The sequence below is a fragment of the Lacinutrix sp. Bg11-31 genome (genome assembly GCF_002831665.1).
Taxonomy (GTDB): Bacteria; Bacteroidota; Bacteroidia; order Flavobacteriales; family Flavobacteriaceae; genus Lacinutrix.
This window is the reverse complement of record NZ_CP025118.1, coordinates 2,249,189-2,306,859: the sequence shown is the minus strand read 5'-3', so window position 1 is coordinate 2,306,859 and position 57,671 is coordinate 2,249,189. Positions and strand designations below refer to the sequence as shown.

Sequence of the window (57,671 nt, the reverse complement as noted above, 5' to 3'; positions counted from 1 at the left end):
TTAAATCTAAATCTTCGGTTAATGTATCGCCTTCCCAATTTCCTGCATCTATAATGCATTGCTTACGCCAAACACCAGCAGTACCATTAAAATTAATAAAATGACCTTTAGAGTTTCTGCCTACTTGCTCTAGTGTAAAATGAGCATCTAAAGCAAAGGCTTGTATTTTTGTTAAGGTAGAATAGTTTCTATTTATGTGTCCCCAACGTGTTTGTACAACACCAATATTTCTATCTACAAAATGTGGGATGGTCTTTTTTAGCCAATCTTTTTTAGGTAGGAAATCGGCATCGAAAATGGCGATAAATTCACCTTTGGCAATTTCTAAGCCTTCTTTTAAAGCACCTGCTTTAAAGCCTTCGCGATTAGTTCTGCAAATATGAACAATATCTAAACCTTGTTTTTTTAATGCTTCTATTTGTGTAGATGTGGTTTTTACAGTATTATCTGTAGAATCGTCTAAAACTTGAATCTCTAATTTGCCTTTTGGGTAATCCATAAGCGCAATATTTTCAAGTAAACGCTCCATTACATACTCCTCGTTAAAAACTGGTAGTTGTATGGTTACGTAAGGCACTTTGTCTGGATTGTTAAAATCTAAAAAAGGTGTTTTTACTTTCTTTTTCTGAGCAGAGAGATAATTGAATAGCAGATTTAACTGAGCTAATGCATACATGAATATGAGCAGCAATGCTATAGAATAAATAATAATAATAACTAAATTTAAATAAATCACTTTTTAAAACTGTATTTAAAAATCCATCCTAATATCTTAAAACCTGCAAATATAGTACCTTTTACAGTTCCTGAGACTTTAGAAACGCCTATTCTTTGCTTGTATTTTACTGGTACTTCTATGTATGTTAGCTTCTGTTTTAAGGCTTTAAGTTGCATTTCTACTGTCCAACCGTAAGTTTTGTCTAGCATGTTTAAGCCCACTAACTTATTGTATTTAATGGCTCTAAATGGTCCTAAATCTGTAAATTTAGCTCCAAAAAACAGTTTCATTAAAAAGGTAGCTAGCCAATTACCAAAAACTTGTTGCGGTGTCATTGAGCCACCTTCTCTAAGTCGTTTAATTCTCGATCCAATTACAAAATCGATGTCATCATTAATTATTGGTGCTGTGAGTTTTGTTAATTCTTCGGGATAATCGCTATAATCACCATCAAGGAAAACAATAATATCTGGTTTTTCGTTAAGTTTAGCAATGTATTCCATGCCTTTTAAACAAGCGTAGCCATAGCCTTTATTGTTTTCGGTAAGTACAGTTGCTCCTGCTTTTGTGGCGTTTTTAACTGTGTCGTCTGTAGAATTATTGTTTACAACAATAATTTCTTCGACATTTTTTGGAATGTCTCTAACAACATTCGCGATGGAGTCTTGCTCGTTATAAGCAGGGATAATAACTTTTATTTTGGGCATTTATTTAAGATCACTTAATTTATTCTCTTTCTTAAAAGCGGCTAAATCTGTCCACGTTTTAATTTTTTTTCCTTCGGAAAATTTACTCGCAGAAACTAGCTTTTCGTTCTTATACATTAAGCAGTAACCATTTTTTTGATTGTTTTTTAATTGACATTTACGATTTACTTTATTCATGTTATTGTAAAACAACCACCAATCTACTTTTTTACCATTTACAAAATGCCCTTCTTTTTCTTTAGTGCCATTGTTTTTGTAAAATGTCCAATACTTGGTTTCTAATCCTGATTTGTAAAAACCAGTTTTTTCTTGTTTTCCGTTATCGAAATAATAAGACCAAAAACCATCTTGTTGTCCATTTATAAAAAGGCCTTCAGATTTTATATTGCCATTATTATAATAATTTTTCCAGTATTCTATAGGTTTTCCGTTTGCAAAGTTACCTTCTTTTTTTAGTTTACCACTAAAGTGATAGAATTTCCAGTAGCCAATAAAAAAGCCGTTACTATAAATGCCTTCTCGCATAATGTTTCCGTTGGTAAAGTATTCTTTCCAAAAACCTGTTTCTTTTCCGTTTTCAAAATTACCGACTTTGTTTATTGTTTTATCTTCAAAAAAGTAAGCCCAAAATCCTGAGCGTTTACTATTTAAAAAATGACCTTCTGCTTCTAGATTACTATTGTGGTGATAAAATTTCCAAAAACCAGTGTGTAAATTATTATTAAATTCACCTGCTTTTTCTAAGTTTCCGTTTTGATGATAAAATTTCCAATAGTCTGTTTTAAGTTTGTTTTCTATCCAGCCTTCGGCTTTTAAAGTACCATTACTATAGTAGGTTTTCGAGTAGGTTTTTTCCGCGAAAGCGTTAAAACTTATAAGTAGTACTAATATGAGTAGTGTGTTTTTCATTTTAAGCTAAAAGCTGATTGCGTAAATATTGAAACTTAATTCTTATTTAATAAATCCATTAAGTCTACATCGTTTCCTAGTAATACTTCAGTCGGATTTATTCTTCCATCCATACTATCGTTCTCTAATTTTAATACACCTCTTGGGCAAACAGCGCTACAAACACCACAACCAACACAACTTGAGCGCACAATGTTTTCTCCTTTTTGAGCGTAAGCACGAACATCGATTCCCATTTCGCAGCTATTAGAACAATTACCACATGAGATACATTGTCCTCCGTTTGTTGTAATTCTGAATCTTGAAAATAAACGTTGTTGGAATCCTAGAATTGCAGCCATTGGGCAGCCAAAACGACACCAAGATCTATTTCCTAATATTGGGTAAAAACCTGTACCAATAACACCAGAAAAAATTGAACCAATATAAAAACCATAAGCAGTTTTAAGTGTGCTAGATTTTATAAAAAAGATTTCTTCATTTGTTCCTGTAAAATAAATGGCGAATAAAGAAAGAATTACAATTGCATATCCAATGGCACCATAACGTGCATCTTTACCTAATTCATTTCTTTTAAAAACCATGACTCCTACAAATACAATGGTTAAAAGCACTCCAATAGCTATTAAAAAGCCTTCGTTGCTTAACCAATAATTACCTTCTACAAATACGCCATCTTGCCAGCTGCCTTTTAAGAAAGAGCTTACAACTGCAACCGTCATTATAACAGAAAAAACCAATACAGTATGAATTAACCAACGTTCTAATTTCCAAGCAGACATTTTTTTAGAAGATAATTGTCTAAAAGAATCTCCAGCAGTTTCGGCTAAACCACCACAACCACAAACCCAAGAACAATACCAACGTTTTCCATACTTGTAAGTTAAAATAGGAGTGATAACTAATGTAGAAACGATACCAAAAATTATTAAGGCAATCCCAATATTTCCTGCGCCAAGAAATTGGTTCAAGTGGTAATCTTGAAAAAGATAATAGTTTAGAGGCCAGACACTTTTTAAGTCGTAATAAGGTAGGTCGCTATTCATTACATACATAAATTCTGGAATCAAATAAGCAAAACCTAATTGAAAAAAGATAACTGAGACAGTACGTAATTGTTGGTATTTATTGTGGCGGTATTTTAATATAAATTTATAACCAAAAACGGCAATTGCTATTGTGTAAAGTGTACCATAAACAAACCATTGACTTGCATTTCTGCCACTTAATAAGTTGCTTAAAGGATCGAATAAAGCTATTAAGCCAGTATTTGCAGATCCATTTGCTCCTAAGCCTAAAAATTGCGGATAGAAATAAAGTACGATATAAAAAGCAGTTAAAACAACACCTAATGCCCAACCAATAACACCACGAGATGAGATAGATTTAAACCATACGCCATCGTTTTTTATTCCTTCTAATTTTGTTAAATATGCATCTCTAGAATACACAACAGTTCCAACAGTAATTAAGCCTAGTGATAAAGCTAGAAAAACTGCTCTATTTGGGAAATCGATATTAAAAAAGGCTAAGACTAGTATTAATAATCCTACTAATCCAGTAGCTAGTGCTATTTTTTGTTTTGTTGAAATGTCTTGTGCATCTGGTTTTGCAAGAGACATGCTATGGTTTATTTTATTACTCATTTTATTTTGGATTATGCAGTTTGTAGGTTTTTTTTGTAAGCAGCAAGAATGTCTTTTTCAAAATGCTTGTAAAATTCTGGATCAAAGTTGGCTTCAAGTAGATTTGTTATTACATAATCTACATCACGTTTTTCGGTTAACCAGCGATCGAATGTTTCGTGTCGCATTCTAATACCAAAAGTATTTATTCCTAAAAATTCTTTAGTGTCTTTATGGTATGCTACTGTTATACATTTTGTATCGTCTTCATGAATCCAGTGAAAGTGCTTTTCGTATTCTGGACGACCACGTTCTCCATATACCCAACCATAAGTTTGGTATTCTATATCCAAGAATTTCGCAGAGTTAAACCAATGTCCAGGTTTGTATTCTCGTCTATTACCGCAAATGGTTTGTGCTAATGCTTCACCCATCATTCTACCAGTATACCATACAGCTTCAATTGGTCTACGTTGATCAATACCACTATCGCGCTGCTCTGCACAATCTCCAATAGCATAAACATCTGGAATGTTTGTTTCTAAATGTCTGTTTACTAAAACACCACGATTGGTTTCTATTCTAGAGTCTTTTATAAAGCTAATATTTGGTGCAACTCCTGCTGTTAATCCAACAACATTGCATTCTATTTCCTCTTCAGTTTCGGTAATAACTATAGATTTTACTTTTCCATTGTCGTCTGCTTTAATTTCTTTTAAGTTAAAACCTAAACGTAAATCTATATGGTGGTTTTTTATATGTCTGTTAATCATTGCGCTTTCTCCTTCTGGTAAAACACCGTTCCAAAAACTATCTTCTCTTACTAAAAAGGTAACAGGAATGTTGCGTGAGTTTAGCATTTCGGCCAATTCGATACCAATTAATCCACCACCAACAATTACTGCACGTTTACACACTTTATTATTTGGTGCATTACGTTCTAAACTATCAAGATCTTGCTTGCTGTACAAACCTTGCGCACCTTCTAAATCTTGTCCTGGCCAACCAAACTTGTTTGGTTTACTACCTGTGGCAATAACTAATTTGTCGTAATTTAAAGTATCGCCTTCTGCAAAATGAAGCGTTTTAGCATTGGTATCAATAGTTTTTACATAAGCGTTTTTAAGTTCGATTCTGTTTTTTTTCCAAAAGTAATCCTCATAAGGCTTAGTGTGCTCATACTTCATGTGTCCCATATATATGTACATTAATGCAGTGCGAGAGAAAAAATGATTGGTTTCGGCAGAGATGATTGTGATTTTTTTATCAGAATTTTTTCTAATATGCCTAGCAGCAGTCACGCCTGAAATTCCATTTCCTATAATAACTACATGTTCCATATTTTGGTTTGTTTTTTAAATTCTATTGTAATTAGGTCGTGATACAAGATAAAACCTTAATTTAAAAATAGTATTTAGAATTGATATAAATTACTGTTAGTTGTAAGGTTGTTCGCAGCAATGAGACGATAATTTTTTTTATTTTTTGTGAAAGTTTCTTCAAATGTTTTAGACTGAACCGAAAGTTATAACAATTAGAGTATAGATTTTATTTGAAGTTGCTTAGAATAATAAAAGGAATTAAAGAATATTAAAATGAAAAAAATAATAGTAGTAACATTAATTTTATTAGGAGGCTTTTCCGCGAAAGCGCAAAATTTAGACACCTTTTTTAAACAAGCAGATTTTTTTTTTAAAGCAAATGTTTTAAATGGAAAAGTGGCTTACGATGCCATTAAAAAAGATAGAAGCACTCTTGATGAAGTGTTAAAAATAGCAGAAGGTATTACGGTTTCTAAAAGTGATGCTAAAAACTATCAAGCCTTTTGGATAAATGCCTATAATTTATCGGTAATTAAAGGTTTAGTAGATAACTACCCAACAAAATCTCCTTTAGATGATAAAGGCTTTTTCGATAAAATAAAACACAATTTAGGAGGTAAGAGTATTGTGTTAAACGATATTGAAAATAAACTTTTAAGAGCACAGTTTAAAGATCCTCGTTTTCACTTTGTTTTGGTGTGTGGAGCAGTTGGCTGTCCTCCTTTAATAGATGAAGCATACTTACCTATTGCTTTAGAAACTCAATTGCAAAAACAAGCAAAATTGGCTTTTAATGGTGATTACTTTATTAAAGTAAATGCTAAAAAGAAACGTGTTGAAGGTTCTAAGATTTTAGAATGGTATAAAGAAGATTTTACTATGAATGGAACAACAGAAATTGAATACATTAATACGTTTAGAACGGAGAAAATTCCAACCGATTATAAGATAACGTATTTTGAATACGATTGGAGAATAAACAAACAATAATAATTAAAACTAAAATAAAACCATTAAAATGAAAAAAGTAATAGTATTAGCAATAACATTAGCGATAGGCTTTGTAGGGTTTTCACAAGAAGACAATGAACCAGCAAGAAGTAATGTTCAAGAATTTACACCAAGTAAATTATTAAATAAAGGACAATGGGATATTAAGTTTTTTAATAGCCTTTATACGCAAACAAAAACAACAGGAGAAGGTACAGGAAAATCTTTTGATATTGACAGAGAGAATTTCTTTACAAATACAACTGAAATTTACACTGGTGTAAGTAATAACTCAAGAGTTAATGTTGGTTTAATTTTACAAGTTAGAGCTAATAATTACGGTGGACAAAATGCGTTTAGCGTTTTTGATTTTGAGAACAATGGTGCAGACTCAAGAAGTGGTTTTACTACTATTGCTCCATCTATAAGAGTACAGCCTTTTGCAAGTGTGCCTAATTTCTCTATAACAAGTTCTCTTTATTTGCCAATATTTAAAGATGAAGCAGTGTCTGCGTATTTAGATAAAAGAAGTACTTTTTGGGAAACTAAATTTTTCTACGATAAAACTTTTGGTGGTGGAGATTGGCAAATATTTACAGAAGCAGATTTTGGTTTTAATTTTGGTAAATCTGCTTCAGATGCTATTTTGAGTGGAGATTCAGTTAATCTTGGAGAGCGTTTTGCAAACAACAGTTTGTTTTTGCCAGTAAGTGCTTTTTTAAGTTACTTCCCATCGTCTAAATCTACATTATTTGTAAATGCACAGCAAGCGTTTTTAATTGATTTAGGAAACGAATTCGAACAGAATTACACACAATTAGGCTTTGGTGGTAAATACCAATTAACACAAACATTAAATCTTGAAGCATCTTACGGTAAAATTGTGAGAGGTAATAATTTTCAAGGATTAGGAAATACTTTTAGCTTAGGTGTTAGAGCATTGTTCTAAAATTAATATTTAGTAGTAAATTAGGAGCTTAATTGTAAATTATAATATGAATTACAGTAAGCTCCTTTTTTTATTTCTTATTTGTGTATTGCAATCTTGCACATCGCAAACCAAAATAAATGGTGTAAGTTTTGTTGCTGCAGGAATTCCTGTTACAGACAAACATGTAAATCCTGTTGTACAGGTTAATGCAAATTACGCTACTGTTATGCCTTTTGGGTTTATTAAAGATTTAAAACATCCAGAGATTATCCATAATACCGACAGGCAATGGTTTGGCGAATCTAGAGAAGGCGTTAAACAATATGCTAATAGTTTAGAAGCGAAAGGCATAAGAATAATGATTAAACCTCAAATTTGGGTTTGGAGAGGAGAGTTTACCGGTTACATAAAAATGGAAACTGAAGACGATTGGAAAAAACTTGAAGCTACTTATTCTAGTTTTATTTTAGAGTATGCCGATTTAGCTCAAGAAATTAATGCCGATATATTTTGTATTGGTACAGAATTAGAGCAATTTGTAGCTAACAGACCAGAGTATTGGAATGCGCTAATTTTAGAGATAAAAAAGATATATAAAGGGAAACTAACTTATGCAGCTAATTGGGACGAGTTTAAACGTACTCCTTTTTGGAGTCAGCTAGATTATATTGGAGTAGATGCTTATTTTCCTGTTAGTGATAGTAAAACACCAACGGTTGAAGAGTGTTTGTTAGGTTGGGAAGTACATAAGCCTATAATAAAAGAGGTTTCAGATAAACATAAAAAACCAATTTTATTTACAGAATATGGATACAGAAGTGTTGATTATGCAGGGAAGGAACCTTGGAAGTCCGAAAGAAGTATGAATATTGTAAATCTAGAAGCGCAGAATAATACAACAAAAGCATTATTTGAAACCTTTTGGAAAGAAGATTGGTTTGCTGGTGGTTTTATATGGAAATGGTTTATTGAGCATGATACTGTTGGAGGTGAAAATGATAGCCAGTTTACACCACAAAATAAACCCGTAGAAATGATAATTAAATCGCATTTTGAAGAACAAAAATGATGCTAAATAATAAAATACTTACAATAATTATAGCGCTGTTTTCAGCTTTTACTTTTGCTCAAGAGCGAGTGATTTTAGATTTAAAAGTTAAAGGTAATAAAAAGCTAAGATCTTCTTTTGTGATGAAGATTTCAAAAGCAGAAGCTGGAGCCGTTCTAGATTCAACAATTCTAGAAGAAGATATAAAACGACTAAAGCGTTTGCAAGCTGTAGCGCATGCTTATTATCAGGTGTTTGCTTCTCATGGTAATAGTTATAATGTGTTCTATAATATTGAAGAGAACTTTACTATTATTCCGTCTGTAAATGTCTACACTACTAATGATAACGAGTTTGCTTACCGTTTGGGATTGTATGAGTTTAATGCGTTAGGACAGAATATTACGTTTGGTGGTTTTTATCAAAAAGATATTTTTAGCTCTTATGGTATTAATTTAAGAGCACCTTTTTTGTTTAGTCGAGAATTAGGTTTAGCAATTAATCATCAAGATTTAAATACGCAAGAACCTGTTTTTTTCGATAATACTACGTCTGACTATAAATACCGAAACAAATCTTATGAAGTTCTTGCATTATACCAACCAAACTTTAAAAATCGTTTTGAGGTTGGAATTAATTATTTTTTAGAAGAATACAATTATTTAAGTGGTGCAACTAATCCATCTGTACCACAAGAATTATCTGTTAAGAAATTATTGTACAAAGGTATTTATGAATATAACAATCTAGACTACTATTACCAATACGTTTCAGGTTTTAAAAGCATATTTAATGCACAGTATGTTACTTCTACAAGTAATAATTTACCAGAGTTTATTATTGCTTGGAACGACTTTCATTTTTATAAAAGAGTAGGAGATAAAGGGAATTGGGCGAGTAGATTACGTGTTGGTTTCTCGTCTAATGACGAGACTCCTTTTGCACCTTTTTCTGTGGATAATAATTTAAACTTAAGAGGTGTAGGTAATACTATAGATAGAGGTACAGGAGCTGTTGTAGTTAATACAGAATATAGACATACAATTTATGATAAAGATTGGTTTGCACTCCAAGGCAATGCTTTTGTAGATGCTGGATCTTGGCGAAATCCAGGAGGTGATTTTGGTGATTTTGGGAAGTCTCAAAACATTAGAGTTTTTCCAGGTTTAGGTTTACGTTTTATACATAAACGTATATTTAATGCTATTTTTAGAATAGATTATGGTTTTGGTGTTACCAAAGGAGAAACACAAGGTTTAGTTTTTGGTATTGGGCAGTATTTTTAAGAAAAAATCTTCTTTGTAATAATACTATTAACAAATTAGTTTTAGTTGAAATGAAAAACGTTAGGCTATATTTTTTTTGTAATAAGTATGCAAATCTTCAGCACTTGCTCCAAACCATTTTTTTAAATAGATTACCCAAAAATAATATTGTAGTTTCCAAATACCATGACGTTTATAGAGTCTATCAGATGTTTTTATCTTTTTATTGATAACTACAAACTGTTTACGTTTATAGAGTTCATTAATTAAAATATTGTCTTCGTAAATAGTGAAGCTTTCATCGAAACCACCAATATCTTCAAATAGTGCCTTGGTAATAAACTGGCTTTGATCACCACCTCTACAAGCTCGCCATGAAAACTGTGTAAGCCAACTTGCTAAGCGCAACCACCAATGGTTGTTGTCAAATGTTAAACGAAAACAACCCGCTTGATTATTCTGTTTTATTTTATCTATAATATATTTATCGTAGTGTGTTGGTGGAAAAGAATCGGCATGCAAAAAATATAAAATTTCTCCCTTTGCAATACGTGCTCCAAAATTCATTTGCCTTGCTCTTCCTTTTTTAGAATGAATAAGCCTGACTTTTAAATCTAGATTTTCAACAATTTCTTGAGATCCATCTGTACTGCCACCATCGACAACAACAATCTCTTGAATGTTTTGTAATGAAGCGTTATCGATTAAATGAAAAAGGAGTTTTTCAATGTTTTCAGATTCATTTAAAATAGGAATTACTATTGAAATCATAAGCTACACCTTCTGTCATTCCTGCGAAGGCAGGAATTTACTTTTAAGTTTTTTGTTTTGTGGATTCCTGCTTTCGCAGGAATGACAAAGTATTAATCGTTTAAATTCCAATTGTAATCTAAATAAGATTTGTTAGCTTTTTCTGAAATTGAAACATCCGAATAAGTATTTAAGAAGTTTATTAAAGAACCATTTTGTTCGAAATCTTTTTTAAACCATTTAAATATTCTAGATAATTTAAGATTGTTTTGAGAGATGTCGTTTCTGTTTTTATCAGATAAAAACTGTTTAGTAGCATTTGTTAATTGGGCTTCTAAATTTGAAGCTGTAAAGGCTTCGTTTTGTAATTTAGGGCAAGAATATGATGCGCATACAATAGCAAAATGAATTCTTGGTTCGTCCATTTTTCTAAGTATTTGGTGTTCTATTTCTTCTAAACTATACCATTTGTTACCTAGTTTCCATAAACGTTGTTCCCAAGGATTTTTAATGTCTTTTATGCTTTGCAGTGGGTAGTTTCTAAGAATTAGATCTACTGTCAATGCATTGTAAGCATTAATCCAGTACACTAGTTTGTTTTCCTTTTTCCAGGTGTCATTAGGTATGTTTTCTCCTAGTGATATAATGTAATTAGTTAAAGATTTTCTGTTGGTTTTAATGCTTTTGTAGTCTACATTTCCAGCTTCAGAAACATGTTGTTTTAGAAGTTTATTCCATTCATTATGACTAAAAGCTTCTGGGCTTGCAATAATGGTTTCTTGTACTACAGTCTCTTTAACTTCGGGAGTAACTTCAGCTTCTTCTGGAATTGCAATTGTAACAGGAGTTTCTTCAGCTTGTGGTGCCGTTTCAGTTTTAACTTCAATCACTTGTTTAGGCTCTTCTTTTGGAGTACTCTCTGCTATTTTTTTTGTGCTAAAACACGATGATAAAACTAAAGCAAATACTAATAATATTAAATGTTTCATTTTTTTAATGGGTATAATTCTTGACTAATAAAATCTTTGGGGAATGTTTCATCTCCATCAAAACCAAGTTCTATATCTCTTCCACTATGTGGTATATAGTTAGTCTTAAAAAGATAATCCCAAGTACTTAATGTTAGTCCATAATTAACTCCAAACCTTGCATGCTCTGGTAGTTCTTTTGCATGATGCCAAATATGCATCTTCGGATTATTAAAAATATATTTTAAAACACCATAATCCCAGCCTAAGTTTGCATGGTTTAAATGACCAATTGTAATGCTAAAGAAATGAACAATAGCAACGTGTTGCGCATCGAAACCACCAATTATAGCAATAGGAATGTAAAGTAACGATTTGTATAGTATAGGTTCTGCCCAATGATAACGCAAATGCGCCGCAAAGCCCATTTCTTTAACACTATGATGTACTTTGTGGAAATTCCAAAGCATTGGAACACGATGTAATAGCCTGTGTGTATTCCACTGGGTGAAATCGCTAATAATAAAAAATATTAGCAAGCCTAACCATAATGGTAGCGCATCAATATCAAATAACTGGAAACTTGAAACCGAAAGCCCAATCAAGCCAAGAATATCATTAAAAAATGCAGAAGTAGTATCTGTTAGCGCGATAAGTATAATGAGATTTAGAATAAAAAAATTGAAGAACATATAAAAAGTGTCTAGCCAAAAGTCTTTTCTGAAAATAGATTGGTCTTTTCGCCATGGAAATGCAATTTCAAGAGTCCAAACTAAAATGGAAATAACAATTAGTCCATAGAAATAGTTATCCCAATGGTTAATGGTTATTATCTCATTTTTAAGGTAATTCCAATACCCAGAATAGGCGTTTTTTATAATGTTTAAATACTTTTCCATGTAAAAGTTCTGTCGTAGATTTAAAGTAAAAATAACATATTTTTGTTGGAGGTTATTTTGAAACCATTCATTTAATAAATAGTAGTATGAGAAAAATAGATAGTCTTTTATCAGAATATGGAGAAAGCCACCAAACAAAATTTAATAAAATTGTACATTATTTTTGTGTTCCTGCTATTTTCTTTAGTCTAATAGGATTATTTTCTGCTATACCAATAGGTTTATCTTTACAGGAAGTTGTGCCAACTGGGTTAGCTCCTTTTATGCATATAGGAACTTTAATTATAGTTTTGGGTTTGTTTTATTACTTACGTTTATCTGTGACGCTTTTTGTTGGGATGTTGGTTTTTTCGGCTTTAGTCTTGTTGGGAATAAATGTAATTGCAAACGCTAATATTGCACCTGTTTGGGTGATAATGGTTGCTATTTTTGTGATTGCTTGGATTGTACAATTTGTTGGACATAACCACGAAGGAAAAAAACCATCATTTTTAAAAGATGTTCAATTTTTAATGATTGGTCCTGCCTGGACAATGAGCCATTTGTTTGAAGTATTAAAAATCAAGTTTTAAGAATTATAAAAATCTATATAAAAATAAAGCCCAATACGTAATTTACATATTGGGCTTTGTTTTTATTTAAGGTTGCTTGCTAACAACATCCTCCACCATCGTAATGGTAGGTAGATTCGCTAATAAAAATATCGTCTCTTCCTAAAGTTGCTATATCACCTGCAGTTTTATCGCAAATAGCAATAGGTTGATTTTTTAGTAAAATATGACCTTTTTTGTCATCAAAATAATCTTGGTCACCAAAATAAATAGCTGCTTTTCCGGTAAAGATACAAGGTCCATCTTCTGGCATAGGATCTTTAATGGCTGCAACTTCTATAGATTCTATGTAGATTAATTCTTCAGTAGGATAATTTTTAGGGTCTAAGATTCTGTAAGGTTTACGAGCTCTAATTTCTATAGTTCCAAAACCAGCATCTGTTAACGCTTTTACGTACTCGTCAATTGGTAAACTTCCACTTAAACATAAAGCACGTAATCTATCATCGTTACGTAAAGTATCATTCATTGGTTGCTCACAAGTAGGATCGCTCATTACTAATTTTCCATTAGGCTTTAAAACGCGATACATTTCTGCTATAGCTTTCTTTAAGTCTTCAGCTTTAAAAATATTAAATAAGCAGTTTTGTGCAGCAACATCAATAGAGTTATCTGGAACATTTAAGTTTAATGCATCTCCTTTTATAAGATCTACAAAGTCACTTTTAAACCAATCGTTTTGTGCTTCGGCTTCAATAAAATTCTTGCGAGAGGCTTCTAGCATTTCATCTACAACATCAATACCTATTACACCTCCTTTTTGGCGATTAAAATAGGCGAACTGTAATAATTCCATTCCGCCACCAACGCCAACGTAAAGCATTTTTGGGTTGTTGGTTAAATCGCGAGCATTTACTGTGCTACCACAACCATAGTTCATTTCCTGCATAATGCGAGGGATTTTTAAACCTGGTAACTCCCAAATAGGATTAGTTGTACAGCATAATCCAACATCTGGTGTTAGTGCTGCTTCTTTGTATAAATCGTTTGTTGCGTCTAAGTAGCTCATGTTTTCAATTATTAATTATCAGTTATCAATTATCGGTTTAGTTGATAATTGTTTATTGATAAATGTTCAATGTTTAAATTGTTTTTATTAATGCTTTAAATAATGTAATCATGTTTGGTTCGGCCTTTCCAGCCATAGCGATTATTTCGCTAATATCTACAGGTTTCAGGTTTTCTGGGTCGCATTCATCTGTCAATACAGAAACTGCCGCTACTTTTAAATTTAAGTGATTTGCAACTATAATTTCTGGAACAGTACTCATACCAACAGCGTCTGCACCTATAATTTTAAGCATTCTATATTCTGCTCTCGTTTCTAATTGAGGCCCAACAACACTTGCGTAAACACCTTCGTGTAAGGTGATGTTATTGGCTTTTGCAATGGCTTTAAATTTAGAGTTAATCTCCAAATTGTATGGCGCACTCATATCTGTAAAACGCTCGCCTAATTTCTCGACACCTTTAAAAGCCAAAGGCGAACTACCTTGCAAGTTAATATGGTCGTCAATAAGCATTAATTCTCCTTTATTATAATTTAGGTTTATAGCTCCAGACGCATTAGAAACCAGTAATGTTTTTATACCTAATTTTTCCATTACACGAACAGGATACGTTACGTCTTGCAATGTGTAACCTTCATATAAATGAAAACGACCTTGCATAACTATTACCATTTTGCCTTCTAATATTCCATATATTAATTTTCCTTTATGAAACTCTACCGTTGCAGTTGGAAAATGCGGAATGTGGTTGTAACTAACTTCTGCAATAATTTCAATTTCCTTAGTTAGTTGCCCTAAACCTGTGCCTAAAATAATACCAACTTCAGGCTTGTTAAAGCCTTTTTCTTGCAAGTATTCTACTGTTTTGTTTATGTATTTAATCATTCTGTTTTATAATATTTTGTAAAGCCTCAATGTGCTCCAAATCTTCGTATAAATCAATGTCGTTTAGGGTTTCGAGTAAAGAGGTTTTTTGATTTTTTAAATTTTGAAGCGTATCGTAACAAACAGATTCTGTTCCCCAATTTTTATTTTTAAATACCGAAGTGTGCATCGTTTTCATGCCTAAAAGATAATAGCCTCCATCTTCTGCAGGACCAATAACAACATCGTTTTTATTTAATGCTTTAAAAGCTTCATCTATATGTCTAGGTTCCAAATCGAATAGATCACTACCAACAATAATAATCTTTTCATATAAACTATTAAATCCATTTTCGAAAGCTTTTTGCATGCGTTCACCTAAATCATTTCCAACTTGTTGGTGTTTTTGGTAAGCCTTAGAATCCCAAATATCATTATCTCTAGTTTTTACCGAGTAATAAACTGCTTTATCGGCATCAATCTGTTTTATTACTTGTTCTGTGTGTTGTAGCAAATATTTGTAAATGCGTAATGCAGCTTCATCACCAACTGTTTTAGCTAAACGTGTTTTGCATTTGCCTAATTCAGGATTACGAGTAAATGTTATGATGAGGTTTTTAGAATTCAATTGTATGTTTTTTTTGAGTAATTTCTTTTCTGACTCTTTTTCGAAGGAAAAGACATTGTTGTGTGATCACTCTTGACTTTATTTTTGTAAATTCTGAAAACTTATTTCTTATTTTCAGCTTCATAAATCTTTTCTCCTTTTACTAACCACTTACTCCAGGCTTTATTAAAAGTATGCACTTTATTTGTTTCTTTTTCTTCGGAATCTATAACGCAGAAATTTTTATTTTTCCACTCAAAAATGCCACCATATAAATTGTAGACGTTAGTGTATCCTTCTTTTTTTAGTTTTTTGCCAATAGTCTCAGAGCGAATACCTAATGAACAATAGACTACTATTTTCTCATCTTTATTAAGGTGTAGTTTTTCAACTGAAGCAATATCGAAATTATCATAACCAACACATATAGCATCTTTTAAATGACTGACTTGGTATTCTTTTGGCTCTCGAGTATCAAAAATAATAGCTTGGTTTTTAGGCATCGCTAATTCTTCAACAGAAATATAAGGTACTCCATTATCATTATACTTTTTTAGTAAATCTGAAATAGATTCTTGAGCAAAAGTAATGCTCGAAAAAAATATAAATAGGTATAGAATTTTGTTTTTCATAATATAAAGATTCCTAATTTTTCAATAATTAATTAAGCTACAATACCTTGACAGCTACTTCCTGCTCCTGCAGTACAACCGTAACAATGTTGTGAAATTACTATATTTCTACCTTCTAATAATTCTTCTTTGTATTCGCTAATATGTTTTGCTTTGCTATTAACTGGTAATTCTAGCATTTGGTTAAAATCGCAATCAAATAAATAACCATCCCAACTTACAGAAAGTGTGTTTGTACACATTACGTTTTCCACAGCTGCAGGGTTGTAGGCTTCAACTAAAGAATACATATAGTCTTCGTAGTTTTCCGAAGCAATTAAATAATCTAAAAATCGTGCAATAGGTAAATTAGTGATTGCAAATAGACTATGAAATTTAATACCGAAATCCTCCAATAGTGCCTTTTTAAAATCTTTTTCCATAGCTGCTTGATTACCTGGTAAAAAAGCACCACTTGGGTTGTAAACTAAATCTAGTTTTAAATCGCTGCCAGGCATACCATAACCACGATTGTTTAATTCTTGCAAGGCTTTTATAGACATGTCGAAAACACCTTCGCCTCTTTGTTTATCTGTTTTTCCTCGTGTCCAATGCGGCATAGAAGACACAACATGGATATTATGCTTTTTAAAGAAATCTGGTAAGTCGTAATGCTTTTTATTTGCGCGAATAATGGTTAAATTAGAACGGACAATAAAATCTTTTACACCAATTTTAGAAGCTTCTTCAACAAACCATCTAAAGTTTGGGTTCATTTCGGGTGCTCCACCAGTTAAATCTAACGTGTGTGCTCCAGTAGTTTTAATGACGTCTAGAATTTGTTGCATGGTCTCACGTGTCATAATTTCCTTTCTGTCTGGACCAGCATCAACATGGCAATGTTCGCAAACTTGATTGCACATATAACCAACGTTAATTTGTAGTATTTCAAGCTTTTTTGCTTTTAAAGGAAACTGATTAGTTTCAGAGATTTTAGTCTTAAATGTTGGTAATTCACCATCTGCAAAAATACCATTAGATAAAATATCTAATTGCTTGTTACTTTTTGCTAAATCGCTATCACGTTTTTGTAATGATTGTGTTTTTAATTTACCCATTGTAAAGTTTAACTGTGCTGTTTACGTAAAATTTGAGGTTTAAGTTTTGTAGTTTTAATGATTCTTAAAGTGTTATTTATAATCTCTTAGTTTAAAGGGATCTTAAGACGAACTCAGTATAAGCGATTCATACAATTTTAGCAAAAGCAAAAACTGGTTCTCTGCTTACATTTCTAACTTATTTACTTTATTCATCATTTGTACTCCATGAACTAAAGTTGCACCACTTTTAATAGCTGCTCCAACATGTAAAGCTTCCATCATTTCTTCTTTTGTAATACCTCGTTGTAAACCGTCTTTAGTGTAAGCATCTATGCAGTATGGACATTGTTCTGTATGTGCAACAGCTAAAGCTATAAGCGATTTTTCACGAGCAGTTAGCGCGCCTTCTTCGAATACTTTTCCATAATAATCGAAAAACTTTTCACCTAATTCCTGATTCCATTCACTTATTTTTCCAAATTTTCTAAGGTCTGCAGGATCGTAGTATGTTTTGCTCATTATAATTTAATTTATGCTAATATATAAATCTATAGTTTGTTGTCGGAAGTAAATGTTATTCCTAACAAAAAAATGGATTTAACTTTTAATATAAAGTCAAATCCATTTGTAAATTTAGTAGTCTCTTTTATTAAGAAGAAGGTCTTCCTTTAAGACGTTTTTCGATTTTTTGTTTTTTTTCAGTTACTCTTTTCATAACGTCCATAATCTTTTCATCTTTAGTTTCTTTATAAAACTCATTTAAACCCAATATTATTGACTTCCCTTTTCTTGAGGCTTTAACACGATCACTAGTTGACATATTGCTCATTTTCATATCTTCAAATTCTTGAGCCTCTATAAGTAACGTTTCCATAAAATTCTTTTTTGTATTTAAATCACAAAATAACAAAATATAATCGATTCCTATGTTTTTATTCATAATAAAAATTTATTCTCTAATTGTAAAAACTAATTGCAATGAATAAATTAATTAAACATTAGCCGAATTAATGAAGGTTTTTAATTTGAAATTAGTAATGATAGTCTTTCTTTTGGGAGTCGAAACTATTTTATGGTTAAATTAAAGTGTTTGTAATCAGTATCTTGCGTCATTGGTTCGTATTTAAAACTATAAGCATTAAATGCAAGGTGATAACGCAAAGCTAAATAAGTCTTTTTCATAATAATGAATTAATGATAGTTAAAAGATATAAATTTATAATTTAGCAATAAATATATTTTTCTATGGACTATTTTTTAATCGCTTCTGTATTAGTGCTTATGGCTGCTGTTTTTGGCTATTTAAATGTGCGATTTTTAAAAATGCCTAATACTATTGGCTTAATGCTAATTACAATTGTATTTACATTTGTGGTATTTGTACTAAGTTATTTTGACGATACATTGCTTAATGCAGAGCGATTTATTATTACGCAAATAGATTTTAAGTCCGTTTTACTTGATGTTATGCTAAGTTTTCTGCTTTTTGCAGGTGCATTACACACTAATTTCGAACAGCTTAAAGTACAGCGTTGGCCGGTTTTGGTTTTTGCTACATTGGGTGTTTTACTATCTACGTTTTTAGTTGGTTTTATAATGTTTTATACGCTTCCTATTGTTGGCTTGCATGTAGATTTTATTTACTGCTTACTATTTGGAGCCTTAATATCACCAACAGATCCTATTGCTGTTTTAGGTATTCTAAAAAAAGCTGGCGCACCAAAAAGATTAGAAACCAAGATTGTAGGAGAGTCCTTATTTAATGATGGTGTTGGAGTCGTTATATTTTTAACCATTTATAAAATAGCAGACTTAGGAATTGAAAATGTTAGCGCGTTAGAAGTAGTAGAATTATTTGGTTTAGAAGTTATTGGTGGTATTGCTTTAGGTTTAATTTTAGGATGGATTACTTATAGATTAATGAAGTCTATCGACGATTATGATATTGAAGTAATTATTACACTAGCTGCAGTTATGGCAGGAACAGTATTAGCACAAAAGCTTCATATTTCTGCGCCTTTAGCAATGGTTACTGCTGGATTAGTAGTAGGTAATGATACAGTTAGGGAGAATGCCATGTCGGAAACCACAGAGACTTATGTAGATAAGTTTTGGGAATTAATAGATATTCTTTTAAACACCATTCTATTTGTATTAATAGGAATGGAAATGCTAGTGCTTACTTTTAAAATGGAGTATTTAATGGCTGGTTTAATAGCAATCCCTTTAGTGTTAGCGTGTAGATACCTTTCATTATTAGTGCCTATAAAATTCTTTGAAAAGAAATTAAACTTTGTGCCAAAGACTAATTTAATCATGACTTGGGGAGGATTACGTGGTGGAATTTCTATTGCTTTAGCCTTAGGTCTTACGCAAATAATGGAACGCGATTTGTTTTTAGTAATCACTTATGTCGTTGTTGTGTTTTCTATACTATTTCAAGGAATGACGGTTGGTAAGCTAATTAAAAAATTAGAAGTGAAATAATTTTTATGCAAAACTGGATTACTCTTTTATCAAAATTTCAAGAACAACAAATTCCTGTTGCTTTTGTTACAGTTACCAAATGTTTAGGGTCAACACCTTGTATAGTTGGTTCTAGAATGCTAGTAACTAAAAACAAAGAAATTCATGGAACAATTGGAGGAGGAAAGTTAGAATTTAAAGCAATTGATGAAGCCATTATAGCATTGCAAGAAAATAGAATTATTGAATCCAGTTATACTTTAGGGCCAGAATTTGAACAATGTTGTGGAGGAAAAGTAGAATTTATAATAGAGCCTATGAATCAATCACCAGAATTATTTTTATTTGGAGCAGGACATATTGGTGTTGAAATCTGCAAGCTTTTAATAGACACACCTTTTAAAGTGAATTTTATAGACTCTCGTGAAAATTGGTTTTCTAATTTAAAATTAGATGAAAGTATTAGCACGCATCAAGCTACCGAAACGGATTTTAAAACATTTAAAGATGTTGTTAAATGGGGAAGCAATAGTTATATTTTGGTACTCACACATAATCATGCTATCGATTTTGATATTATAACAATGGCTTTGCAAAATGAAACCAAATTTCTTGGATTAATAGGAAGTAAAACCAAAAAAGTGCGTTTTAATAATATGCTCATTAAAGAGATGAATATTCCTGAAGGGATGAGTAATGTCGTTTGCCCAATAGGATTAGACATTGGAGGAGATACACCAAAAGAAATAGCCATTAGCGTTGTTGCACAGTTACTTCAAGTGCATTATCAGTCTGTAAATAAAGCATAAAAATAGTAGCTGTCATTAAAAGCATAGCGAAGAATTTTTTTCTTATGAAAAGCAACAAATCCATTATAGATAAATTAACTGCTCTTTGGGCTTTAAACGAATCTGGTTTAGGTGGTTTTCTACATGTATTTAATTCACCTTTTACAGGGTTAATTGTTGGAGGAATATCCATTCTACTTATTAGTTTAATTGCGTTTTATGCTAAAAACAAATGGCAAACAATTTTAAAAGCTCTAGTAATTGTATTGATTATAAAAATGGCCGTAAGTCCATACTCTCCATTCGGAGCTTATGTAGCAGTAAGTTTTCAAGCTATTTTAGGTGCTTTTTTATTTTCCAATTTCTCATGGAAAGGTTTAACGATAATTGTTTTAGGAATGGTGACATTTTTGGAATCTGCACTGCAGAAATTAATAATATTAACTATTGTTTACGGAACCAATCTCTGGGAAGCTATTGATATTTATGGTGCTTGGGTTCAAAAAAAAATAAATTTCATAACCGAAACGTCTACAACATCTGTTTTAGTGGTGTCCTATCTTTTGGTTTATGGGATTTGCGGAATTCTAGCTGGGATTTTTATAAAAAATACCATCAAAATTATTTCAAATAAAACAGAAACCGACTTTTACCTTAAACTAGAAAAGAGTGAAAGCGATAATAAAAATGGAAAAATAGCCTTTAAAACAAAAGTTATTTGGGTTTGGCTAATTACGATTGCCATTATTGTTTTAGCATTTTCAATATTTGGAGGCCCTCTTTTTGGATGGCAAAAAGCTATTTACATTGTATTAAGAAGTTTCCTAATTCTAATGCTTTGGTATTTGTTTATAGGTCCTTTTTTATTGAAAGTAGTACAAAGATACCTGCGTAAAAAAGAATCTAAATACCAAGCAGATATTACAAATGCTATGGATTTATTTCCTTATTTCCGACAGATAATTTCATTTACTTGGAATGAAACAAAGTCTTTAAAAGGCTACGTGAGGTTTAAATATTTTATAGCGAATAGCATTTCTAATTGTATTCATTTTAAAACTCCTTATTAATGATTTACATTCTTACAGGTAAAATTCGTTCAGGGAAAACTTCAGCATTAAAAAAATGGATTGAAAATAGAAACGATGTCGATGGATTATTATGTCCGGATAATGAAGTAGGAAAACGCTATTTTCTGAAAGTGAAAACCAAAGAAGAATTTGAACTTGAAACTGAACTTGAAACTGAAGAAATCATTAAAATAGGAAGCTTTAAATTTTTGAAATCAGCTTTTAGTACTGCGAATGATTATTTAATAGTAACTGCTTCGGAAGCTAAAAACAGCTATTTGATAATAGATGAATTAGGAAAACTGGAATTGAAAAACGAAGGCTTGCATTGTTCTGCTGAAAAAATAATTCCAGAATATGAATTCAATAAAAGTGAACATCTCATTTTGGTAGTTCGTGATTATTTATTGGAAGACGTTTTGATAAAGTACAACATCTCTCAATATCTAACTTTGAAAAAAGAAGATTTAGAAAAACTATAAGGTACTGTCATTCCGCACTTGATGCGGAATCCACTTCTTAACTAAAAATAGTCTCGCTCAAAGCATAATAGATTGCCATTATAGCAGAGAAAACAGCACTTCCTATAAATCGCCATTTCAATTTAAATCGATTTTGAATAATATAATTTGCGATAAATGAAATAGGGATATTTACCAAAAAGGACCAAAAGGCAATCTCTAAAAGATTAAAACCAATAGCTTCAAAATTCCCGGAAAACAGTTTTATAAATAGTAAATGTCTAGCAATCCATAAAGGGTTAAAATAGGCAATGGCTAAAACGGTTTTGGTTAAAGTTGCTTTTAAACCTTGAAGGTTTTTAGTCTTTTTTACAATCCAATCAAAATAATTTGGAATTTCAAAAGCGTAAAAAGTGGCTCCAATAAAAATCATTCCTAATAAACGATGCCAAGAAAACTCATCTAATAAAAGTGCAGCAATAGTATCTCCAGCACTGTAAATTAGTGCGCCTTTAAGGATGTTTTGTTTTTTACAATGCAAAAAAAATGGTTTAATTAAATTTGTCAATTCGAGTGAGTTTTACGATTGAAAATGAGTAAAATTTGTATCGAGAATAAGAATTTAGTTTCAATAGGCTCTCGATACAATTTTCGTTCCTCAAATCACTCGAACTGACAATTGTTTTTATTTTGTGTTTTCATACAAACCCATCAAAACCTTTTCAGGTGTCATAGGAGCATGGAATTCTAAATCATAATTAGGGTTAAACGCTTTAATAGCATTTTGAAGTGCAAAATAAGCACCAATGCCATACATTAAAGGAGGTTCACCAACGGCTTTAGATTTTAAAATAGCCATGTCATTTCCTTCGGTTTCGACAGGAATAACTTCTACTGTTTTTGGAACGGAAAATATATCCGGAATTTTATATGTAGATAGTGCATTCGATAGTAATCTTCCATCTTTATTATACGCAATTTCTTCCATGGTCATCCAGCCAATTCCTTGAATTAATGCACCTTCAACTTGACCTAAGTCAATACCTTCGCTCATGCTTTTTCCGTAATCGTGCACAATTTTTACAGAGTCAAATTCGTAAGTGCCACGTGTGCAATCAATAGTTACAGTCGTAATAGCTGTTCCGTAAACATGATAAGCAAAAGGATGTCCTTTTTCTTTGGTTTTATCAAAGTGAATTTCTGGTGTTGCATAATGTGCATTTTCTGTTAAAGCGACACGTTTTAGCATAGCACTACTTATGAGTTTTGTCCATGATAATTCGGATTTCTTTCCGTTTACAAAAACAGCTTCTTCTTTTAAGGTGATGTTGTTATTAGAAATATTTAAGTCTTCCGAAGCTACTATTTTCAAACGTTCTAAAAGTGAATTACAAGCCATTAGCGTTGCTTTTCCATTTAAATCGGCAGTAGAACTTGCAGCAGAAGGAGATGTGTTTGCAACACGAGTGGTATTGGTAGTTTCTATCTTTATTTTTTCGATAGAAATAGAAAATACATCTGCAGCAATTTGCATCATTTTTGTGTTTACACCTTGTCCCATTTCTACGGCAGCAGTACTAATTCCGATGCTTCCATCTAAATAAATATGAACCAAAGCACGCGCATGATTCATGGGAGTATTGGTAAATGAAATACCAAAGGTAATTGGCATAAACGATAAGCCTTTTTTAAATGCTTTATTGTTTTTGTTGAAGTCTACAACACCTTGTTCTAAAGCATCACTATTAAAGATGCTTTTAGCAGAATGCCATGTATTTTTGGCTTCTACTTTTTTTGCAATTTGTCCGTAAGAAAACGTATCGTCTTCATCTAATAAATTTATTTCCTGAATTTGTCTTGCGCTTACTCCAATTTCGGAAGCTGCTTTTGCAATAGCAGATTCAATTACAAACATGCCTTGTGGTCCGCCAAAACCTCTAAAAGCCGTGTTTGGTGGTAAGTTGGTTTTACAACTCAATACTTTTGTAGTCACATTTGGCACATAATAACTATTGGTAGCATGAAACAATGTGCGCTCTGCAATTGCAGGAGATAAATCTGCTGCTGCACCAGAATTTTGTAAAAATTCAGTTTGATAGGCTAGAATTTTTAAGTCCTTAGATAAGCCTATTTTATACGTGCTTTCATACGGATGACGTTTTCCAGTCATGCGTAAATCGTCATGACGATTCAATATTAATTTTACCGATTGATTTAAGTGATAAGTAGCCAAAGCAGCCATTACAGCCCATGGTGTTGCTTGGTCTTCTTTACCGCCAAAACCTCCACCAAGTCGTGTAACATCCACTTCAATTTTATGCATAGCAAGACCTAAAACTTGAGCAATTGTTTTCTGTACAGAAGTTGGTCCTTGTGTAGAGGATGTTGCTTTTATATTTCCGTTTTCTAAAGGTTCTGCATAAGCACCTTGAGCTTCAATGTATAAATGTTCTTGTCCGTTAGAAAAGGTCTCGCCTTCAAAAACATAGTCGCAATCTGCGAATGCTTTTTCCGTATTACCTAAACTAAAAGATCTTGGAGCATTAATAAAACTGCCTTTTGCTTTTGCTTCTTTTGCTGTTGTAATTACTGGTAAATCTTCAATGTCTATTTCTATTAAATCTCTTGCTTTTCGTGCAATAAATTCTGATTCCGCGACAATTAAAGCAATTGGCATTCCCCAAAAATGAACTTCATCTTCAGCAAATAAAGGTTCATCTGGAATAATACCTCCAATTTCATTTTTACCAGGAACATCTTTGTAGGTGAAAATACGCTCTACACCTTCTAAAGCTAGTGCTTTCGAATAATCAATACTTTTTATTTTTCCGTGTGCTTTTGGCGAATCAAAAACAACGCCGTGAAATGTGCCTTGTCTAATATTTATATCATCTACATACAATGATTCTCCTCGAACATGTGTGTAAGAATCCAAGTTCCTTATGCTTTGTTTTAAAGCAATAGAAACGGCATCTAATTTTGAGTTTAAGACTTTATTTGTTTTGGTTTTATGCATGCTGAACAAAATCTTTTAAGGTGAAACTATTTGGGAATAACTCCGTGAAATGTGCAAAAAATAATTGTCTTGCTAGTAAGCGCTTGTAGTCGCTAGTACCACGAACATCACTAATAGGAGCAATTTCCTTTTGAAGCATTGCGTTAGCTTCTAATATAGTTTCCGTTGTCAATAATTTTCCTGTTAAGAAAGCTGAAGTGTCATGTAAATATTTTGGGATTGCAGCAACTCCTCCAATAGATACATGAGCTTCTGTAATAGTCTCGTTTTCTAATGAAATATGTATAGCAGAATTTACACTTGCAATATCTAAATGTGTTCGTTTGCACACTTTTTCAAAATTGAAAAAAGAATGCTTTGCTGGTAATTTAAAACGAATCGTTTTTAATAATTCGCCATCTTTTAAGTCGTATGTTTTGTAACCTTGATAAAAGTTTTTAAGGAGAATTGCGCGTTCTTTTTCTTCAGAATTTATTACTGTAACTTCACTATTAAGAGCTAAAAAGAGAATGGTCATGTCACCAATTGGAGATGCATTAACAAGGTTGCCTCCTAAGGATGCCATGTTTCTAATTTGTTCTGAAGAGACCAGTTTTAAATGTCTTCTTAAGTTTGGTAAAACGCTGTTTAATTTTTTATGATTCCATAAATCGGAAACCGTAGTATTTGTGCCAATCGTGCAAATGCCATTTTCAATAATAATACCCTTTAAATACGTTTTATCAGCAATAAGATGTACAGTGTTATCCGTTAAGTTATCTGCTTGTTGTACGTATAAATCGGTTCCTCCAGAAACATATTTTCCCTTAGGTTGATTTAGTTCTTTGGCTTCAATGTCTTTTAAGCGTTGTGGAATGCTTTCAAAATAGTTAGGAATAAATTCATTTTCAATTAACCATTCAAACGAATTTTTTTCTTGATTATCTAGTTTTTTAACGACTTGATGCGCTGCTTTTTCAATTGCTTTGTAGCCAGTACATCTGCAAATGTTTCCACTAATAGCATCTATTGCATTGCTGTAATTGTTTTCAGAATTCGACAACGCAAAACCCGTAAGTGCAACCACAAAACCTGGTGTGCAAAATCCGCATTGTGTGGCGTAATTTGCTTTCATGGCTTCTTGAGTTGCGGTTAGTTTGCCTTTTAAATTTGTGCCTTCAACCGTTACAATGTGTTTGCCATGCGCATTTCCTAAAGGAGAAATACACGAGGTGATACTTTGGTATTCCATAGTATCTCCATTAAGTGTGCCGACCAAAAGTGTACAAGCACCACAATCGCCTTCTCGACAACCAATTTTGGTTCCTGTTAAGCGTTGTTGGTAGCGTACAAAATCCAATAAAGTGGTTCCGGAATGCTCCGACGTTTTAATGGTTTTGTTATTTAGGATGAAGGTAATCATGTTAATTATTTCAATTATAAATGTATTAAAAATGTAACGATGTTGTCACTTCGAGTGAAATTCCTTTTTTAGGAATTTTGTATCGAGAAGCTTTGTTATCTAAAGGTTTTAAATAGATTGAGCTTTTAAGGTCAAAACACTCGAACTAATTTAATACTCTGTCTTATCAATTTTCTTAGTCCATTCTTGAAAAGGTTCTAAAGCAATTTCACGTGCTAATTGCTCAAACGGTATGCTTCGTTCTGAATATGGCAACGGAATTTCTTTGTAAATAAACTCATCGTCAAAACCAATATTAGCAGCATCAACTTGATTACTACCATAATAGACTTTGTCTGGTCGTGCCCAATAAATAGCACCTAAACACATTGGGCAAGGCTCGCAAGAAGTGTAAATTTCACATCCATCTAATTGAAACGAATCTAAGTTTTTGCAAGCATCTCTAATAGCAGTAACTTCTGCGTGGGCTGTTGGGTCGTTAGTAGAGGTTACTTTATTGTTTCCGCGTCCTACAATTTTTCCGTCTTTAACAACGACGCAGCCAAATGGTCCACCTTCGTTGTTATTCATTCCTTTTAGAGCTGCGTTGACAGCTTCTTTCATAAATTGATCTTTATTACTCATTTTGTGTGTTTCATTTTTTTAGAACAAGCTAATATACCATTTTTTGTTATTAATTATTTAGTCAAAATCTATTAATAACAATCGTTACACTTAGTTTTTAATGTTAATTTTGAGGTATTTCATTTGTGAAATTAGTAAACTAAAAATTAATTTCTATATTTGACTTATCAATGAAAAAACAAGTCATTAATATCATTTCTATTATTAGCATCGTGATTATTTCACGAAGCCAAGGAATGCTATGATGAATTAAAAAAATATAATTTATTTAAAGCCTTCCTTAATTTCGGAAGGCTTTTTTTATATAAAAAATTAAGGCTATTGAACATCATAAAAGAGGCTGCTTAATTGATTGTAAATCAGCGGTTTAAATAAATGTTATAAGTATTGAGTTTAGCGTAAAAATAAGAACCACTAATTGTCAAAGAAAACAAACAAGTACTTTAGATTTAGCAAATAAAATTATGAGTAAATTAAATAAACACAGTAGCAGATTAACACAAGACCAATCTCAACCAGCATCACAAGCAATGCTATATGCAGTGGGTTTGACGGATGAAGACATGCAGAAAGCGCAAATTGGTATTGCAAGTACAGGTTACGATGGTAATCCTTGTAATATGCATTTAAATGGATTGGCTGGAGAGGTGAAAATAGAATGTAAAATTGCTGGCTTAGTCGGTTTAGGATTTAACACTATTGGTGTTTCAGACGGTATTTCTATGGGTACCTCTGGTATGAATTATTCATTAGCGTCAAGGGATATAATCGCAGATTCTATTGAAACTGTTATGAATGCGCAAAGTTACGATGCATTAATATCTGTTGTAGGTTGTGATAAGAATATGCCAGGAGCAGTTATTGCCATGTTGCGTTTAAATCGTCCATCAATTATGATGTATGGTGGTACCATTGCTTCTGGAAATTATAAAGGTAAAAAACTAAATATAGTATCAGCATTTGAGGCTTTAGGTCAAAAGGTAGCTGGAGAAATTGAAGAAGAAGAATATAGAGAAATCATAAAAAGAGCCATTCCAGGAGCAGGAGCTTGTGGTGGTATGTATACCGCTAACACTATGGCTTCTGCGATAGAATGTATGGGTTTTGCTTTACCTTATAACTCTTCTATTCCAGCTGAAAACCCTAATAAACTATCAGAATCAGAAAGAACTGCAATTGCAATTAAAAACTTATTGGAATTAGATTTAAAACCACTAGATATTATTTCTAAAAAAGCTTTAGAAAATGCAATTGCTTTAGTAAATGCATTAGGTGGTTCTACTAATGCAGTATTACACTTTTTAGCTATTGCACATGCGGCAGATATCGAATTTACTTTAGAAGATTTTCAAAAAGTAAGCGATAGGACACCTTTAATTGCAGACTTAAAGCCATCAGGAAAATACTTAATGGAAGATGTTCATAGTGTTGGAGGTACTCCAGCAATAATGAAATATTTATTAGATAATGGTTATTTACATGGTGATTGTCTAACTGTTACAGGAAAAACATTAGCAGAGAATTTGGCAGATGTTGAAGCAATGGAGTTTGAAGATCAAGATGTTATTTATCCAAAAGATAAAGCGTTAAAAACATCAGGAAATATTCAAATTATGTATGGAAATCTTGCAGAAGAAGGTGCTGTAGCAAAAATTTCCGGAAATGAAGGATTGCTTTTTGAAGGAAAAGCAGTGGTTTATGATGGAGAACAAGCAGCAAATACAGGTATTTCTAATGGAGAAGTAGAGCGTGGTGATGTTGTTGTAATTAGATATGTAGGTCCAAAAGGAGGTCCGGGAATGCCAGAAATGTTAAAGCCAACGTCTCTAATTATGGGAGCCGGATTAGGTAAATCTGTAGCTTTAATAACTGATGGTCGTTTTTCTGGAGGAACTCACGGATTTGTGGTTGGACACATAACACCAGAAGCACAATCTGGAGGCGCTATTGGGATATTAAAAACTGGTGATAAAATTAGAATTAGTGCAGAAGATAACTCAATAAACGTTTTAATTTCTGAAGAAGAATTAGCAGAAAGAAAAGCAAAATGGGTTGCTCCGCCATTAAAACATAACAAAGGGATTTTATATAAATACGCAAAAATGGTAGCGTCTGCATCTAAAGGATGTATTACCGACGAATAAACTAATGCGTAATAATCTCTTTACAGAGAAACTAAAGTTAAAATACATGTCATCCTGAGTAAGTCTGTGCTGAGCGCAGTCGAAGTATCGAAGGATTTCAATTAAAGAAATGTAATAATCCTAACAAGATTAATATGGATACAAAAGCAATAAAAAAAGAAGCAAACAACACGCAAACTACAGAGCGTATTTCTGGTAGTGAAGCAGTCATAAAATGTTTATTAGCAGAAGGAGTAGATATCCTTTATGGTTATCCAGGAGGAGCTATAATGCCTGTTTATGATGAGCTTTATAAATATCAAGATAAAATTCATCACGTATTAACACGTCATGAACAAGGCGCAACACATTCTGCACAAGGTTATGCTCGTATTTCTGGAAAAGTTGGAGTTTGCATTGCAACCTCAGGACCTGGAGCTACTAATTTAATAACTGGTATTGCAGATGCGCAGATAGACAGCACGCCAATGGTTTGCATAACAGGACAAGTGGCTTCGCATTTATTAGGAAGTGATGCTTTTCAAGAAACTGATATTGTTGGTATTTCTACTCCAGTTACAAAATGGAATTGTCAGGTTACTAAAGCATCGCAGATTCCGGAAGCAATGGCGAAAGCCTTTTACATCGCTAGAAGCGGACGTCCAGGACCAGTTTTAATAGACATTACAAAGGATGCTCAGTTTGAAGAATTCGATTTTAAATACGAAAAATGTAAAGGCATAAGGAGTTATATTCCTATTCCAAAAATAGATACGGATTCAATTCAAGCTGCTGCAAAAATAATTAATGAAGCAAAAAAACCAATGATAGTTTGGGGACAAGGTGTTTCTTTAGGTGAGGCAGAAGCGCAATTTAAAGCAGTAGTTGAAAAAGCAGGAATCCCTTCGGCTTGGACTATTTTAGGTGCAGGAGCAATTCCAACGTCGCATCCTTTAAATATTGGTATGGTTGGTATGCATGGTAATTATGCGCCAAATGTTTTAACTAACGACTGTGATGTTCTAATTGCAATAGGAATGCGTTTTGACGATCGTGTAACAGGAAGTTTATCGACATATGCAAAGCAAGCAAAAGTGATTCATTTTGAAATTGATCCAGCCGAAATAGATAAAAATGTAAAAACAGAAGTAGCAGTTTTAGGGGATGCAAAAGAAAGTTTAGCTGCCTTATTGCCGCTTTTAGAAGAAAAAACACATCCAGAATGGCATCAAAAATTCAAAGATTTATATGCTATTGAATATGAAAAAGTTATAAAAGACGATTTGTATCCTACCAAAGAAGGATTAACAATGGCTGAGGTTTTAAAAGAAATTAATATACAAACAAAAGGAGATGCAGCAATTGTTAGCGATGTTGGGCAGCACCAAATGATAGCTTGTCGTTATGCAAATTTCAACAAAACTAGAAGCAATATTACATCTGGAGGTTTAGGGACAATGGGCTTTGGTCTTCCTGCTGCAATTGGAGCAAAAATGGCAGCACCAGAACGTGAGGTGATTTCTATCTCTGGAGATGGTGGCTATCAAATGACTATTCAGGAATTGGGCACTATTTTCCAACAAAAAGTACCTGTTAAAATTGTTGTTTTAAACAACGAGTTTTTAGGAATGGTAAGGCAATGGCAAGAAATGTTTTTTGATAGACGTTATGCATCTACAGAAATGACAAATCCAGACTTTGTCGCTATTGCAAAAGGCTATTACATAGATGCGCAAAAAGTAACAAAAAGAGAAGAGCTTAAAGACGCAGTTGCTAAAATGATAAACACAGATGGACCTTATTTTTTAGAGGTTTGTGTAGAAAAAGAAGGGAAAGTTTTTCCAATGATACCAACAGGAGCGTCAGTTTCAGATATAAGATTAGAATAATATGAATGAAAATAATTTATACACCGTTTCCATTTATACCGAAAATAATATCGGGTTATTAAATAGGATTTCAGCTATTTTTCAAAGAAGACATATTAATATTGAAAGTATTAATTCTTCAGTTTCAGAAATTGAAAATGTTACTAAATGGACTATGGTAGTTGGGCTTTCTGAAGATCAAATGAAAAAAATTATTGGTCAAATAGAGAAACAAGTCGAAGTTATTAAAGCGTACTATCATACAGAAGACGAAACAATTTATCAAGAATCATGCATCTTTAAAATGAAATCTGATTTATTGTTTGATGAACGCCAAATTCAGAATATAATTAAAGAGAGTAATTCCAGAATTGTTACAGTTAACAAAGCCTTTTTTGTTATTGAAAAGTCTGGTAGAAAAGAAGAAATAGATTTATTACATAGAGAATTAACGGTTTTTGGGATCCTTCAATTTACACGTTCAGGACGTATTGCTGTGACTAAAGAACCAATGGAAATATCAAAAATGCTTGTAGCATTTAATCAATAAAAAACAATACAATGTCAAATTACTTTAACACATTATCATTAAGAAATCAATTAGATCAATTAGGTAAATGTAGGTTCATGGATGCTTCAGAATTTGAAGATGGTGTAAATGCATTAAAAGGAAAAAAAATTGTAATTGTTGGTTGCGGAGCGCAAGGTTTAAACCAAGGATTAAATATGAGAGATTCTGGCTTAGATATTTCGTACACATTAAGACAAGTTGCAATTGATGAACAACGTGAGTCTTTTAAAAATGCAAATTCTAACGGGTTTATAGTGGGTACTTATCAAGAGTTAATTCCAACTGCAGATTTAGTTTTAAACTTAACACCAGATAAGCAACATACAAACGTGGTAAAAGCGGTGATGCCTTTAATGAAAAAAGGAGCGACATTAAGCTATTCTCACGGATTTAATATTGTAGAAGAAGGTACTGAGGTAAGAAAAGATATTACTGTTATTATGGTCGCTCCAAAGTGTCCAGGAACAGAGGTTAGAGAAGAGTATAAGCGTGGTTTTGGTGTGCCAACATTAATTGCTGTACATCCAGAAAACGATCCTGAAAATAAAGGTTGGGCTCAAGCAAAAGCCTATGCTGCTGCAACAGGAGGTCATCGAGCAGGAGTTTTAGAATCTTCTTTTGTAGCTGAGGTGAAAAGTGATTTAATGGGAGAGCAAACTATTTTGTGTGGTTTGTTACAAACAGGTGCGATTTTATCGTTTGATAAAATGGTAGCACAAGGTATTGAGCCTGGTTATGCTGGGAAATTAATTCAGTTTGGTTGGGAAACAATTACCGAAGCTTTAAAGCATGGTGGAATTACAAACATGATGGATCGTTTATCTAATCCAGCAAAAGTAAAAGCTTACCAATTATCTGAAGAATTAAAAGATATCATGCGTCCGTTATTCGAAAAGCATATGGATGATATTATTTCTGGTCATTTCTCAAAAACAATGATGGAAGATTGGGCAAATGATGATGTAAACCTTTTAAAATGGAGAGCTGCAACAGGTGAAACTGCTTTTGAAAAAACAGCTTTAACACCTAATCATATTTCTGAGCAAGAGTATTTTGATCACGGTACATTATTAGTAGCATTTGTGAAATCTGGTGTAGAGCTAGCTTACGAAACTATGGTAAGTGCAGGGATTATTGAAGATTCTGCTTATTACGAATCACTTCACGAATTACCATTAATAGCAAACACAATTGCTAGAAAGAAATTATTTGAAATGAACAGAGTAATTTCGGATACTGCAGAATATGGTTGTTATTTATTTGATCATGCTTGTAAACCGTTATTAACAGATTTCATGAAAACGGTAGATACAGATATTATTGGTAAATCATTTTCTAAGGAAAATGGAGTAGATAATATTGAATTAATTGCAATAAACGATGCGATTAGAAACCATCCAATCGAAGCAGTCGGAAAACGATTAAGAGCTGCAATGACAGCAATGAAAATTATAAAATCGGATGTAAAGACTGAAGATTCAGTTTTAGCATAAATATAGTGTCATTCCTGCGAAGGCAGGAATCTATAAATAGAATGAAATTATGAGAAAGCAGGATTAAACTCCTGCTTTTGTAGGATTTAAACATGGAAGAAACTAAAACAACATATAGACCTACTCTAGAAGCTGTAGAAGCTGCCGCAAATAAACTAAAAGGCATTGCAACTGTAACGCCTCTTATGAGGAATGCGCGCTATTCTAAGCATTTTGGAGCTAATATATTTTTTAAAAGAGAGGATTTACAAGAAGTACGTTCGTATAAAATTCGAGGATCTTATAATAAGATTTCATCTTTGAATGCGACTCAAATAGAAAATGAAATTGTATGTGCAAGTGCAGGTAATCATGCCCAAGGAGTGGCTATTTCGTGTAAGCTTCTAAAAATTAAAGGAACCATATTTATGCCATCTCCTACACCAAATCAAAAGGTGGAGCAGGTTAAAATGTTTGGAGAGGACTATGTAGATGTTGTTTTGGTAGGTGATACTTTTGATGACGCTTATCATGCAGCGATGAAACAGTGCGAAGCGCTGAATAAAACATTTATTCATCCTTTTAATGATGAGAAAGTTATTGAAGGCCAGGCAACTGTTGGTTTAGAGATTATAGATCAGGCTAAGGAGCATCCAATTCATTATGTTTTTGTACCAGTTGGTGGTGGCGGACTTGCCGCTGGATTATCATCAATTTTTAAAATTTTATCACCAGAAACAAAGATTATTAGTGTGGAGCCAAAAGGAGCGCCAGCAATGTTAACTTCTATTAGAAATAATAAAAATACAGAGTTAAAGACTATAGATAGTTTTGTAGATGGAGCTGCTGTTAAACGTGTTGGCGATTTAAATTTCGCAATATGTAAAGAAACTTTGCATCGCGTGGTTACGGTAGATGAAGGTAAGGTGTGTCAAACCATTTTAGATTTATATAATAAAGATGCTATTATTGTAGAGCCTGCAGGAGCTTTAAGTCTTTCTGCATTAGAACAGTTTTCCGAAGAAATAAAAGGAAAAAACGTGGTTTGCGTAATTAGCGGAAGTAATAACGATATCACGCGTACTGCCGAAATCAAGGAACGTGCATTATTGTATGCCAATTTAAAACACTATTTTATTGTAAAGTTTCCACAACGTTCGGGAGCTTTAAGAGATTTTGTAGTAGATATTCTTGGTCCAAACGATGATATCACTCATTTTGAATATACAAAAAAAGCAAACCGTGAAAATGACGTCGCTGTTGTTGGATTGGAGCTTAAATCACCTGCAGATTTAGAGCCTTTAATTACCAAAATGAAACTTCATAACTTCTATGGAGATTACCTAAATGATAAGCCAGATTTATTTCAATTCTTAGTTTAGTTAGAATATTTTTTATTTTTTTTTTGATAAAAATCACGATTATAATTAGCTAACAGTCAAAATTTTATGAATCACATAAAAATTAGTTAATAATCAGATTTAATAAGCTTAAGTATTAAATAAATTTATAGATTTACTATATGTTAATTAAAAATAAAAACGAAAGACCCACAAGTTTGCCAATGCGCAGACGACGTCGCTAATACGCATACTTCAGCTTTTTAGTTAATAGTTTTTATTTTTTTTCACATTGAACAATCCATCACAAATATTTACATTTTTAAATACAGTTATTAGAAATAATAATTGGTTGTACATACGTCCAATTTTCCGTCGTCGCCCTTAGGGTGTACTTCTATTTATAGAACTAAGGTGAGTCCGGTTCTGCTTTCAAAAACAAAAATTATCACATTTTTTAATTTAAAACTCAATTACAATGGAAATTGTTATTGCTAATAAATCGCATAGTATTTACGCAAACATTATTTGCGAAACTATTGCAGAGGCTGCCCAAGTTAGAGGAACTGGTATTGCAAAACGTAAACCAGAATACGTCATTACCAAAATGGAAAATGGTAATGCTGTTATCGCTTTAGATGATGATAAATTTGCTGGATTTTGCTATATCGAACAATGGAGTCATGGCAAATTTGTTGCAAATTCTGGTTTAATTGTACATCCAGATTTTAGAAATATGGGTTTAGCCAAGCAGATTAAACAACGAATATTCGAGCACTCTAGAACCAAGTTTCCAGACGCGAAAGTGTTTAGTATTACTACTGGTTTAGCGGTTATGAAAATGAATAGTGATTTAGGTTATAAACCGGTTACGTTTTCAGAATTAACAGACGATCAATCCTTTTGGAATGGCTGTCAGACTTGCAAAAATTTCGATGTCTTAACAAGAACAGAGCAGAAAATGTGCTTATGTACTGGTATGTTGTATGATTCTTCTAAAAAGGAGGTTACAAAGCCAGAAGTAAATAATCATGATAAAAAAGTATGGACCAGATTGAAAAACATTAAGCAATCTATGTTCCTTAAAAAAGAAAAGAGAGATGAGTAAAAAACTAGTTATAGCATATAGTGGAGGATTAGATACTTCATATTGCGCAGTAAGTTTAAGTAAGGCAGGATACGATGTGCACGCTGTTAGTGTAAATACAGGAGGTTTTACTTCAGAAGAAATAAAAGAGATTGAAAGCAATGCATATAAAATGGGTGTTTCTACCTATAAAAATATTGACGCAGTTGCCACTTTTTATAAAAAAGTTGTAAAGTATTTAATTTTTGGGAATGTGCTTAAAAATAATTCGTATCCATTATCTGTAAGTGCAGAGCGTATTATTCAGGCTATCGAGATTATTGAATACGCAAAAAGTATTGATGCCGAATTTATCGCACATGGTAGTACAGGAGCTGGAAATGATCAAGTACGTTTTGATATGATTTTTCAAACCTTAGCTCCTAATATTAAAATTATCACGCCAATTAGAGATGGAAGTTTAAGTAGACAACAAGAAATTGATTACCTAAAAGAAAATGGTATTGAAGCCTCTTGGGAAAAAGCAAAGTACTCTGTTAACAAAGGACTTTGGGGAACAAGTGTTGGTGGAGAAGAAACTTTAACTTCTGAAAAACCATTACCAGAAACGGCTTATCCGTCGCAATTAAAAAAAGAAGGAGAAGATAAGGTGGTATTAAGTTTTGATAAAGGAGAATTAGTCGCTTTAAACGGAAAGGCAGCTTCTGCAGAAAAGAACATAGAGCTTCTAAATAATTTAGCTTCTGCTTACGCTATTGGAAGAGATATTCATGTTGGAGATACTATTGTAGGTATTAAAGGACGTGTTGGTTTTGAAGCAGCAGCAGCATTAATTACTATAAAAGCGCATCATTTATTAGAGAAGCATACGTTGACCAAGTGGCAATTACAGCACAAAGATTATCTATCAAGTTTCTACGGAATGCATCTACATGAAGGTCAGTATTTAGATCCTGTAATGCGAGACATGGAGGCCTTTTTGCAGAGCAGTCAAGATAAAGTTTCTGGAGATGTTTTTGTAACACTTAAACCATATCATTTTACCGTAGATGGAATTATTTCTAAGCACGATTTAATGAATGCAAAATTTGGAAGTTATGGCGAAGAAAATAAAGGTTGGACTGCAGATGAGGCAAAAGGATTTATTAAAATTATAGGGAATCAAAATAAAATCTATCAACAAGTAAACTCTTAAAGATTAATTGTCATTCAGAGCTAAGCGAAGAATCTCAAAGTAAAAGAATCAAAATGAAAAAATTAGAAACAGGAATCATTGGTGGAGCAGGTTATACAGCTGGTGAGTTGATTAGGTTGTTGTTAAATCATAATAAAGTAAACCTCAATTTTGTATACAGTACATCTAATGCAGGCAATAAAATATATAAGATACACCAGGATTTAATTGGCAGTACAGATTTAGTGTTTTCAAGCGAAATAAATACTGAAGTAGATGTGTTATTCTTGTGTCTTGGACATGGAAATTCAAAAGCCTTTTTAGAGAAAAACACCTTTTCAGAAAACACTAAAATTATTGATTTAAGTAATGATTTCAGATTGAATAAAGATGAGATTTTTGAAGGTAAAACATTTGTTTACGGTTTGCCAGAATTAAATAAAGAGGCAATTAAAAAAGCTAATTATATAGCAAATCCAGGTTGTTTTGCCACAGCAATTCAATCTGCATTATTACCATTAGCTAAAGCTAAAGTTTTAAAAAACGATGTGCATATTAATGCAGTAACTGGGGCAACTGGAGCAGGAACATCATTATCTGCAACTACACATTTTACATGGAGAGATAATAATTTTTCGCATTACAAAGCATTTACACACCAGCATTTAGGTGAAATTAACCAGACAGTAAATCAATTACAATCTGATTTCTCTTCAGAAATAAATTTTATGCCTAATCGAGGCGATTTTTCAAGAGGGATTTTTGCTACACTTTATACCAAATTTGAAGGCAGTTTAGAAGATGCTAAAAAAATGTATTCAGAATTTTATAAAGAAGCTGCTTTTACTGTGGTTTCAGATGAAGAGATTCATTTAAAACAGGTTGTTAATACTAATAAATGTATTCTTCATTTACATAAGCATGAAAACAAATTACTAGTAACAAGTATCATTGATAATTTATTAAAAGGTGCTTCTGGACAAGCGGTCCAAAATATGAATTTAATGTATGGTTTTGAAGAATCTGAAGGTTTAAAATTAAAAGCAAATTATTTTTAAAAGTACTGCAGCTGCGTTAGCGATTGGAACGGCATCCTTTTTTTTGTGTCAGTTCGAGTGAATTTGTGAAGTATGAGCAAATTTGTATCGAGAACAAGACAAAAAAGATATAGTGGAAAGCGCGACCCTTGTGGTAACGCCAAAAAAATAAATAATTATGAAAATAGCAATTATAGGAACTGGGAACTTAGGGAAATCCATTGCAAAAGGATTGATAACTAATAATGCCATTACAAGTTTGTATTTAACTAAAAGAAATTTAGAAGATATTCAAGAATTTGATGGCTATAAAAATGTGTATTTAACTACAGATAATGCAGAGGCTGTTAAGCAATCTGATATTATAATTTTTGCAGTACAACCTTCTCATTTCGAAGTTATTTTAAATGATGTTAAATCGTATTTAACAGATAAACACGTGCTTATTTCTACAATAACAGGTTTCTTAATTCCTAAGATTGAAGCCATTGTTGGTATAGATAAATTTATAATTCGTGCTATGCCAAATACAGCAATTGCTGTTGGTAAATCTATGACCTGTTTGTGTAGTAACGCGCAAGGGAAAAAACGTATTAAAATTGCCGAAGCTATTTTTAATCGATTAGGTCATTCTTTAAGTATTCCAGAAAACCAAATGCAGGCAGCAACAGTTGTTTGTGCAAGTGGAGTAGCCTTTTGGATGCGCTTGATTAGAGCAACAACACAAGCGGCTATTCAGTTAGGTTTCGATGCAAAAGAAGCGCAAGAATTGGCAATGTATACAAGTGAAGGAGCAGCGAGTTTGTTAATTACAAATGGAAATCATCCAGAGGAGGAAATAGATCGCGTAACAACACCAAAAGGCTGCACTATTGAAGGTTTAAACGAAATGGAACATAAAGGACTAAGTTCTTCTTTAATTCAAGGAATGATTACTTCTTTTAATAAAATTAACAACATCAAACAAGATCAAATATGAATTTATTCAACGTGTATCCATTATTCGACATCACGCCTATAAAAGCAGAAGATGTTTTTGTTTTTGATGAAAACAACACCAGATATTTAGATTTATATGGAGGTCACGCAGTGATTTCTATTGGACACTCGCATCCTAAATATGTTAAGAATATTAGCGAGCAAGTTGCTAAGCTAGGTTTTTATAGCAACTCAATTCAAAATCCATTACAAGTTGAGTTAGCTAATAAGTTAGGTAAGTTGTCAGGTTGTAAAGATTATCAGTTATTTTTATGTAATTCTGGAGCAGAAGCCAATGAAAACGCATTAAAGCTAGCGTCATTCTATAACGGAAAGAAAAAAATTGTGGCTTTTAAAAATGGATTTCATGGTCGTACATCTGCAGCTGTTGCAGCAACAGATAATGCTAAAATAATTGCACCTATTAACGCGCAGCAAGAGGTTGAGATTTTAGAATTAGGAGATTTAATAGCTTTAGAAAAAGCACTTGTAAAAAACGATGTTTGCGCTGTAATTATAGAGTGCATTCAAGGAGTTGGTGGATTGGATGAAAGCACAGCAGAATTTTATATAGGTATTGAAGCCTTGTGTAAAAAATACAATGCTTGTTTTATTGCAGATGAGGTGCAATCTGGTTTTGGAAGAACTGGTGATTTTTTTGCATTCCAGAAGTATAATGTGACTCCAGATATAATTTCTATCGCCAAAGGTATGGGAAATGGTTTTCCAATTGGTGGTATTTTAATTCACCCAAATATTAAAGCGTCTTTTGGTTTGTTAGGTACAACATTTGGCGGAAATCATTTAGCGTGTGTAGCATCATCGACAGTTTTAGAGGTTATAGAAGATGAAAAACTCATGCAAAATGTAAAAGAAATTTCAGCTTATTTTATTGAAAGAGCAAAAGAAATTTCAGCAATAAAAAATATAAAAGGACGTGGTTTAATGTTAGGATTGGAATTTGATTTTCCAATTGCAGAGTTGCGCAAAAAACTAATTTTCACACATAAAATATTTACAGGAAGCGCTAAGAATCCTAACTTATTAAGAATCCTTCCGCCATTAACGATTAAAAAAGAACATGTCGATTTGTTTTTTGAGGCTTTAAAAAGTGAGTTATAATGAAAAAATATACAAACATAAAAGATATAGGAAATCTCAAGGAAACCATAAAGGAAGCTATTTTATTAAAAGCGAATCCTTTTCAGTTTTCAGACTTAGGAAAAAACAAAACCTTGGTGATGTTGTTCTTTAATTCTAGTTTACGAACACGATTGAGTACCGAAAAAGCAGCAAAAAATCTTGGTATGGATGTCGTTATTTTAAATGTAAATGATGCATGGAATCTAGAGTTTGAAGATGGAACAGTTATGAACGCTAATACGTCTGAGCATATAAAAGAAGCAGCGCAAGTTATTTCGCAATATGCAGATGTTATTGCTGTTAGAGCATTTCCAGGTTTATTAGATAAACAAAAAGACGAAAGCGAATTTGTAATAAATAGCTTTATAAAATACGCAACTGTGCCAATAGTAAATATGGAAAGCGCAACTGCTCATCCTTTACAAGCGTTAACAGATGCGATTACTATTAGTGAACTAACTAAAAAAGTAAAACCAAAAGTAGTATTGTCTTGGGCACCACATCCAAAAGCATTACCACAAGCTGTTGCCAATTCATTTGTAGGAATGATGCAAAATATGGATGTAAATTTAATAATTACACATCCAGAAGGTTATGAGTTGAGACAGGAAATAACGAAGAATACACCAATAAACTACAACCAAGAAGATGCTTTAAAAGATGCAGATTTTATTTACGTTAAAAACTGGAGTAGCTATAGCGATTACGGAAAAATTTTAAGTCAAGATAAAAATTGGATGATGACTAAAGCCAAACTAGGGCAAGCAAAATTTATGCATTGTTTACCAGTTAGAAGAAATGTTGTAGTAGAAGATGCTGTTTTAGATGGTGATAATTCAGTAGTAATTAAGCAGGCAAATAACAGAACATTTGCTGCGCAAATAGTACTGAAACAAATTTTAGAGGATTTATAATTATGAAAACACTAAAAATCATAAAAATTGGAGGAAACATCATCGATGATGATACTGTCTTGAAACAATTTCTAAAAGCCTTCTCAACTATAGATTCTCCTAAAATCTTAGTTCATGGAGGTGGAAAGTTGGCAACAAAATTAGCGCAACAAATGCAAGTTGAGGTTAAAATGATTGATGGAAGACGTATTACAGATCAAGAAACGTTGGATGTTATTACTATGGTTTATGCAGGAAAAATTAATAAGAATATTGTAGCGCAATTACAAGCTAATAAATGTAATTCAATTGGTTTTTCGGGAGCAGACGGTAATACTATTGTTTCAGATTTGAGACCATCAAAGCCTATCGATTATGGTTTTGCGGGAGATGTAAAACAAGTAAATACAGCTACGTTAGAATTGCTTTTAAATAATAATGTGACTCCTGTTTTTTGTGCTATTACGCACGATGGAAAAGGGCAGTTGTTAAATACTAATGCAGATACTATTTCTTCGGAATTAGCAATTGGCTTTGCTTCAATTTATAACACCGAATTATATTATTGTTTCGAAAAAAATGGTGTTTTAGAAAATGTGGATAATGACGATTCTGTTATCGAAAATATCAACACAGAAAGCTATCCGTCATTAATCGAAAACGGAATTATTTATGAAGGTATGTTACCAAAATTAAACAATTGTTTTCATGCTGTAAATCATCAAGTGCAAAAAGTTTGTATTGGGAAATCAAGCATGCTTTTTAAGACAAATAGTAAACACACAACCATTACCAAATGATAGAAAAACTAACAACAAAAGCAATTGCTTTATTAAAGCAGCTTATAGAAACGCAATCTTTTTCTTCAGAAGAAGGTCCAGCAGCAGCGCATATCGAGCAGTGGTTTATCGAACAAAACATTCCTTTTAATCGTACGCAGCATAATGTTTGGGCAACCAATAAATATTTTGATGATAGTAAGCAAACTTTATTATTAAACTCCCATCACGATACTGTAAAGCCCAATAATGGTTACACTAAAGACCCATTTAAAGCTATTGTAGAGGATGGGAAATTATATGGTTTAGGAAGTAATGATGCTGGAGGATGTTTAGTAAGTTTGTTGGCAACGTTTGCGTATTTCTACAACAAAAAAGGTTTAAATTATAATATTGTTATTGTTGCTTCTGCAGAAGAAGAGAGTAGTGGAGATAATGGTTTAAATAGTATGTTAAGTGTTATCCCAAAAGTAGATGTTGCTATTGTTGGTGAACCAACTTTAATGAATTTAGCAGTTGCCGAAAAAGGTTTAGTTGTGTTCGATGCAGTAGTAAAAGGAACGCCAGGTCATGCAGCACATCCAAATAACGATAATGCTATTTATAATACGATTTCAGTTTTAGAATGGTTTAAAAATTACAAGTTTGATAAAAGATCTGAAGCCTTAGGCGAAGTAAAAATGACTATTACTCAAATTAATGCAGGAAAACAGCATAATGCAGTTCCTGCAGATGTAAAATTAGTTGTAGATGTTCGTGTTAACGACAAATATTCAAACCAAGAAATCGTGAATATTTTACAAAAAGAATCGCCTTGTGGTAGTATCATTCCACGAAGCATAAAATTAAATTCATCGTCTATTCCAATCGATCATCCATTGGTGGTTGCAGGAGTAGAAATTGGCAGGAGCACGTATGGTTCGCCAACATTATCCGATCAAGCAGTTTTGAATTGTCCATCGTTAAAATTAGGGCCAGGAGATAGCACTCGATCACATTCTGCAGATGAGTTTATTTATTTGAATGAAATAGAAGAAGGTATTAAAATTTATATTGAATTACTTGAAAAAGTATTGTAGCATTTTTGTCAGTTTGAGTGTTTCGATTGCAAGGAGAAATGTATCGAAAACAAGAAAATACTTCTCGATAGAATTCTGATAAAAAATCAGAATAACTCGAAGTGACAAGGAATAAATTAACAGATAAACTAAAGAACATGAAACTCTGGGACAAAGGAATAAGTATCGATAAAAAAATAGAACAGTTTACTGTTGGTAACGATAGGGAAATTGATTTACATATTGCAAAGTACGATGTACAAGCATCCTTAGCGCATGCTATTATGTTAGAATCTATAGATATAATTTCTTCGGAAGAATTAAAACAACTTAAAAGCGGATTAAACGCTATTGCGGAAACCATAGAAAATGGAACATTTGTAATAGAAGAGTCTTTTGAAGATGTGCACTCTAAAATTGAATATGAGCTAACAAAAACATTAGGTGATGTTGGGAAAAAAATTCATACAGCACGTTCTAGAAATGATCAAGTTTTAGTAGCGCTTCATCTTTATTATAAAGAAAATTTAAAAGAAATTAGTGCTAAAACAAAAATGTTTTTTGATACACTTTTAGATCTGGCTGAGACTAATAAAGAAGCTCTGCTTCCTGGTTATACACATTTACAGGTAGCAATGCCATCATCATTTGGATTATGGTTTTCTGCGTATGCAGAAGTATTAATTGACGATGTATACTTGTTAAATGCAGCTATACAAACGGTAGACCAAAATCCGTTAGGTTCTGCGGCTGGTTATGGAAGTTCATTTCCTATTGATAGAGAATTAACGACTAAAGAATTGGGCTTTTCAACTTTAAAATATAACGTTGTTGCAGCGCAAATGAGTAGAGGTAAAAGCGAGCGTACTATTGCTTTAGCTTTAGGAAGTGTGTGTAATACATTAGCGCGTTTTGCAATGGATATTTGCGTGTATAATAGTCAGAATTTTGGCTTTATAGCGTTCCCAGACGAGCTAACAACAGGAAGTAGTATTATGCCACACAAAAAGAATCCTGATGTGTTTGAGCTTATTAGAGGAAAAGCTAATAAAATACAAGCCTTGCATACCGAAATGGTGTTAATTACAAATAATTTGCCAAGTGGTTATCACAGAGATTTTCAGTTGTTAAAAGAAAATATAATTGCTGCAATTGAAGATGTGAAAGATTTATTAGATATTTTTAATTACGCTATTCAACAAGTTATAGTAAAACATATTGACTTAAACGATGCTAAATATCAATACCTTTTTACGGTAGATAATATTAATACATTGGTTGTTGGAGGTATGCCTTTTAGAGAAGCATATCAAAAAATAGGAGGTGAGGTTGAAAACGGAACATATAAGCCAGACACATCTAAAAAACATACACATGTTGGTAGTATTGGTAATTTGTGTTTGGATAACATTAGAGAAAAGTTTCCGAAATAGAAGTTACCTTTGGTTTTGAAGAAAAGCAGAATTTTGTCTACCTGATTTTTTTTAGGTTCGACATAGCAGTCAAATTACATTAATTTTAATTTAAAGAGATTTCCGTCTTTGCGGAAAAGAAAAAATAAATTTTATGAAAATAGCAATTATAGGAGTTGGTAACCTTGGGTTATCTATCGCAAAAGGATTATTATCAAGTGATATTACGACATCGTTATACTTAACAAAGCGTCATATTAACGAATTGGAAGGATTAAAATCTGAAAAAAAAGTAATTATTACAAGTGATAATGGAGAAGCAATAGCAAATTCAGATATTATTATTTTTGCTGTTCAACCAAGTCATTTAGGAGCTGTATTGCGTAAAAACAAACAGTTTATTTCACAGAAGCATACTTTAATTTCTACGATTACAGGTTTTTCTATAGAAAAAATTGAAGCTATTATTGGAGCTGAGTATTCTGTAATTCGTGCCATGCCAAATACAGCAATCGCAGTTGGTAAATCTATGACCTGTATTTGTAGTAACGAAAAAGCACAATTAAAGTTAAATACTGCCATAAAAATATTCGATCTTTTGGGTGCAACTTTAGTGATTCCAGAAAAGCAAATGCAAGCAGCAACAGTAGTTTGTGCAAGCGGAATTGCTTTTTGGATGCGATTAATTAGAGCTACAACGCAAGCAGCAATACAGCTTGGTTTTGATGCTAAGGAAGCTCAGTTATTAGCAATGCATACAGCAGAAGGTGCTGCGGGTTTACTAATTACTACAGGTAATCATCCAGAAGAAGAAATAGATAAAGTAACAACACCTAGAGGTTGTACCATTGAAGGTTTAAACGAAATGGAGCACCAAGGTTTGAGTTCTTCTTTAATTCAAGGTATGGTTGCTTCTTTTGAGAAGATTAATGGGATTAAGGATAGGACTTAGTGCTATTAAGCTACTTGTTATATAAAAAAAGCACCTTTTTCAAGGTGCTTTTTCAGTACTATAGACTAAAATAAAATAATTGTAGATAGTCCTAAATGAATATTATAAAATCAATATTCTTATAATTTGGGTGATTCTTTTTTAAATTCTTGCTTTCACTAGTATTAAGCTCTAGGTAAATCATTATCATCCTTTAAAGGTAGATGAGATTCTCCCCTTAAAAACGTGTCTACATGATACGCTGCTTGTCTTCCTTCGGATATTGCCCAAACAATTAACGATTGTCCTCTACGCATGTCTCCAGCTGCAAATACACCAGGAACATTAGTTGCGTAATCTTTAGTTGAAGCTTCAATATTGGTTCTAAAATCCATATTTAAACCAAACTGGTCTGCTAATGTTTTTTCAGCTCCTGTAAATCCTAAGGCTAATAAAGCTAAATCGCATTTCCATTCCTTTTCTGTGCCTCCAACTTCTTTTAGTTGAGGTCTTTCTCCTGCTTTAAAAATCCACTCAACTTGAATTGTTTTTAAGCCTGTTAAGTTTCCTTTTTTGTCTCCAAGAAATTCTTTGGTCGACACGCTAAAAAAACGTTCTACACCTTCTTTGTGAGAAGATGTTGTTTTTAGCTTCATTGGCCAATATGGCCAAGGTTGATGAGCTGGACGACCTTCAGATGGTTTGCTAAGTATTTCGAAATTTGTAACTGAAGTTGCGCCATGACGATTAGAAGTTCCTATACAATCACTTCCTGTATCTCCACCACCAATTACGATTACGTTTTTCTTTTCTGCAGAAATTACGTCTTTGAAATCAACTAAACCATCAACATATTGGTTATTTAGTTTTAAGAAATCCATGGCTTGCGTTACGCCTTTTAAATCTGATCCAGGAATTGGAATACTACGTCTTACCGTTGCTCCACCACATAAAACAACAGCATCAAAATCGTCTTTAAGTTTGTTTGCGTCTATGTTTTTACCAACGTGTGCATTGGTTGTAAACGTAATGCCTTCTTCTTCTAAAACTTTTACACGTCTATCGATTACGTTTTTTTCCATTTTAAAATCTGGAATTCCATAACGTAATAATCCGCCAACTTTTTCATCACGTTCAAAAACAGTAATAGTATGTCCTGCACGGTTTAATTGTTGTGCAGCCGCTAAACCTGCAGGACCAGAACCAATAATGGCTACTGTTTTTTCTGTTCTTATTTTTGGAGGATTTGCTGTAATCCAACCTTCGTTAAAAGCAGTTTCAACTATGTTTTTTTCAATGTTTTCAATCGTTACAGGATCTTCATTAATACCTAATACACATGCTTCTTCGCATGGTGCTGGGCATAATCTACCTGTAAACTCTGGGAAGTTATTGGTTTTATGTAAAATTTCGGCAGCTTCTTTCCACTTACCTTTATAAACTTTATCGTTAAAATCTGGAATAAAATTACCAAGAGGACAACCACTATGGCAAAACGGAATACCGCAATCCATACAACGTGCACCTTGATCTTTTAGTTTTTCTTCTTCTAAGGGAATTGTAAATTCCTTATAGTTTTCAATACGCTTTTCTGGCGCAATGTAACTTTCGTCTTGACGCTTATACTCTAAAAATCCTGTTATCTTTCCCATAATCTAAGCTGTTTCTAATTGTTCTTGTTCTAATCTCACTAAGGCTTGTCTGTACTCTTCTGGTAATACTTTTTTAAACTGAGGAAGGTAATTGTTCCAGTCTTTTAAAATACGTTCAGCTAACGGGCTTCCAGTAGCTTCAAAATGATTTTCGATCAATTGTTTTAGTTGAAGCTTGTCTTCGTCACTTTCAATAGGATCGATATTTAATTCGTCGCCATTACAGTTTTGTTCGAATTTGCCATCTTTATCTAAGACGTAAGCAACTCCTCCACTCATTCCAGCTCCAAAGTTTCTTCCTACATCTCCAAGAATAACGGCAACTCCACCAGTCATATATTCACAACCGTGATCTCCTATGCCTTCTACAACTGCTTCTGCGCCAGAATTTCTAACACAAAAACGCTCTCCTGCTTTTCCGTTTATGTAAACCTCTCCAGCAGTTGCGCCATATAATGTTACGTTTCCAGTAATAATATTATCTTCTGGAACAATCGTACATTTTTCTGGTACTTTAATAATTAATTTTGCTCCAGATAAGCCTTTACCTAAGTAATCGTTGGTGTTTCCATGAACTGTAAAGGATAATCCTTTTGTAGCAAAAGCTCCAAAACTTTGTCCAGCAGAACCAGTAAAATCAATATTAATGGTGTCGTCTGGTAAACCATCTGCTCCATAGATTTTTGAGATTTCATTACTTATAACTGCACCAACTGCTCTATCTATATTAGTGATAGGCATTTCTAAATGTGTTTTCTGTCTTCTAAATAATGCTTGATGTGCTTGTTTAATGATCTTGAAATCTAAATGCACATTCAAGTTGTGATCTTGGCAATACGTATTGTACAATTGTACATCGTCTGCAACATCTACCTTGTGTAAAATAGGTGATAAGTCAAGACCTGAAGCTTTATAGTGCTCTATTGCTTTGTTTCTATTTAATTTCTGCGATTGTCCTACCATTTCATTGATAGTTCTAAATCCAAGTTTGGCCATAATCTCACGTAATTCTTGAGCTACAAAATACATGTAGTTAACAACGTGTTCTGGCTTGCCTTTAAACTTTTTACGTAGGTCTGGATTCTGAGTAGCGATTCCAACTGGACACGTGTTTAAATGGCAAACACGCATCATAATACAGCCTGAGGCTACTAAAGGAGCAGTGGCAAAACCAAATTCTTCGGCTCCTAATAAACATGCGATTGCTACATCTCTACCAGTTTTTAATTGCCCATCGCACTCTAAAACAATACGATTTCTAAGATCGTTCATCACTAAAGTTTGTTGCGCTTCTGCAATTCCTAATTCCCAAGGTAAACCACAATGTTTTTGTGAAGTTAAAGGCGTTGCTCCTGTTCCGCCATCAAAACCTGCTATTAAAATAACATCTGCTTTTGCTTTAGCAACTCCTGCTGCAACTGTTCCTACGCCAATTTCTGAAACTAATTTAACATTAATTCTTGCTGATCTATTTGCGGATTTTACATCGTAAATTAATTGTGATAAATCTTCAATAGAATAAATATCGTGATGTGGTGGCGGAGAAATTAAACCTACATAAGGTGTAGAATTTCTTGTTTTAGCAATTTCTTTATTCACCTTTGGTCCAGGTAATTGTCCGCCTTCACCAGGTTTAGCACCTTGTGCAATTTTTATTTGAATTTCGCTTGCACTTGTTAAGTAGTTTGAGGTTACTCCAAAACGACCTGAAGCGACTTGCTTAATAGCAGAGTTTCTCCAATCGCCTTGAGAACTTTTGTAAAAACGTTCTTGATCTTCTCCACCTTCACCAGAATTAGATTTCCCTCCAATTCTATTCATGGCAATTGCTAAGTTTTCGTGTGCTTCTTTACTAATAGAACCATAAGACATGGCTCCAGTTTTAAAACGTTTTACAATTTCTGTCCAAGGTTCTACTTCTTCTAAAGGAATAGGATCGAATTGGTCGAATTCAAATAAACCTCTAATGGTCATTAATTGTTCAGATTGATTATTTACCAAATCTGAAAATTCTTTAAAAGTTGATGCTTTATTTGTGCGAACAGACTCTTGGAGTTTTGCAACAGTTAATGGGTTAAACATATGCTTTTCTTGGCCACGTCTCCATCTGTATTCTCCTCCAATTTCAATATCTGTATTAGTTTCGTTGGTTTGAAATGCTCTTTTGTGACGCTTTACAATTTCTTGCTCAATCTCTCTTAAGCCAATACCTTGAATACGTGTTGGTGTATTTGGGAAGTATTTTTCAACAGTTTTAGTGTTAATTCCAATGCATTCAAATAGTTGCGATCCACGATAAGAATTTAATGTTGAAATTCCGATTTTGTTCATCACTTTTAAGATGCCTTTTCCAACAGCTTTATTGTAATTTTTAATAGCAGCTAAATATTCTAAATCTGTTAGGTCTAAATTATTAATCTGTTCTTGAACAATTTCGTTTACTATATAGGGATTTATAGCACTTGCTCCATAGCCAAATAATAAGGCGAAGTGATGTACTTCTCTAGGTTCTGCAGATTCTATAACCAAGCTAATTCTAGAGCGTTTTTCTAATTTGTGTAGTGCGTGGTTTAAATAAGAACATGCTAATAATGCTGGAATTGGTGCATGATCATTATCTACGTATCTATCTGAAAGAATAATAATATTTGCACCATTATCAATTGCTTTTGATGCTTTAGTCACTAAGCCTTCAAGTGCAACTTCTAATTGGTTTAATCCGCGGTTTACTTCATATAACATTGAGATAGATTCAACTTTAAAATCAGGATTTGTATCGTAGTCTCTAATTTTATCTAAATCGTGCTTTGAAATAACTGGATTCTGTATTTTTAGTTTTTTACAATGGTCTGCATTAACATCGAATATATTAACATCGCTTCCTAAAGTTAAACTAATATCTGTAACTAATTCTTCGCGAATACCATCTAAAGGCGGATTGGTAACTTGTGCGAATATCTGTTTAAAATAATTATATATTAATTGCGGACGTTCAGATAAAATAGCAATTGGAGTATCGCTTCCCATAGATCCAATAGGTTCTTTTCCTAATTGGGCCATTGGACGAATAATAGTATTTAAGTCTTCTTCTGTATATCCAAAAGCGATTTTACGCTTTTTTAAGTCGATTTCATCGTAATCAATATGTCCTTTTTTAGCTTTTAGGTCTCTTAGGTGGATTAGGTTTTTGTCTAACCACTCTCTGTAAGGATGTCTAGAAGCTATGTCTTCTTTAATTTCTTCATCGTTAACAATTCGGCCTTGGTTCATGTCTACTAAAAACATTTTTCCAGGCTCTAAACGACCGTGATACTCAATATTTTCAGGTTTAATGTCTACAACTCCAGTTTCCGAAGACATAATTACATTACCTTTTTTTGTTACTGTGTAACGCGAAGGGCGTAAACCGTTTCTGTCTAAAACAGCGCCAATAAAATTACCATCTGTAAATGGTATTGAGGCTGGTCCATCCCAAGGCTCCATTAAGCACGAGTTAAATTCGTAGAATGCTTTTTTAGCATCAGACATGTTTGGGTTTTTTTCCCAAGCTTCTGGAACAAGCATCATCATGGCTTCTGGTAACGAACGACCTGTCATTAATAATAATTCGACAACCATGTCTAAGGTTGCAGAATCCGATTTCCCTCTTAAAATTGTAGGGATTATTTTTTTAATATCGTCTCCAAATAATGGGCTTTCCATGATTTCTTCACGAGAAAACATTCTAGAAACATTACCTCTTACAGTATTTATTTCACCATTATGACAAATGTATCTAAACGGTTGTGCTAAATCCCAAGTTGGGAATGTGTTGGTAGAAAAACGTTGGTGAACCAATGCTAATCTTGTATCTAAAGCCGAATTGAATAAATCTAAATAATATTCATTTATATGTTCAGGCATTAAAAGCCCTTTAAATATTATAATTTTAGTTGAAAGACTAGGAAGATAAAAGAATTTTGCTTCAGATAATTTAGAACCATATATGGTGTGTTCTGAAATTTTTCTTGCAGCGAATAATTTTAAATTAAATGCTCTGTCTGTTTGCTTATCGTTAGCTTTTCCTATAAAAATTTGCTTAACAAAAGGTTCTGTTACTTTAGCAACTCTACCTAATACTTCGCTATTTACTGGTACATCTCTCCAGCCAATAAGTTTTAGTCCTTGTTTTTCGATTTCTTTTTCGAATACATCTATACAATATTGACGTTGATTTTCCTTTTTTGGAAGAAACACATTACTTACTGCATATTCTCCAGCTTCGGGTAAATCGAATTCGCAAAATATCTTAAAAAATTTATGTGGAATATCTATCAAGATACCAGCTCCATCACCAGTAACGCCATCGGAACTTACAGCGCCTCGATGTTCTAATTTTACTAGGATTTCAAGCGCTTTATGAATAATATCATTTGAGCGTTTTCCAGTTAAACTACATATAAATCCAGCGCCACAATTATCGTGTTCAAATTCTGGTAAATAAAGTCCTTGTTTTTTCAACATAATTCAGAAAATTTAAAGGTTTTTACGCCTTATTACATCTGTAATATAGATGCTATTTCTCGATTAAAAAAAAGAAGGAAACACTTTTCCGATATTGATAATTAAGGGTGTTCTAAATGAAAATTCAGCAATTATCTAGTCATATAATACATAATAGGTAATGATAATATTTTATTGATTAATGGTTATTTATTGCGAAAACGTTTGCGTTAAATAGTGTTGATTAGAAATAATGCATTGAATTTATCAAAAACATGATAATTCTTGAAAATCATCATTGTGAAATTAACAAAAAAAGACTAAAAAACAATTTAACCCTAAAATTTTTAGGGTGTAATTGTTTAAATTCATAAAAATTAACTTTTAGCCCTATTTTTTAATAGGGTGTATTTTCATTTTATATAGATTTGATTTTTATAACCATTAAAAATAAGTTTATTATGAAGAAAATTACACTAACCATTATGTTGTTAATAACATCAATAATTATCGCTCAAAACAAAGAAGAAGCTGCTGAGAAGAAGTTTTCTTTTGAAGGAAGTGTAGATGCGTATTATAGAGCCAATTTAACAGCCCCAAACGATACAACTCAAATAGCTCCTCCAACATCTTTTGCAGATAAATCAGGTTTCTCATTAGGGATGGCAAATATTATTGCGTCTTACGAAAAAGGAAAAGTAGGAGCAGTAGCAGATTTAGTTTTTGGACCAAGAGGAGAAGTGGCTAGTGCAACAGTATTAAATCAGTTATTCGCTTATTATAATATTAGCGAAAATACAAAGTTGACTTTTGGTAAGTTCAATACTTATTTAGGATATGAGGTTATTTCTCCTGTAGGAAACTTTAACTATAGTACTTCTTATTTGTTTTCTAATGGACCATTTTCTCATACAGGTATAAAAGCAGATTTTACATTATCTGAAGATTTTAGCTTAATGCTTGGTGTATTTAACCAGACAGATGTTACTGAGTTTAATCCAGACGGAAGCTACGCAGTAGGAGCTCAATTAGGTTATGATGGTCAGTTTTTAAATTTATTATATGATGCTGCTGGATTAGGTTTCGAAGTGGATTATACAGGTGGTTTTGATGCTACAGATGATTTCTTTGTAGGTATTAACGCAGCATATGCAGATAATGATGGTGAAGGTTTTTATGGTGTTGATTTATATCCTCAATATACTTTAAGCGAAGCTTTTAGTTTAGGTCTTAGAGGTGAATATTTTCAAACGCAGAGTGATGCAATAGATGATGATCCAAGTGTTTTTGCAGTAACTCTAACAGGAAGTTATACTATAGACGATTTAATTATCAAACCTGAGTTTAGATTAGACAATGGGTCGGAAGATATGTTTATTGATACAGATTTAATGGCTACAAAGAGTTTAGGTTCTTTTGTAGTTGCAGCTATATATAAATTTTAACTAAAACAAATTATGAAAAAAGTTGAAGCAATCATCAGAAAAGCTAAGTTTTCTGCAGTAAAAGAAGCGCTACACGAAGTTGGTGTTAATTTCTTTTCGTATTGGGATGTTACAGGATTAGGGAACGAACAAGAAGGTCATGTTTATCGTGGCGTGAGTTATAGTACCAGCGATATTCAAAGGCGTTATTTATCTATTGTAGTTAACGATGATTTTGAAGCCGTAACTATAAAAGCCATTTTAGAATCTGGCTCAACTGGAGATGTTGGAGATGGTAAAATTTTTGTCTCAAATATAGATGAGGTTTACAGAATAAGAACAGGAGAAAAAGGAGGAAACACTTTAAAATAAAAAACATGGAATTACTTACAAATAATGTATGGATGATGATCTGTACAGCACTCGTTTTCTTTATGCACTTAGGGTTTGCGCTTTTAGAAATAGGATTAACAAGACAAAAAAACACATTAAACATTTTATTTAAAAACATATTTATTATAACAGTTGGTTTGTTGCTATACTGCTTAGTAGGATTTAATCTTATGTATCCAGGTTTCGAATCTGGTGATATGGGAATATTAGGTTTTGCAGGATTTGGATTAGATGCTCCGCTTACAGCAGCAGGAGGTTTAGATTTAACTTATAGTGAAGGTTATACATATTGGACAGATTTCTTATTTCAAGGAATGTTTGCAGCAACAGCGGCAACTATAGTTTCTGGAGCAGTTGCAGAGCGTATGAAAATTGGACCATTTATGTTGTTCACAGTAATCTACGTTGGGTTAATTTATCCAATTGCTGGCTCATGGAAATGGGGAGGCGGATTTTTAGATCAATTAGGGTTTTATGATTTTGCAGGATCTACATTAGTGCATTCAGTTGGTGGATGGGCAGCTTTAGTAGCGGTTTGTTTATTAGGTGCAAGAATTGGAAAATATAAAAATGGAAAACCTCAGGCTATTCCAGGACATAATATTCCTTTAGCTACAGCAGGTGTTTTAATCTTATGGTTAGGATGGTTTGGGTTTAATGGAGGATCGGTATTATCTGCAGATCCAGAATTAACATCTTTAGTATTGGTTACAACATGTTTAGCAGCAGCAGCTGGTGGAGTTGTATCTGCAATAGCTTCTACTATTATGTATAAAAACTTAGATTTAACTATGTTTTTAAACGGTATTCTTGGTGGATTAGTTGGTATTACTGCTGGAGCAGATGTTATGTCTCCAACAAGTGCAATTGTAATAGGAGCAATAGCTGGTATATTAATTGTATTTGCAGTTGCCTTTATAGATAAATTAAAATTAGATGATCCAGTTGGAGCAATAGCTGTACACTTGGTTTGTGGTATTTGGGGAACATTAGCAGTAGGAATCTTTGGGTTTAGTGCAGTAACTAATGAATCTGGTGCATTTTTAAATGCTAATGGAGATGTTGTTGCTACTTTATCTGAAGCAGCAAATAGTTTGTCATTTTTACCACAGTTATACGGAGTATTGGCTTATGCTGTAATTTGTGTAGTATCTTCATTTTTAATCATTTTTACAATGAAGAAAATAGTTGGAATACGAGTTTCTGAAAGAGAAGAATTAGAAGGTCTAGATGCTCATGAACATGGTATGGATGCTTATCCAGATTTTAGATTAAATGAACATTAGAATTTAGTTAGTTTTATGTAGAAAACCTCGAAGCTGTTATGACTTCGAGGTTTTTTTATGTCTATATTTTTTTGAATTCTGTTGCAAAAAAAAGGCTTGCCGAATTTTAAATTGGCAAGCCTTAATAGTAATATATTAAATAAGTATTTTAAGCGGAATTACGACTAGCATTAATATTACCAAACAACGAACGCGTTACTAATTTTTCATAAATAGCAATCTGAGCATCATCTCTAACTTCAGCTTTTTCAAGTTCCTGAATTTTTTTCAATGCAAATTGTTGTATCGTTAATAATGGTAAAACAATAGATTCTCTAACTGCAATAGATGCGCTTCCTGCAGGTTCTTCTTGCATAAGTTCTGTGTATCCAGTAAGCTTTAAAAGTAAGCGTTTAGACGTTTTGTATTCTTCATAAATAACATTCCAAAATCCACCATATTCTTCATCTTCGCTCATGTATTTTGTTAAATCGAAAAATGATTTAGATAAAGACATCATACTATTTTCAATAAGGGTCTTAAAGAAGTCTGAAGTTTTAAATAATTTCTGAGCTTTTTCAAATGTATTAGTGTCTTCGTAATGCTTAAGTGCTGTACCAACACCAAAAAATCCTGGTACATTTTGTTTTAACTGGCTCCAAGAGCCAACAAATGGTATGGCTCTTAAATCTTCGAATACTAAACCTTCTGCTTTTCCTCGTTTAGATGGGCGGCTTCCAATATTAGTTTTTGCATAATATTTTAAAGTGCTCATGTGTTCTAAATACGAAATAAATTTTGGGTGTGCTTTAAATGCAGAGTAAGCTTCGTAGCTACGCTCAGATAAATCGGTCATTACTGCTCTGTTTTCAGGAAGCATGCTCAAATCTTTATCGCTTAAACTGTTGTGAATACCAGAACTAATTAATTGCTCTAAGTTGTATTGAGACGAATCTAAAGTTCCAAAATTAGAACTAATCGTTTGTCCTTGTATTGTTAATTGTACTTCTTTATCTTCAATTGTTGGTCCAAGAGAGGCATAGAAATTATGAGTTTTTCCGCCACCACGTGCTGGAGGTCCACCACGACCATCAAAGAAAATAACAGTAATACCGTGTTGTCTTGAGATTGTAGTTAGGTTTTCTTTGGCTTTATAGATTGCCCAATTTGCCATTAAATAGCCACCATCTTTAGTTCCATCACTAAAACCAAGCATAATAGTTTGCTTGTTTCCTCTTGATTTTAAGTGTGCAGCATATTGTGGATTAGTATATAGCTCTTCCATGACTTGAGGTGCATTCTCTAAATCGGTAATAGTTTCGAATAAAGGTCCAACATCAACTGTTAATTTATCTTGAAATGCTACTAGTTTTAGCATAGCAAACAATTGCATAACATGCAGTGTTGTTTGGTTGTTACTAATAATATAACGGTTTGCAGCTACTTCGCCATTCGTGGTTTGAATGGTTTTTATAGCTTTCATTGTGTTTAAAGCTTTCAAGGTTTCTTCATCTTTAATTAAAGATAAATCAACTTCACCTTCAACTTTAGATAAAATTTGCACTTGTTCATTTTCTGGTAAATCATGATAGTTTTTCGGGAATATAGTGCTACCGCTTTCAATTAGGGTGTTTACCATATCGTTAAAATACTGCTCATGCTTTCTACTATCTTGACGAATATCTAGATTAGCAAAATGAAATCCGAAGAGATGAACTTTATTTAATAAACTGTTCACTTCTGTAACATAAAGTGATTGATGCTTATCTATAATTATTTCTTTTATTTCTTTTAATTCCGAAGTAAATGAATCTAAAGTTAAGTTAGGTTCTTGATTCGTAATCATTTTGTAAAGCTCACGCTCTAAAATAGTCACACGTTCTTCGACACCTTGAAAAGATAATTTTCTTTTTAAACGTCTTACGTCGCGATAATAATTTTTAATAACTGTTTCGCGTAATCTATTGGCAACTTTTAAAGTTATTTCTGGAGTTACAAATGGATTTCCATCTCTGTCTCCTCCAGGCCAAAAACCAATATTAATAATATCGTTATCAATATGTGCTCCGTCGAAAATATTTTGTTGAATGTAATCGTAAATAGATCCAAAAGATTTGTAGAACACATTTTCTAAATACCATATTAAACTCACAGCCTCATCGTAAGGCGTTGGTTTTTCATGTTTAAAAAATGGTGTTTTCCCTAGTTGTGCTAATAAATCATTTATTTTAAGTAAATCATTTTCACGAATAGCTTCGGTTAAATCTGTAATAATACCTAAAACCGAACCTGGGTAAAATTGTGTTGGATGTGCGGTTAGTACAATACGAACTTTAAACTCTTCTAAATACGCTTTAAGTGTTTCTAGTTTATTTTCGGCTGTAGCACTTTCTTTTAAACTACGTAAGGTTCCAATACCATCCATGTTGTTTACTAATGGAAAAGCAGCATCTTCAATAGCATCAAACAATACAACTTGGCGTTCTATATATTGAATAAATTTAAATAGTAAATTGGTCTGACTCTCTGGAGAGCGACTAGATTGGTACTTTTTAAAAAACGTCTCAACAATAGCTGTTGGGTTATCTTGCTTTGCAAAACCTTTTTTGCAAGTCTCATGAAAGAGTGGTAAAAGTGCGCCTGTTTTTGTTATGGTATCGAAAGGAAGTGTCATAAATATACTATTGTATATTTGATACTTTGCTAAAACATTTTGATTAAACCGTGTAAGTTTTGGTTGTATAGGCATTGTTTTATTGTGAAAAATGAAATTAAAAATAGTGAAGTATTTCTAGAATAAATAGGAACCACGTGTTAATTACAAATTTCCAAATTAATCCCTTTTTATTTGAGAATTCTCAAATAAAAAGGATTAAAATATATGTTATTCTTTAATTGCTTTAAAAGCTGTAACTTAAATAATTGTGGATTGTCCTAAATGGATATTTGTAAAATTAAGGTTCGAATCTTTAGGATTGCTAATAAAATCTGCAATAAAATCACCAACTTTAGAAGTAGAAACGTTATCGTAAATAGTATTTAAATCTGGAGTAGTAACATTCAGTTTTAGAGATTTTTCTACAGCCTCTTTAATTAATTCTGCCTCTTCATGTAAATCAAAATGCTCCAATAACATAGTAGCACTTAAAATAGAAGCTACAGGATTAGCAATGCCTTTTCCAGTTGCTTGTGGATACGATCCATGAATAGGTTCGAACATTGCATATTTGTCTCCAACCGAAGCTGAAGCTAATAAGCCAATAGAACCACCAGTAACACTAGCTTCATCGCTAATTATATCGCCAAATAAGTTTTCGGTTAAAATAACATCAAACTGTTTTGGGTTTAAAATCATTTGCATAGCAGCATTATCAACAAATAAATATTCTAATGTTACATCTGGATATTGCGTTGCTAGTTCGGTAACAACTCTTCGCCATAAACGCGATGTTTCTAAAACGTTAGCTTTGTCAACCAATGTTACTTTTTTGCTTCTGCTTTGCGCAGCTTTAAAAGCTAGGTGCGCAATGCGTTCAATCTCTCCACGAGAATACTCACATAAATCTGAAGCTGTATTTCCATCTTCACTTAGTTTCTTTTCACCAAAATAGATGCCACCAGTTAATTCTCTATAAATACTAATATCTGTGCCTTCAATAATCTCTCTTTTTAAAGGCGATTTGTCTAGTAACGTATCGTATGCTTTTACAGGTCTAATATTTGCATATAAGCCTAATTCTTTTCTAAGTTTAAGTAAGCCTTGTTCTGGTCTCACTTTAGCACTTGGATCGTTGTCGTATTTTGGATGACCAATAGCGCCAAATAAA

General features: G+C 32.8%; 50 protein-coding genes (2 of these 50 running past the window's edge). 27 read left to right on the top strand and 23 right to left on the bottom strand.

The window, feature by feature from the left end:
* The 5 genes in view from CW733_RS10375 to CW733_RS10355 are tightly spaced (at most 56 nt apart) and all read right to left on the bottom strand, a layout consistent with a single transcriptional unit that may run on beyond the window.
* Positions 1-676, bottom strand: partial view of a cellulose synthase family protein gene (locus tag CW733_RS10375; RefSeq protein WP_369806633.1) — the 5' portion only. It extends 758 nt beyond the left edge of the window; only the first 676 of its 1,434 coding nucleotides appear in the window; its start codon is at positions 674-676; its stop codon lies beyond the left edge, outside the window.
* Between the two features lie 56 nt (positions 677-732).
* Entirely contained in the window at positions 733-1,425 is a 693-nt protein-coding gene (locus CW733_RS10370) for a glycosyltransferase family 2 protein (protein ID WP_100997112.1), read from the bottom strand.
* Entirely contained in the window at positions 1,426-2,334 is a 909-nt protein-coding gene (locus CW733_RS16445; protein WP_157811567.1) for a toxin-antitoxin system YwqK family antitoxin, read from the bottom strand. It lies immediately after the preceding gene.
* Between the two features lie 35 nt (positions 2,335-2,369).
* Positions 2,370-3,980 carry a 4Fe-4S dicluster domain-containing protein gene (locus CW733_RS10360; RefSeq protein ID WP_100997111.1) on the bottom strand — a complete coding sequence of 537 codons (1,611 nt, stop codon included), beginning with the start codon at positions 3,978-3,980 and terminating at the stop codon, positions 2,370-2,372.
* Between the two features lie 11 nt (positions 3,981-3,991).
* On the bottom strand, positions 3,992-5,299 hold the full coding sequence (locus tag CW733_RS10355) for an NAD(P)/FAD-dependent oxidoreductase (protein ID WP_100997110.1): 1,308 nt from the start codon (positions 5,297-5,299) through the stop codon (positions 3,992-3,994).
* 255 nt (positions 5,300-5,554) lie between these two features.
* Between CW733_RS10355 and CW733_RS10350 the strand changes: the two genes are divergently transcribed.
* The 4 genes from CW733_RS10350 to CW733_RS10335 are packed head-to-tail and all read left to right on the top strand — an operon-like array spanning position 5,555 to position 9,536.
* Positions 5,555-6,271 carry a DUF547 domain-containing protein gene (locus CW733_RS10350; RefSeq protein WP_198520071.1) on the top strand — a complete coding sequence of 239 codons (717 nt, stop codon included), beginning with the start codon at positions 5,555-5,557 and terminating at the stop codon, positions 6,269-6,271.
* A 28-nt stretch (positions 6,272-6,299) separates the two neighbouring features.
* Positions 6,300-7,220 carry a hypothetical protein gene (locus tag CW733_RS10345; protein ID WP_100997109.1) on the top strand — a complete coding sequence of 307 codons (921 nt, stop codon included), beginning with the start codon at positions 6,300-6,302 and terminating at the stop codon, positions 7,218-7,220.
* Between the two features lie 46 nt (positions 7,221-7,266).
* Entirely contained in the window at positions 7,267-8,271 is a 1,005-nt protein-coding gene (locus tag CW733_RS10340; RefSeq protein ID WP_100997108.1) for a glycoside hydrolase, read from the top strand.
* Positions 8,271-9,536 (top strand): outer membrane protein assembly factor, encoded by a 1,266-nt coding sequence (locus CW733_RS10335; protein ID WP_100998775.1) that lies wholly within the window; start codon positions 8,271-8,273, stop codon positions 9,534-9,536. Before CW733_RS10340 ends, CW733_RS10335 begins: the two co-directional genes overlap by 1 nt.
* Positions 9,537-9,596: 60 nt before the next feature.
* Here CW733_RS10335 and CW733_RS10330 read toward each other — a convergent pair whose 3' ends face one another.
* The 3 genes from CW733_RS10330 to CW733_RS10320 form a co-directional block, all read right to left on the bottom strand.
* Positions 9,597-10,286 (bottom strand): TIGR04283 family arsenosugar biosynthesis glycosyltransferase, encoded by a 690-nt coding sequence (locus CW733_RS10330; RefSeq protein WP_100997107.1) that lies wholly within the window; start codon positions 10,284-10,286, stop codon positions 9,597-9,599.
* 92 nt (positions 10,287-10,378) lie between these two features.
* Positions 10,379-11,254 (bottom strand): DUF547 domain-containing protein, encoded by an 876-nt coding sequence (locus CW733_RS10325; RefSeq protein WP_100997106.1) that lies wholly within the window; start codon positions 11,252-11,254, stop codon positions 10,379-10,381.
* The gene (locus CW733_RS10320; protein ID WP_100997105.1) at positions 11,251-12,132 is read right to left on the bottom strand and encodes a sterol desaturase family protein; all 882 of its coding nucleotides are present in this window, start codon (positions 12,130-12,132) and stop codon (positions 11,251-11,253) included. The genes CW733_RS10325 and CW733_RS10320 overlap by 4 nt, the downstream gene beginning before the upstream one ends.
* An 86-nt stretch (positions 12,133-12,218) precedes the next feature.
* On the opposite strand from CW733_RS10320, the gene CW733_RS10315 reads away from it, so the two are divergent.
* Entirely contained in the window at positions 12,219-12,704 is a 486-nt protein-coding gene (locus CW733_RS10315) for a DUF962 domain-containing protein (RefSeq protein ID WP_100997104.1), read from the top strand.
* Between the two features lie 79 nt (positions 12,705-12,783).
* On the opposite strand, the gene arsM is transcribed toward CW733_RS10315, so the two are convergent.
* The 7 genes from arsM to CW733_RS10280 all read right to left on the bottom strand — a co-directional run bounded on the left by arsM (position 12,784) and on the right by CW733_RS10280 (position 17,809).
* Entirely contained in the window at positions 12,784-13,752 is a 969-nt protein-coding gene (gene arsM / locus CW733_RS10310) for an arsenosugar biosynthesis arsenite methyltransferase ArsM (protein ID WP_100997103.1), read from the bottom strand.
* 73 nt (positions 13,753-13,825) lie between these two features.
* Positions 13,826-14,638 carry a purine-nucleoside phosphorylase gene (locus tag CW733_RS10305; protein WP_100997102.1) on the bottom strand — a complete coding sequence of 271 codons (813 nt, stop codon included), beginning with the start codon at positions 14,636-14,638 and terminating at the stop codon, positions 13,826-13,828.
* Positions 14,631-15,251, bottom strand: a complete 621-nt coding sequence (locus CW733_RS10300; RefSeq protein WP_100997101.1) for a TIGR04282 family arsenosugar biosynthesis glycosyltransferase — start codon at positions 15,249-15,251, stop codon at positions 14,631-14,633. Before CW733_RS10300 ends, CW733_RS10305 begins: the two co-directional genes overlap by 8 nt.
* Positions 15,252-15,346: 95 nt before the next feature.
* Positions 15,347-15,856 (bottom strand): rhodanese-like domain-containing protein, encoded by a 510-nt coding sequence (locus CW733_RS10295; protein ID WP_100997100.1) that lies wholly within the window; start codon positions 15,854-15,856, stop codon positions 15,347-15,349.
* A 32-nt stretch (positions 15,857-15,888) separates the two neighbouring features.
* Positions 15,889-16,953, bottom strand: coding sequence for an arsenosugar biosynthesis radical SAM (seleno)protein ArsS (gene arsS / locus CW733_RS10290; protein ID WP_100997099.1), 1,065 nt, complete (start codon positions 16,951-16,953; stop codon positions 15,889-15,891).
* A 165-nt stretch (positions 16,954-17,118) separates the two neighbouring features.
* On the bottom strand, positions 17,119-17,454 hold the full coding sequence (locus tag CW733_RS10285; protein WP_100997098.1) for an arsenosugar biosynthesis-associated peroxidase-like protein: 336 nt from the start codon (positions 17,452-17,454) through the stop codon (positions 17,119-17,121).
* A 130-nt stretch (positions 17,455-17,584) separates the two neighbouring features.
* Positions 17,585-17,809: a hypothetical protein gene (locus tag CW733_RS10280; protein ID WP_100998773.1), complete on the bottom strand. Its 225-nt coding sequence runs from the start codon at positions 17,807-17,809 to the stop codon at positions 17,585-17,587.
* A 371-nt stretch (positions 17,810-18,180) separates the two neighbouring features.
* Between CW733_RS10280 and CW733_RS10275 the strand changes: the two genes are divergently transcribed.
* The 4 genes from CW733_RS10275 to CW733_RS10260 are packed head-to-tail and all read left to right on the top strand — an operon-like array spanning position 18,181 to position 21,741.
* Positions 18,181-19,422, top strand: coding sequence for a sodium:proton antiporter (locus CW733_RS10275; RefSeq protein WP_100997097.1), 1,242 nt, complete (start codon positions 18,181-18,183; stop codon positions 19,420-19,422).
* A gap of 5 nt (positions 19,423-19,427) precedes the next feature.
* Positions 19,428-20,210: a xanthine dehydrogenase accessory protein XdhC gene (gene xdhC / locus CW733_RS10270; RefSeq protein WP_100997096.1), complete on the top strand. Its 783-nt coding sequence runs from the start codon at positions 19,428-19,430 to the stop codon at positions 20,208-20,210.
* Between the two features lie 44 nt (positions 20,211-20,254).
* Positions 20,255-21,259 (top strand): hypothetical protein, encoded by a 1,005-nt coding sequence (locus CW733_RS10265; protein ID WP_100997095.1) that lies wholly within the window; start codon positions 20,255-20,257, stop codon positions 21,257-21,259.
* Positions 21,259-21,741: a nucleoside-triphosphatase gene (locus CW733_RS10260; protein WP_100997094.1), complete on the top strand. Its 483-nt coding sequence runs from the start codon at positions 21,259-21,261 to the stop codon at positions 21,739-21,741. The genes CW733_RS10265 and CW733_RS10260 overlap by 1 nt, the downstream gene beginning before the upstream one ends.
* 37 nt (positions 21,742-21,778) lie before the next feature.
* On the opposite strand, the gene CW733_RS10255 is transcribed toward CW733_RS10260, so the two are convergent.
* From CW733_RS10255 to CW733_RS10240, 4 genes are all read right to left on the bottom strand, one after another.
* On the bottom strand, positions 21,779-22,261 hold the full coding sequence (locus tag CW733_RS10255) for a hypothetical protein (protein ID WP_100998771.1): 483 nt from the start codon (positions 22,259-22,261) through the stop codon (positions 21,779-21,781).
* A 144-nt stretch (positions 22,262-22,405) separates the two neighbouring features.
* Positions 22,406-24,736 (bottom strand): xanthine dehydrogenase molybdopterin binding subunit, encoded by a 2,331-nt coding sequence (locus CW733_RS10250; RefSeq protein ID WP_100997093.1) that lies wholly within the window; start codon positions 24,734-24,736, stop codon positions 22,406-22,408.
* Positions 24,729-26,138: an FAD binding domain-containing protein gene (locus CW733_RS10245; protein ID WP_100997092.1), complete on the bottom strand. Its 1,410-nt coding sequence runs from the start codon at positions 26,136-26,138 to the stop codon at positions 24,729-24,731. Before CW733_RS10245 ends, CW733_RS10250 begins: the two co-directional genes overlap by 8 nt.
* Positions 26,139-26,288: 150 nt before the next feature.
* Positions 26,289-26,762 (bottom strand): nucleoside deaminase, encoded by a 474-nt coding sequence (locus tag CW733_RS10240; RefSeq protein ID WP_055434895.1) that lies wholly within the window; start codon positions 26,760-26,762, stop codon positions 26,289-26,291.
* Between the two features lie 464 nt (positions 26,763-27,226).
* On the opposite strand from CW733_RS10240, the gene ilvD reads away from it, so the two are divergent.
* The 15 genes from ilvD (at position 27,227) to proC (CW733_RS10165) (ending at position 44,649) form a co-directional block, all read left to right on the top strand.
* The gene (gene ilvD, locus CW733_RS10235) at positions 27,227-28,906 is read left to right on the top strand and encodes a dihydroxy-acid dehydratase (RefSeq protein WP_100997091.1); all 1,680 of its coding nucleotides are present in this window, start codon (positions 27,227-27,229) and stop codon (positions 28,904-28,906) included.
* 134 nt (positions 28,907-29,040) lie between these two features.
* Positions 29,041-30,774 (top strand): biosynthetic-type acetolactate synthase large subunit, encoded by a 1,734-nt coding sequence (gene ilvB, locus CW733_RS10230; RefSeq protein ID WP_100997090.1) that lies wholly within the window; start codon positions 29,041-29,043, stop codon positions 30,772-30,774.
* Between the two features lies 1 nt (position 30,775).
* Positions 30,776-31,303 carry an acetolactate synthase small subunit gene (ilvN, locus tag CW733_RS10225; protein ID WP_100997089.1) on the top strand — a complete coding sequence of 176 codons (528 nt, stop codon included), beginning with the start codon at positions 30,776-30,778 and terminating at the stop codon, positions 31,301-31,303.
* An 11-nt stretch (positions 31,304-31,314) separates the two neighbouring features.
* Entirely contained in the window at positions 31,315-32,817 is a 1,503-nt protein-coding gene (ilvC, locus tag CW733_RS10220) for a ketol-acid reductoisomerase (protein WP_100997088.1), read from the top strand.
* 92 nt (positions 32,818-32,909) lie between these two features.
* Positions 32,910-34,178 (top strand): threonine ammonia-lyase, encoded by a 1,269-nt coding sequence (gene ilvA / locus CW733_RS10215; RefSeq protein WP_100997087.1) that lies wholly within the window; start codon positions 32,910-32,912, stop codon positions 34,176-34,178.
* Positions 34,179-34,614: 436 nt separating this feature from the next.
* Positions 34,615-35,244, top strand: coding sequence for a GNAT family N-acetyltransferase (locus CW733_RS10210; protein ID WP_100997086.1), 630 nt, complete (start codon positions 34,615-34,617; stop codon positions 35,242-35,244).
* Positions 35,237-36,418, top strand: coding sequence for an argininosuccinate synthase (locus CW733_RS10205; RefSeq protein WP_100997085.1), 1,182 nt, complete (start codon positions 35,237-35,239; stop codon positions 36,416-36,418). Before CW733_RS10210 ends, CW733_RS10205 begins: the two co-directional genes overlap by 8 nt.
* Before the next feature lie 53 nt (positions 36,419-36,471).
* Positions 36,472-37,455, top strand: a complete 984-nt coding sequence (argC, locus tag CW733_RS10200; RefSeq protein ID WP_100997084.1) for an N-acetyl-gamma-glutamyl-phosphate reductase — start codon at positions 36,472-36,474, stop codon at positions 37,453-37,455.
* 157 nt (positions 37,456-37,612) lie between these two features.
* Entirely contained in the window at positions 37,613-38,413 is an 801-nt protein-coding gene (gene proC / locus CW733_RS10195; RefSeq protein WP_100997083.1) for a pyrroline-5-carboxylate reductase, read from the top strand.
* Positions 38,410-39,534, top strand: coding sequence for an aspartate aminotransferase family protein (locus tag CW733_RS10190; RefSeq protein WP_100997082.1), 1,125 nt, complete (start codon positions 38,410-38,412; stop codon positions 39,532-39,534). The genes proC (CW733_RS10195) and CW733_RS10190 overlap by 4 nt, the downstream gene beginning before the upstream one ends.
* Entirely contained in the window at positions 39,534-40,469 is a 936-nt protein-coding gene (locus CW733_RS10185; RefSeq protein WP_100997081.1) for an acetylornithine carbamoyltransferase, read from the top strand. Before CW733_RS10190 ends, CW733_RS10185 begins: the two co-directional genes overlap by 1 nt.
* Before the next feature lie 2 nt (positions 40,470-40,471).
* Positions 40,472-41,248 carry an acetylglutamate kinase gene (gene argB / locus CW733_RS10180; RefSeq protein WP_198520070.1) on the top strand — a complete coding sequence of 259 codons (777 nt, stop codon included), beginning with the start codon at positions 40,472-40,474 and terminating at the stop codon, positions 41,246-41,248.
* Complete coding sequence (locus CW733_RS10175) at positions 41,245-42,306, top strand: M20 family metallo-hydrolase (protein ID WP_100997079.1); 1,062 nt, start codon at positions 41,245-41,247, stop codon at positions 42,304-42,306. The genes argB and CW733_RS10175 overlap by 4 nt, the downstream gene beginning before the upstream one ends.
* A gap of 137 nt (positions 42,307-42,443) precedes the next feature.
* On the top strand, positions 42,444-43,718 hold the full coding sequence (argH, locus tag CW733_RS10170) for an argininosuccinate lyase (RefSeq protein WP_100997078.1): 1,275 nt from the start codon (positions 42,444-42,446) through the stop codon (positions 43,716-43,718).
* Between the two features lie 133 nt (positions 43,719-43,851).
* Positions 43,852-44,649, top strand: coding sequence for a pyrroline-5-carboxylate reductase (proC, locus tag CW733_RS10165; RefSeq protein ID WP_100997077.1), 798 nt, complete (start codon positions 43,852-43,854; stop codon positions 44,647-44,649).
* Positions 44,650-44,813: 164 nt separating this feature from the next.
* On the opposite strand, the gene CW733_RS10160 is transcribed toward proC (CW733_RS10165), so the two are convergent.
* Positions 44,814-46,280, bottom strand: a complete 1,467-nt coding sequence (locus tag CW733_RS10160) for a glutamate synthase subunit beta (protein WP_100997076.1) — start codon at positions 46,278-46,280, stop codon at positions 44,814-44,816.
* Positions 46,281-46,283: 3 nt separating this feature from the next.
* Complete coding sequence (gene gltB, locus CW733_RS10155) at positions 46,284-50,783, bottom strand: glutamate synthase large subunit (protein WP_100997075.1); 4,500 nt, start codon at positions 50,781-50,783, stop codon at positions 46,284-46,286.
* A 440-nt stretch (positions 50,784-51,223) separates the two neighbouring features.
* Between gltB and CW733_RS10150 the strand changes: the two genes are divergently transcribed.
* From CW733_RS10150 to CW733_RS10140, 3 genes are read left to right on the top strand one after another with little or no spacing between them, the layout of a single operon-like run.
* On the top strand, positions 51,224-52,207 hold the full coding sequence (locus tag CW733_RS10150; protein WP_100997074.1) for an outer membrane beta-barrel protein: 984 nt from the start codon (positions 51,224-51,226) through the stop codon (positions 52,205-52,207).
* A gap of 12 nt (positions 52,208-52,219) precedes the next feature.
* Complete coding sequence (locus tag CW733_RS10145) at positions 52,220-52,558, top strand: P-II family nitrogen regulator (RefSeq protein ID WP_100997073.1); 339 nt, start codon at positions 52,220-52,222, stop codon at positions 52,556-52,558.
* 5 nt (positions 52,559-52,563) lie between these two features.
* Complete coding sequence (locus tag CW733_RS10140; RefSeq protein ID WP_100997072.1) at positions 52,564-53,865, top strand: ammonium transporter; 1,302 nt, start codon at positions 52,564-52,566, stop codon at positions 53,863-53,865.
* A gap of 148 nt (positions 53,866-54,013) precedes the next feature.
* Here the strand turns inward: CW733_RS10140 and CW733_RS10135 are convergent, their stop codons facing one another.
* Positions 54,014-56,593 (bottom strand): phosphoenolpyruvate carboxylase, encoded by a 2,580-nt coding sequence (locus CW733_RS10135; protein WP_100997071.1) that lies wholly within the window; start codon positions 56,591-56,593, stop codon positions 54,014-54,016.
* A 165-nt stretch (positions 56,594-56,758) separates the two neighbouring features.
* A protein-coding gene (gene leuB, locus CW733_RS10130) for a 3-isopropylmalate dehydrogenase (RefSeq protein ID WP_100997070.1) crosses the window boundary here: on the bottom strand, positions 56,759-57,671 show its 3' portion. The gene runs 206 nt beyond the window's last position; only the last 913 of its 1,119 coding nucleotides appear in the window; its start codon lies beyond the right edge, outside the window — the gene reads right to left on this strand; its stop codon occupies positions 56,759-56,761.

Coding starts and splice junctions, on each gene's coding strand:
- CW733_RS10135 (WP_100997071.1), bottom strand. CDS start 56,593: ATGCCTATACAACCAAAACTTACACGGTTTAATCAAAATGTTTTAGCA.
- arsM (WP_100997103.1), bottom strand. CDS start 13,752: ATGAGCTACTTAGACGCAACAAACGATTTATACAAAGAAGCAGCACTA.
- CW733_RS10210 (WP_100997086.1), top strand. CDS start 34,615: ATGGAAATTGTTATTGCTAATAAATCGCATAGTATTTACGCAAACATT.
- ilvB (WP_100997090.1), top strand. CDS start 29,041: ATGGATACAAAAGCAATAAAAAAAGAAGCAAACAACACGCAAACTACA.
- CW733_RS10250 (WP_100997093.1), bottom strand. CDS start 24,736: ATGCATAAAACCAAAACAAATAAAGTCTTAAACTCAAAATTAGATGCC.
- CW733_RS10245 (WP_100997092.1), bottom strand. CDS start 26,138: ATGATTACCTTCATCCTAAATAACAAAACCATTAAAACGTCGGAGCAT.
- CW733_RS10150 (WP_100997074.1), top strand. CDS start 51,224: ATGAAGAAAATTACACTAACCATTATGTTGTTAATAACATCAATAATT.
- CW733_RS10175 (WP_100997079.1), top strand. CDS start 41,245: ATGATAGAAAAACTAACAACAAAAGCAATTGCTTTATTAAAGCAGCTT.
- ilvA (WP_100997087.1), top strand. CDS start 32,910: ATGGAAGAAACTAAAACAACATATAGACCTACTCTAGAAGCTGTAGAA.
- CW733_RS10285 (WP_100997098.1), bottom strand. CDS start 17,454: ATGAGCAAAACATACTACGATCCTGCAGACCTTAGAAAATTTGGAAAA.
- CW733_RS10345 (WP_100997109.1), top strand. CDS start 6,300: ATGAAAAAAGTAATAGTATTAGCAATAACATTAGCGATAGGCTTTGTA.
- CW733_RS10350 (WP_198520071.1), top strand. CDS start 5,555: ATGAAAAAAATAATAGTAGTAACATTAATTTTATTAGGAGGCTTTTCC.
- CW733_RS10265 (WP_100997095.1), top strand. CDS start 20,255: ATGAAAAGCAACAAATCCATTATAGATAAATTAACTGCTCTTTGGGCT.
- CW733_RS10240 (WP_055434895.1), bottom strand. CDS start 26,762: ATGAGTAATAAAGATCAATTTATGAAAGAAGCTGTCAACGCAGCTCTA.
- CW733_RS10190 (WP_100997082.1), top strand. CDS start 38,410: ATGAATTTATTCAACGTGTATCCATTATTCGACATCACGCCTATAAAA.
- CW733_RS10295 (WP_100997100.1), bottom strand. CDS start 15,856: ATGAAAAACAAAATTCTATACCTATTTATATTTTTTTCGAGCATTACT.
- CW733_RS10280 (WP_100998773.1), bottom strand. CDS start 17,809: ATGGAAACGTTACTTATAGAGGCTCAAGAATTTGAAGATATGAAAATG.
- CW733_RS10260 (WP_100997094.1), top strand. CDS start 21,259: ATGATTTACATTCTTACAGGTAAAATTCGTTCAGGGAAAACTTCAGCA.
- proC (WP_100997083.1), top strand. CDS start 37,613: ATGAAAATAGCAATTATAGGAACTGGGAACTTAGGGAAATCCATTGCA.
- argC (WP_100997084.1), top strand. CDS start 36,472: ATGAAAAAATTAGAAACAGGAATCATTGGTGGAGCAGGTTATACAGCT.
- CW733_RS10320 (WP_100997105.1), bottom strand. CDS start 12,132: ATGGAAAAGTATTTAAACATTATAAAAAACGCCTATTCTGGGTATTGG.
- argH (WP_100997078.1), top strand. CDS start 42,444: ATGAAACTCTGGGACAAAGGAATAAGTATCGATAAAAAAATAGAACAG.
- CW733_RS10315 (WP_100997104.1), top strand. CDS start 12,219: ATGAGAAAAATAGATAGTCTTTTATCAGAATATGGAGAAAGCCACCAA.
- xdhC (WP_100997096.1), top strand. CDS start 19,428: ATGCAAAACTGGATTACTCTTTTATCAAAATTTCAAGAACAACAAATT.
- arsS (WP_100997099.1), bottom strand. CDS start 16,953: ATGGGTAAATTAAAAACACAATCATTACAAAAACGTGATAGCGATTTA.
- CW733_RS10275 (WP_100997097.1), top strand. CDS start 18,181: ATGGACTATTTTTTAATCGCTTCTGTATTAGTGCTTATGGCTGCTGTT.
- CW733_RS10340 (WP_100997108.1), top strand. CDS start 7,267: ATGAATTACAGTAAGCTCCTTTTTTTATTTCTTATTTGTGTATTGCAA.
- CW733_RS10370 (WP_100997112.1), bottom strand. CDS start 1,425: ATGCCCAAAATAAAAGTTATTATCCCTGCTTATAACGAGCAAGACTCC.
- CW733_RS10360 (WP_100997111.1), bottom strand. CDS start 3,980: ATGAGTAATAAAATAAACCATAGCATGTCTCTTGCAAAACCAGATGCA.
- gltB (WP_100997075.1), bottom strand. CDS start 50,783: ATGTTGAAAAAACAAGGACTTTATTTACCAGAATTTGAACACGATAAT.
- argB (WP_198520070.1), top strand. CDS start 40,472: ATGAAAACACTAAAAATCATAAAAATTGGAGGAAACATCATCGATGAT.
- CW733_RS10335 (WP_100998775.1), top strand. CDS start 8,271: ATGCTAAATAATAAAATACTTACAATAATTATAGCGCTGTTTTCAGCT.
- CW733_RS10185 (WP_100997081.1), top strand. CDS start 39,534: ATGAAAAAATATACAAACATAAAAGATATAGGAAATCTCAAGGAAACC.
- CW733_RS10325 (WP_100997106.1), bottom strand. CDS start 11,254: ATGAAACATTTAATATTATTAGTATTTGCTTTAGTTTTATCATCGTGT.
- CW733_RS10160 (WP_100997076.1), bottom strand. CDS start 46,280: ATGGGAAAGATAACAGGATTTTTAGAGTATAAGCGTCAAGACGAAAGT.
- ilvC (WP_100997088.1), top strand. CDS start 31,315: ATGTCAAATTACTTTAACACATTATCATTAAGAAATCAATTAGATCAA.
- proC (WP_100997077.1), top strand. CDS start 43,852: ATGAAAATAGCAATTATAGGAGTTGGTAACCTTGGGTTATCTATCGCA.
- CW733_RS10330 (WP_100997107.1), bottom strand. CDS start 10,286: ATGATTTCAATAGTAATTCCTATTTTAAATGAATCTGAAAACATTGAA.
- ilvD (WP_100997091.1), top strand. CDS start 27,227: ATGAGTAAATTAAATAAACACAGTAGCAGATTAACACAAGACCAATCT.
- CW733_RS10205 (WP_100997085.1), top strand. CDS start 35,237: ATGAGTAAAAAACTAGTTATAGCATATAGTGGAGGATTAGATACTTCA.
- CW733_RS10140 (WP_100997072.1), top strand. CDS start 52,564: ATGGAATTACTTACAAATAATGTATGGATGATGATCTGTACAGCACTC.
- CW733_RS10305 (WP_100997102.1), bottom strand. CDS start 14,638: ATGATTAAATACATAAACAAAACAGTAGAATACTTGCAAGAAAAAGGC.
- CW733_RS10355 (WP_100997110.1), bottom strand. CDS start 5,299: ATGGAACATGTAGTTATTATAGGAAATGGAATTTCAGGCGTGACTGCT.
- CW733_RS16445 (WP_157811567.1), bottom strand. CDS start 2,334: ATGAAAAACACACTACTCATATTAGTACTACTTATAAGTTTTAACGCT.
- ilvN (WP_100997089.1), top strand. CDS start 30,776: ATGAATGAAAATAATTTATACACCGTTTCCATTTATACCGAAAATAAT.
- CW733_RS10145 (WP_100997073.1), top strand. CDS start 52,220: ATGAAAAAAGTTGAAGCAATCATCAGAAAAGCTAAGTTTTCTGCAGTA.